The 57,671-nt window shown below is 42.9% G+C and carries 40 protein-coding genes and 2 pseudogenes (1 of these 42 cut by a window edge); 23 read left to right on the top strand and 19 right to left on the bottom strand.

Features of this window, described 5'->3' with window-relative positions:
• A protein-coding gene (locus tag BXY_RS06420) for a SusC/RagA family TonB-linked outer membrane protein (protein WP_195436415.1) crosses the window boundary here: on the bottom strand, positions 1-3,133 show its 5' portion. 5 nt of this gene lie to the left of the window's left edge; 3,133 of the gene's 3,138 nt are visible here — the first part of the coding sequence; it begins with the start codon at positions 3,131-3,133; its stop codon lies beyond the left edge, outside the window.
• A gap of 584 nt (positions 3,134-3,717) precedes the next feature.
• Between BXY_RS06420 and BXY_RS06415 the strand changes: the two genes are divergently transcribed.
• Positions 3,718-3,942: a carboxypeptidase-like regulatory domain-containing protein gene (locus BXY_RS06415; RefSeq protein WP_134993515.1), complete on the top strand. Its 225-nt coding sequence runs from the start codon at positions 3,718-3,720 to the stop codon at positions 3,940-3,942.
• Positions 3,943-3,984: 42 nt separating this feature from the next.
• Here the strand turns inward: BXY_RS06415 and BXY_RS06410 are convergent, their stop codons facing one another.
• Positions 3,985-4,452: a hypothetical protein gene (locus tag BXY_RS06410; RefSeq protein WP_008770760.1), complete on the bottom strand. Its 468-nt coding sequence runs from the start codon at positions 4,450-4,452 to the stop codon at positions 3,985-3,987.
• Positions 4,453-4,747: 295 nt separating this feature from the next.
• On the opposite strand from BXY_RS06410, the gene BXY_RS06405 reads away from it, so the two are divergent.
• The 9 genes and pseudogenes from BXY_RS06405 to BXY_RS06365 all read left to right on the top strand — a co-directional run bounded on the left by BXY_RS06405 (position 4,748) and on the right by BXY_RS06365 (position 9,860).
• The gene (locus tag BXY_RS06405) at positions 4,748-5,092 is read left to right on the top strand and encodes an SH3 beta-barrel fold-containing protein (RefSeq protein WP_008770759.1); all 345 of its coding nucleotides are present in this window, start codon (positions 4,748-4,750) and stop codon (positions 5,090-5,092) included.
• Complete coding sequence (locus BXY_RS06400; RefSeq protein ID WP_015531489.1) at positions 5,089-5,313, top strand: hypothetical protein; 225 nt, start codon at positions 5,089-5,091, stop codon at positions 5,311-5,313. The genes BXY_RS06405 and BXY_RS06400 overlap by 4 nt, the downstream gene beginning before the upstream one ends.
• 108 nt (positions 5,314-5,421) lie before the next feature.
• Positions 5,422-6,177, top strand: a complete 756-nt coding sequence (locus BXY_RS06395) for an HNH endonuclease (protein ID WP_015531488.1) — start codon at positions 5,422-5,424, stop codon at positions 6,175-6,177.
• Positions 6,174-6,617, top strand: coding sequence for an N-acetylmuramoyl-L-alanine amidase (locus BXY_RS06390; RefSeq protein ID WP_009038703.1), 444 nt, complete (start codon positions 6,174-6,176; stop codon positions 6,615-6,617). Before BXY_RS06395 ends, BXY_RS06390 begins: the two co-directional genes overlap by 4 nt.
• 47 nt (positions 6,618-6,664) lie before the next feature.
• The gene (locus tag BXY_RS06385; protein ID WP_015531487.1) at positions 6,665-7,714 is read left to right on the top strand and encodes a DUF4373 domain-containing protein; all 1,050 of its coding nucleotides are present in this window, start codon (positions 6,665-6,667) and stop codon (positions 7,712-7,714) included.
• A 318-nt stretch (positions 7,715-8,032) separates the two neighbouring features.
• Positions 8,033-8,656, top strand: a complete 624-nt coding sequence (locus BXY_RS06380; protein WP_015531486.1) for an NYN domain-containing protein — start codon at positions 8,033-8,035, stop codon at positions 8,654-8,656.
• 19 nt (positions 8,657-8,675) lie between these two features.
• Positions 8,676-8,951 (top strand): annotated as a pseudogene (locus BXY_RS06375) (hypothetical protein); the annotation flags it as partial.
• 148 nt (positions 8,952-9,099) lie between these two features.
• A complete protein-coding gene (locus BXY_RS06370; protein WP_004317307.1) occupies positions 9,100-9,294 on the top strand; it encodes a hypothetical protein in 195 nt (64 codons plus the stop codon).
• Between the two features lie 26 nt (positions 9,295-9,320).
• Entirely contained in the window at positions 9,321-9,860 is a 540-nt protein-coding gene (locus BXY_RS06365; protein ID WP_229096981.1) for a hypothetical protein, read from the top strand.
• Positions 9,861-9,986: 126 nt separating this feature from the next.
• Here the strand turns inward: BXY_RS06365 and BXY_RS06360 are convergent, their stop codons facing one another.
• The 3 genes from BXY_RS06360 to BXY_RS06350 all read right to left on the bottom strand — a co-directional run bounded on the left by BXY_RS06360 (position 9,987) and on the right by BXY_RS06350 (position 16,237).
• The gene (locus tag BXY_RS06360) at positions 9,987-11,351 is read right to left on the bottom strand and encodes a TolC family protein (RefSeq protein ID WP_009038708.1); all 1,365 of its coding nucleotides are present in this window, start codon (positions 11,349-11,351) and stop codon (positions 9,987-9,989) included.
• A 386-nt stretch (positions 11,352-11,737) separates the two neighbouring features.
• The gene (locus BXY_RS06355) at positions 11,738-14,935 is read right to left on the bottom strand and encodes an efflux RND transporter permease subunit (RefSeq protein ID WP_015531483.1); all 3,198 of its coding nucleotides are present in this window, start codon (positions 14,933-14,935) and stop codon (positions 11,738-11,740) included.
• Positions 14,936-14,953: 18 nt separating this feature from the next.
• Positions 14,954-16,237, bottom strand: a complete 1,284-nt coding sequence (locus tag BXY_RS06350; RefSeq protein WP_134993518.1) for an efflux RND transporter periplasmic adaptor subunit — start codon at positions 16,235-16,237, stop codon at positions 14,954-14,956.
• Positions 16,238-16,394: 157 nt separating this feature from the next.
• Between BXY_RS06350 and BXY_RS06345 the strand changes: the two genes are divergently transcribed.
• Entirely contained in the window at positions 16,395-17,243 is an 849-nt protein-coding gene (locus BXY_RS06345) for a helix-turn-helix domain-containing protein (RefSeq protein ID WP_009038711.1), read from the top strand.
• A gap of 66 nt (positions 17,244-17,309) precedes the next feature.
• Here the strand turns inward: BXY_RS06345 and BXY_RS06340 are convergent, their stop codons facing one another.
• Positions 17,310-18,392: a PDDEXK nuclease domain-containing protein gene (locus BXY_RS06340; protein ID WP_008641253.1), complete on the bottom strand. Its 1,083-nt coding sequence runs from the start codon at positions 18,390-18,392 to the stop codon at positions 17,310-17,312.
• A 481-nt stretch (positions 18,393-18,873) separates the two neighbouring features.
• Between BXY_RS06340 and BXY_RS06335 the strand changes: the two genes are divergently transcribed.
• The 3 genes and pseudogenes from BXY_RS06335 (at position 18,874) to BXY_RS06325 (ending at position 22,363) form a co-directional block, all read left to right on the top strand.
• Positions 18,874-20,583: a hypothetical protein gene (locus BXY_RS06335; RefSeq protein ID WP_008641252.1), complete on the top strand. Its 1,710-nt coding sequence runs from the start codon at positions 18,874-18,876 to the stop codon at positions 20,581-20,583.
• Between the two features lie 157 nt (positions 20,584-20,740).
• A pseudogene (locus BXY_RS23780) lies at positions 20,741-20,923 on the top strand (hypothetical protein); the annotation flags it as partial.
• Positions 20,924-20,926: 3 nt separating this feature from the next.
• Complete coding sequence (locus BXY_RS06325; protein ID WP_009038713.1) at positions 20,927-22,363, top strand: calcineurin-like phosphoesterase C-terminal domain-containing protein; 1,437 nt, start codon at positions 20,927-20,929, stop codon at positions 22,361-22,363.
• A gap of 138 nt (positions 22,364-22,501) precedes the next feature.
• Here the strand turns inward: BXY_RS06325 and BXY_RS06320 are convergent, their stop codons facing one another.
• From BXY_RS06320 to BXY_RS06285, 8 genes are all read right to left on the bottom strand, one after another.
• Positions 22,502-23,617, bottom strand: a complete 1,116-nt coding sequence (locus tag BXY_RS06320) for an acyltransferase family protein (protein WP_008641250.1) — start codon at positions 23,615-23,617, stop codon at positions 22,502-22,504.
• A gap of 21 nt (positions 23,618-23,638) precedes the next feature.
• Positions 23,639-25,267 carry a beta-N-acetylhexosaminidase gene (locus tag BXY_RS06315; RefSeq protein ID WP_015531478.1) on the bottom strand — a complete coding sequence of 543 codons (1,629 nt, stop codon included), beginning with the start codon at positions 25,265-25,267 and terminating at the stop codon, positions 23,639-23,641.
• Between the two features lie 21 nt (positions 25,268-25,288).
• Positions 25,289-27,799: a family 20 glycosylhydrolase gene (locus BXY_RS06310; protein ID WP_008641233.1), complete on the bottom strand. Its 2,511-nt coding sequence runs from the start codon at positions 27,797-27,799 to the stop codon at positions 25,289-25,291.
• 38 nt (positions 27,800-27,837) lie between these two features.
• Positions 27,838-29,220, bottom strand: coding sequence for a DUF5016 domain-containing protein (locus BXY_RS06305; protein ID WP_015531476.1), 1,383 nt, complete (start codon positions 29,218-29,220; stop codon positions 27,838-27,840).
• A gap of 33 nt (positions 29,221-29,253) precedes the next feature.
• Positions 29,254-30,729, bottom strand: a complete 1,476-nt coding sequence (locus tag BXY_RS06300) for a RagB/SusD family nutrient uptake outer membrane protein (RefSeq protein ID WP_004317283.1) — start codon at positions 30,727-30,729, stop codon at positions 29,254-29,256.
• Positions 30,730-30,740: 11 nt separating this feature from the next.
• On the bottom strand, positions 30,741-33,983 hold the full coding sequence (locus BXY_RS06295) for a TonB-dependent receptor (protein ID WP_208946774.1): 3,243 nt from the start codon (positions 33,981-33,983) through the stop codon (positions 30,741-30,743).
• A gap of 228 nt (positions 33,984-34,211) precedes the next feature.
• Positions 34,212-35,207, bottom strand: a complete 996-nt coding sequence (locus tag BXY_RS06290) for a FecR family protein (protein WP_004317279.1) — start codon at positions 35,205-35,207, stop codon at positions 34,212-34,214.
• 97 nt (positions 35,208-35,304) lie between these two features.
• Positions 35,305-35,871 (bottom strand): RNA polymerase sigma factor, encoded by a 567-nt coding sequence (locus BXY_RS06285; RefSeq protein ID WP_008997775.1) that lies wholly within the window; start codon positions 35,869-35,871, stop codon positions 35,305-35,307.
• A gap of 269 nt (positions 35,872-36,140) precedes the next feature.
• On the opposite strand from BXY_RS06285, the gene BXY_RS06280 reads away from it, so the two are divergent.
• The 5 genes from BXY_RS06280 to BXY_RS06260 all read left to right on the top strand — a co-directional run bounded on the left by BXY_RS06280 (position 36,141) and on the right by BXY_RS06260 (position 42,980).
• Entirely contained in the window at positions 36,141-38,432 is a 2,292-nt protein-coding gene (locus tag BXY_RS06280; protein WP_004317276.1) for an NADP-dependent malic enzyme, read from the top strand.
• Positions 38,429-38,605: a hypothetical protein gene (locus BXY_RS06275; protein ID WP_004317275.1), complete on the top strand. Its 177-nt coding sequence runs from the start codon at positions 38,429-38,431 to the stop codon at positions 38,603-38,605. Before BXY_RS06280 ends, BXY_RS06275 begins: the two co-directional genes overlap by 4 nt.
• A gap of 247 nt (positions 38,606-38,852) precedes the next feature.
• On the top strand, positions 38,853-40,187 hold the full coding sequence (locus tag BXY_RS06270) for an NADP-specific glutamate dehydrogenase (RefSeq protein WP_004317274.1): 1,335 nt from the start codon (positions 38,853-38,855) through the stop codon (positions 40,185-40,187).
• Positions 40,188-41,037: 850 nt separating this feature from the next.
• On the top strand, positions 41,038-42,177 hold the full coding sequence (locus BXY_RS06265) for a PCMD domain-containing protein (RefSeq protein WP_004317273.1): 1,140 nt from the start codon (positions 41,038-41,040) through the stop codon (positions 42,175-42,177).
• 17 nt (positions 42,178-42,194) lie between these two features.
• Positions 42,195-42,980, top strand: a complete 786-nt coding sequence (locus tag BXY_RS06260; protein WP_004317272.1) for a porin family protein — start codon at positions 42,195-42,197, stop codon at positions 42,978-42,980.
• 108 nt (positions 42,981-43,088) lie between these two features.
• On the opposite strand, the gene BXY_RS06255 is transcribed toward BXY_RS06260, so the two are convergent.
• From BXY_RS06255 to BXY_RS06235, 5 genes are all read right to left on the bottom strand, one after another.
• Positions 43,089-44,294, bottom strand: coding sequence for a DUF4925 domain-containing protein (locus BXY_RS06255; RefSeq protein ID WP_015531472.1), 1,206 nt, complete (start codon positions 44,292-44,294; stop codon positions 43,089-43,091).
• Positions 44,295-44,498: 204 nt separating this feature from the next.
• A complete protein-coding gene (locus BXY_RS06250; RefSeq protein WP_229096982.1) occupies positions 44,499-45,488 on the bottom strand; it encodes a DUF4925 domain-containing protein in 990 nt (329 codons plus the stop codon).
• A gap of 412 nt (positions 45,489-45,900) precedes the next feature.
• Complete coding sequence (locus BXY_RS06245; protein WP_015531471.1) at positions 45,901-48,870, bottom strand: PEP/pyruvate-binding domain-containing protein; 2,970 nt, start codon at positions 48,868-48,870, stop codon at positions 45,901-45,903.
• Positions 48,871-48,874: 4 nt separating this feature from the next.
• Positions 48,875-49,516 carry an HNH endonuclease gene (locus tag BXY_RS06240; protein ID WP_008641201.1) on the bottom strand — a complete coding sequence of 214 codons (642 nt, stop codon included), beginning with the start codon at positions 49,514-49,516 and terminating at the stop codon, positions 48,875-48,877.
• 5 nt (positions 49,517-49,521) lie between these two features.
• The gene (locus BXY_RS06235) at positions 49,522-50,757 is read right to left on the bottom strand and encodes an AAA family ATPase (RefSeq protein WP_008641200.1); all 1,236 of its coding nucleotides are present in this window, start codon (positions 50,755-50,757) and stop codon (positions 49,522-49,524) included.
• Between the two features lie 146 nt (positions 50,758-50,903).
• Here BXY_RS06235 and BXY_RS06230 point away from each other — a divergent pair, with 146 nt between their 5' ends.
• The 4 genes from BXY_RS06230 (at position 50,904) to BXY_RS06215 (ending at position 57,595) form a co-directional block, all read left to right on the top strand.
• A complete protein-coding gene (locus BXY_RS06230) occupies positions 50,904-53,015 on the top strand; it encodes a prolyl oligopeptidase family serine peptidase (RefSeq protein WP_015531470.1) in 2,112 nt (703 codons plus the stop codon).
• Positions 53,016-53,231: 216 nt separating this feature from the next.
• Complete coding sequence (gene gdhA / locus BXY_RS06225; RefSeq protein WP_004317267.1) at positions 53,232-54,569, top strand: NADP-specific glutamate dehydrogenase; 1,338 nt, start codon at positions 53,232-53,234, stop codon at positions 54,567-54,569.
• Between the two features lie 232 nt (positions 54,570-54,801).
• A complete protein-coding gene (locus tag BXY_RS06220; RefSeq protein ID WP_015531469.1) occupies positions 54,802-55,965 on the top strand; it encodes a M24 family metallopeptidase in 1,164 nt (387 codons plus the stop codon).
• A gap of 82 nt (positions 55,966-56,047) precedes the next feature.
• Positions 56,048-57,595: an arylsulfatase gene (locus BXY_RS06215; protein ID WP_118196000.1), complete on the top strand. Its 1,548-nt coding sequence runs from the start codon at positions 56,048-56,050 to the stop codon at positions 57,593-57,595.
• The last annotated feature ends 76 nt before the right edge of the window (positions 57,596-57,671 follow it).

Here is a 57,671-nt window from a genome sequence, read left to right as displayed (position 1 = left end):
GTCCCAGGCGCAGGGTGAGGGTGAACTGGCGGGGTACGGGCGATGCTACACCGCCGGTATTCACAAATTCCGGATCCTGCCCGTTCAGTTTCTTGCCGGCATAAATCAGGAAGAGGTTAGTGGCCTGCAACTTAAGCGACAAGTTGGAAATTTTGGCAGGGGCAATCCAGCTTTTCGGGAACTCATACATCAGTGATATTTCCTTCATACGGATAAAATCGCCTTTGGCAATACGCTCCGTGGAGTAGTTGTAAGCATTGTAAGCAAGATAGAGCGAGGTATTCGCCTGATATTGCGGGTCGCTTATTATCACTGGTATATTGGTTTTCGCCTCATCGCCGGAGACCGTCCAACGATTCTTAAACTCACGCGGCATGGCGGTGAGGTCGGAGTATTTATAGTTGAACACAGGGTCCAGTCGAACTACGTTGCCGAAAGAATAGGTCATAAAGACATTCAGTTTGAAGCCTTTGTAAGTGAATACGTTACCGAAACTTCCTGTGACAGTAGGGTCGGTAGGACCTTCATATTTCAGATAATCAAGTTTCTCCCGTTCCTGAAAGTTGACACCGGTAGTGGTCAGTTTTCCGTCAATCAGATACTGTGGAATACCGTCCGCGTCGAGCCCTGCAAAAGGGATGGAAAACAGTCCGCGCACGGGATAGCCTTCACGGGCGAAACCGTTGCCGGATACCAGTTCCATCATGCTGGTGAGTCCTTTCAGTTGGGTCACTTCATTTTTGGCGTAGGAGAAGATAAAGTCCGTATTCCACGAAAAATCTTTCGTGCGAATGTTGCGGGTGGAAAGGGTGAACTCCACACCGTGGGATTTCATCGTGGCTACGTTGGCATATTTGTTGATGAAACCGCCCACTCCCTGCGTGGGAACTACACCGATCAGGTCATAGTTGTTGCGCTGATACCAGTCGGCAGAGAAATTGATCCGGTTTTCGAGCAAACTGAGGTCGATGCCGATGTTCAGTTCATGCTTTTTCTCGTAGGTGAGTTCGCTGTTCTCGATGTCCTCGATGTAAAGTCCCGTTTCCTGAATATCGGTAAAAGGACGATAGGGAGAGAAACTGCGGATGATGGCTTGCGAATTGGTTACTTCCGCCGGACCGCGATCGGCAGTAAGAGAGTAAGAAGCTTTCAGAGTCAGGTTGGAAAGAGTGGGTTGGAGCGCTTTAAAAAAAGCTTCCTCGTGCACGTTCCACGCACCGGACAAGTTCCACGTGGGCAGCCAGCGTGACGAACGGCTGCGGCCCATGCGGTTGGTTCCTTCGTAACGAAACGTTCCGTTGAGCGTGTAACGGCCGTCATAAGAATAGGTGGCGTTGAGAAAGCTCGCAATGCTACGGGTTTCGGAGTGCCCCAGACTGTAATAACGCGAACCGGACTCTATTCCGTTCTTGAAAAACTGATAGACGTAGGAAGGAATTTCCCCCATCGAATATTGCATTCCCCAGCCCTGAAAGGAAGAATATGCCTTTTTAAGGCTGTTCACTTCCATACCGGCAAAGAAGTTAGTGATGTGTTTTTCGGCAAAAAGGTGATTCCATGAGAGGGTTCCGCGGAAATCGAGCCCCAACATACGGCGGTCCTGACGCTGGTAGATTCCCCCCTCGGGCAGCAGGGTGATAGGCAGGGCGTATGGATTGTCGGGGTCTTTATAAAGCAATCCGTTTTGTTCGCGGATGGTGGCGTCGTCCATACCGGTACGGTAGGCAACGGCTTGGTTGGCATCGTCGAGCACGTTGTGTTCCTGCGACGAGGTCTGGTATCTCACAGCTCCGAGGGCACTCAATTCAAGTCCTTGAATCACTTTCCATTTCAGCTCGCCTTGAAATTTCACATCTACCATGTTGATTTCGATGTAGTTATTATCCAGTTCGTGAAGAATGTTGAATGGAGCGTAGTTGCTGATATAATCCGCAGACGGGTCGAGCGTACGGCTCGTATTGAGCGCGTAAGAATAAGGGTTGATATCGAATCCGCGTGACATCTTTCCGGAAGCGATGTCGAGGCTAGAGCTCATCGTTCCCGGTGCGTTTTGTTGACGGTAGGAAGCGTTAGAAATCAGGTTGATCGACAGGTTTTTATAAAGATTATAGGTGGTGTTTACGTTGGCTGTGTAACGCTTCACTTTGCTCTGCTTGTACCAGCCCGGATCGAGCATAGCGCTCAACGAGGCATAGAAGGATGATTTTTCCGTTCCGGCGGTGACGCTGACGGAATGATTCTGCGAAATGGCATTGGTGAAAAGCACGTCGAACCAGTCGGTGTTACGCATTTCCGCTTCACGGAGATAAGCATTGCGGGATTCGGGGGTGTTGAGAAGTCCGCGCTGGCCGTTGCTGTTATTATACTCGTCGATGAGACGATACATACGACCGTACACTCCCGTGTCTTTGGCACGGAAAAGGTCGGCACTGTTCAGCCAGCCTTTCTGCTCCATCTCTTTATAGATACCCATCTGTTCCTGCGAATTCATGATATTGAATTCTTTGTAACTGGGTATGGCACGGGTGGTAAACTCACCGGTATAACTGATTTTGCTGACTCCGGCACGGCCTTTTTTGGTGGTGACCACAATCACGCCTGCCATCGCACGTGCACCGTAAATGGAAGTCGCCGATCCGTCTTTCAATATCTGAAAGCTCTCGATGTCGTCGGAATTCAACCCGGCTATGGCGGAACTGATTAATGTCTCCGCATCACCGGAGGAAAGATCGTCGGGACCTACGTCGATGGCATCTTCAAGAATCACTCCGTCTACTACCCAAAGGGGCTTGGAACTTCCGTAAATGGAAGTAGCACCGCGCACACGAATCTTAGGAGCGGTACCGAAAGTACCCGAAACGTTCTGAACGGAAACTCCTGCCGCACGACCTTCCAAGCCGCGACTGATGTCGGGCAGACCGTCCAGTTTCACATTATCGGCATCCAATTGTTTGGTGGCTCCCGTAAACAGGCGTTTGTCCATCTTTTGCATACCGGTCACCACCACTTCCTGCAATACTTCGGAGTCGGATTTCATCATCACCTTGATTGTCCCCGGCTTAATAGGAACATCCTGCGGCTTCATGCCGACATAGGTGATTCGCAAAGTTCTTGATGAACTTATACGTTTCATAGCCCATTCCTCCGCAAATATCTAAATATAAAGTCTTTAATAAACATAAAAAAGAAGATACCTAAAGAGAATACAAGCAAACAAATGCGGAACTATAAGATAAAAATAATCTTCCTTTTTTGCCTTTAATCTACTTTTTTCGTCTTTTACCGGTTTACTGAAGAGGTAGAAAATATCTTTTATATAATGACCTTTCCAGTTCCCAAATAGCTTTTATCCTGAACTCCAAGTGACAATATAAAAGATAACGGTCACGAAATTCATAATCTTCCCGAAAACTATCCTTTTTCTACCGATAGATGCTAATTAATGATTTTTCATGTGTTATTAAACATCTTATCAGGCTATTTTATCACATTTAAATATCAAAAAGGAACTTCTTTTGAATTATCAACCATCACAAAGGCATAGAAATTCACTTTTACACACTCGTTTCATCTGCATTTCTTTTTCATCAATAGTATTTTGTCTATACAGTTCAATTTCGCATTTTTTTTCATATTTTTCTTTGTTTTTCTAAAAATGTGCTTACTTTTGCAAATAATTAAATAACAAAACAGACTATTCTACTATATAAAAACTATATGAAAAGAAAACTAACGCTGTTATTAACTTGCTTATTAGCAAGCATTAGCCTGACAATTGCCCAAACCTCTAAAAAGGTAACAGGCATTGTCTTCTCCGAGGAAGACAATCAACCTGTCATAGGGGCATCTGTTGTAATTAAAGGTACATCTATCGGAACTACCACTGACCTTGATGGAAAGTTCGTGATTAGTAATGTACCAAGTTCATCAAGAACTTGGTAATCATTAGTCCATTCCTTCTATTTTCGTCTTTAATTCTACTTTTTATTGTTCCTCTTTCTCCCTATCTCCTTCCTTTTCCATAGGATCCTTAACCAGTTTTTTGGAGGTATGAAATCGAATTTCAATATCTATATGGCAGTCATTATCCACCGTGCAGTCTATATCTGCTGAATCGTCAACAATTAGATTTAAAACATGACACAACACTTCGGGAAATCCGGGAATAAATTCAGACTTTCCAATGATACAAGCAGAATAATTATGAATAGTTGTCCAATCGGGGATAGGACTCTGACCGTCAAATTTACATTTACACATACGTCCTATTGAAGAGCGCGAACAATTCGAATGGTTCGCCACATATCTTTCCGGAATATTATTCAACTGTTCTATCTTAAAAATACGATCCACCACCGCTTTCTTCACATCGTCGTCACTATGACGGACACCGGTTGTTTTACTCTGTTTATCTCTACTTTTTACTTTAAATTTCTTGCTTTCCTTTTTCATAATTTATTTTTATATTATTCCACAAAAGTCCGATATTTCTTTTAACATTTGTGTTCAAGCATGACACATTCGTTCTTATTCCATGAATAAATTTAAATATGGATAGATTTGGAGGTACCCATTTTCTACCCAACTGACATAATCAAAAAAAACAGGTCGAATCTTTTAATGCATCGACTCATTCAAGCATGACACATTCGTATCCATTCTTTTTTTATGCGTCAAGCTTGGACAACCTTTACGCAACTCATCTTCTACCTTTGCCACCGTAATCAAAAATAAACCGAATAAAAAAATGACTGAAATCAAAAAGAATCATTCACTTCAACGGATACGGCTTATGAAGCAGGCCGCTGTCATCCGGCAAAGTAATGGCATGAGCCGACACGATGCACTCGTCACGGCTCACCGGATAGGAAAGCTTATCCGACAAATGCATCACGGAAACGTCTGTTTCCGATATACCAAGCAGGATGGAACCATCCGTCGTGCCACCGGCACACTCATCGGCTACGAACATAGTTTCCGCCGCCCGTACACACCGAAACCGGAGAACACATTTGTCGTCTATTACGACATCGATGCCAAAGGCTGGCGCACCTTTCATGCTGAAAATTTTCTGGATATCGAAGTGGAATGAATCTACAGGAAAAAAGGATGAACCTGCAAGAACGAAAAGAGTGGGAAGCTCTTTGCAGACAGTATAATGTAGACTCCCTGCAAGAAGCGATTCAAGGTTGCCGAGAAGAATTAGAATTTCTCATTCACTGTGCCGAACGGCTCGAACCTCCTACAGAGCAAGATGAAGACAGCAAGAAACGCCGTTTAACACATACAAGAAACGCCGCTTTTCCACACTAGGAAGCGCCGTTTAACAGATGCAGGAAACGCCGTTTCTCCTTGCCAAATTCAGAGAAGCGACTATTTTTTAACAGAGTATAATTTTATTAACATTTATCAGTATCAAGTATGGAAAATTGGAGATTTATTGAAGAAAACCCCGACTATATGATTTCAGATCATGGGCGGGTATTGAGTTTCAAGGGCAAATCGAAGTTAATTCTTTGCACTAAAATCATCGGAACCGGTTATGAAACGGTATCACTCCTGAATAAAGGAATTTGTACCGATTACAACGTCCACCGCTTAATTGCCAAAGCATTTATTCCGAACCCGAAACATCTGCCGCAAATAAACCACCTTGACGGAAACACAATGAACAACCACGTGTCAAACCTTGAATGGTGCGATGCATACACCAACACGATGCACGCCATCCGCACAGGATTACGCCCCACCGGAACAGGTTCCCGTAAAGCTCCCTGCGCCGTAACGGATGCGAAAGGAATCATTTTACGTGCCTACCCGTCTATGAAAGAAATGGGCAGAGAGGAACGCCTGAAACCGTCACACCAACACTGGCTCATCCTGCAACTGAAACATCCGGATCGTGTATGGCTACATAACCTACGTGCAAGGCAACATCGGGGAAACGATTTCATGAAAGTTCCCTTTGCCAATTCATCGGCTTTATCACAACTGCCTGTCTTTTTAAACTCATTGGCAATAACGGATACGGCTGTACCACCGATTCACGCTCCCTTCACTCCGGTGCACCACTCGGTGACAAAGCAATATTACCGTCAACTGTCTGCAGAGGAGGCTGCCGCCTTCGGATTCACCTCCCCTACTATACGCAAACAAGAAAGGAGGATTTCACAATGAGAGACACCATCATCATCCATTGTTCCGCCACTCGTGCGGGACAGGATTTTACCGCTGCCGACATCGACCGCTGGCATCGTCAACGCGGCTTCCGTTCTATCGGTTATCACTTCGTCGTCCGTCTCGACGGCACGGTTGAACCGGGAAGGGATGTTGCCCTCGACGGAGCACATTGCACGGGATGGAATCATCGGTCTATCGGTATCTGCTACATTGGCGGACTGGACAGGAACGGTCGGCCTGCCGACACACGAACGGAAGCGCAGCGTGAAGCACTTGTCCGGCTGGTAGAAGATTTGCGCCTTGTCTTCCCTTCTCTGCAACAGGTGATAGGACATCGGGACACCAGTCCCGACCTTAATGGAGACGGTATTATCTCACCGAACGAGTATATAAAATCCTGCCCCTGCTTCGATGTAAAAGCGGAGTTTATTCAATAATTATCAGTTATTTATTATCAATTATTTACAATCAGTAATTTATCATCATGGCCCGCATTTCCAAACCCGGATTAGATTATTTTCCCCTCGATGTCAATTTTCTGCAGGACAGAAAAGTACGCCGCATCTCCTGTCGCCACCATGCGGCAGGGATTGCTGCGCTCACTTCACTGCTTTGCCTCATTTATAAAGAGAAAGGTTATTATATTTCGTGGAACAAAGACACGCTCTTCGACATCGCCCAGGAAGCGTGTTGCGAGGAGGAGGAAATGCAGGCCATCATTGATGATTGCCTGGCGGTGGGGCTGTTCGACAATCTTATATATAAGGAGTACGGTGTATTGACCTCACAGGCCATTCAGGAACAATATCATAAAATCATCACCGACAGCCGGAGAAAATACAAATTACCTCTGGAACATTTCTGGCTTATCGAGGAAGATTTTAAAGATGTAACAGAATCCCATGATTTTGCTACAACAATGCCACAAACAAAAGAGGAAACGGATACAGATATCAAAGGTAAACAGGAAATGGATATGGAAAATGAGAGCAAATCTGAAATCAAAAAAGACAAAGAGACAGAGAGACAAGGAAAATGCGAAAAAAAGAATGAGAGGATAATGCCGCCCGTTCCGTCAAACAGCGTTTTTCAGGCTTCGCCTGTCGTTGTAGAGGGTTTGTCTTTGGATAAATCGATTGGAAGAGAAAAAACGGAATCTACTGCGGAGACGGTTTCTGAAACAATTTCTGAAACAGCTCCGGGAACAGCTCCGGGAACAGTCTTAGAAACAGCTCCGAAAACGATTTCGGAAGGGATGCAAACGGGAGGGGGATCGGAAGCTATACTTCTACTAAATATGCAAACAATCGGTATCCGGAACGAACAGACAGTGAAAGCGATTGCCGCCCTTGCCCGACGTAAAGAACTGGGAGGTCCCGGCGGGATTTTATGGAAAATCCTTAGTTCCCAATACCGCCCTACCCTACTCAAAAAGAACGAACCGGGTGATTACATTCTTTGGGCGCTCAATCATCCGACGGAATTTGAAAACACATACAACGGGACACTGAAAAAGCTAATCAGGGGAAGATAAACCGGGAAAAAGTCTGAATATAAAAACGAAACATGCCATCATCATTCGTTTATATCATAAATTCAGGCAAAGAAAGATAGAAAACCAAGAACTATCGCTTCTTATCATACAAGGAAAAGGCCTCGACTTGTAGAGCCAGTATTTGTAACTCGAGAAACCAAAGAATAAAGTAAATCATAAAAAAGGAAGAAAAAGAACCTATCAATTTGTTATTCTAAAAAAGATTTGTACCTTTGTGGTACAAATTACCCCCCCTTAGTTGAGAAATACTAAGGCTGACCCATCAATTAAAGATGGGTTTTTTTTATATATAACGCTATGGAAGACAAAAAGAAAGTAATAGTCTATGTAGACGGTTTTAATTTCTATTACGGGCTGAAGTCTAAAAAATGGAAAATGTGTTATTGGCTGGATTTAGTCAGCTTCTTTAATAGTTTTCTAAAGTCCTATCAAGAATTGGTAGAAGTCAATTATTTTTCAGCTCGTCCAACAGATGCAGGCAAACACGATAGGCAAGATAAACTATTTCAAGCAAACAAATGTAACCCTAAATTTAACTTGATATTGGGTAAATACCTCAAAAAAGAGATTAAATGCCGTTATTGTGGTGGTATCATTCATTCTTTTGAAGAAAAAGAGACAGATGTACGAATAGCTACAAAGATTCTGTCGGACGCCTATAAAAAGCGCTGTGACATTGCTATCATTGTATCAGCAGACAGCGATTTAATACCACCTGTAGAGCTGATAAGAGAATTTAACCCGTTACAAAAGGTCTATGTATATTTTCCTCCTAACAGATATTCATCTAATTTATCGAACCTAAGTGATGGCACACGTAAACTTGATGGCGCTTTTAATATATTCAAGAAACATATATTGCCCCAAAAAGTGCAGCTACCAAACGGATATGTAATAGAACGCCCGGATGAGTGGAAATAAGATTTTAGTTCGACCTATCTTGCCGTTCAAGGCACGAAAAGCTGTCTTCGAGAAATTGAAAGATATCGCCGATGTAGCTTCTATGTCTCCGGAAGACAGGGAGCGATACGACAATAGCGTCAAGGTGTACCGCGATTATTTGGTGACAATGGATGCAGCTGAACAAAAAGGGATGAAAGAAGGCGCCCAAAAAGCCCAACTACAAATAGCCCGGAACATGAAAGCCAAAGGGATAGACAACCAATCTATTGCCGAATGTACTGATTTACCTTTAAGCATGATCGAAGAGTTATAGAGTAATTAGACAAAAGAAGTTAAAAGCACTCATCAATCCACAATCAGCCACCCTCTCTTGCAAATATATTTGTTATTTTTGCGGAGTAATAACATTATTACGTTCCAAAACAGATATTTGGGGCATAGCTCTAAAGGAGACATTAATTATGGGAAACAGTTTAAAAAAACAGAAAGAAGCTTCATTGGCTGCTAACAACACCAAAAAGAGCAAAGGTGAGAGACTTGGATGGAAATCAATAAGCGAATATAAAACTGTGTCTCTCAAAAAAATTGTCGGAAACGGGAATCGTGTAAACGAAACAAATATTCCTGTAAATACAAGTATAAGACTTGTACCGTAATGCTGGATAATATAAGGCCTTATAAGATGATATTTATTCAAAAAGCGTCACCAAATGTTGGTGACGCTTTTGATTTTGCATATATTTATAAATTCTACTCAAACAGAAAAGATATCTGTCAAAGACTAAAATACATTGTCAGGGTTGAAGTTACCAATGATATTTTTGCCATCAAGTTTTATGCTGCCAGAGACAAAAAGCTCGATAATAAATATAACCGAATTCTCAAAATGCACAACTATACAGAAACTCTACGTATATTTATGACTTGTGCCAGCATTGTCCCTCTCATTTTACAAGAATTCCCACTAGCTTCATTTGTGATAAATGGTGCTCAAAGTTTAGATTTAGAATCTAACAAAATAGAAGGAAGAGCCAACAATCAAAGGTTCAGATTATACAAAAACATGGCTACCCAATTATTTGGTAAAAAACGTTTTGAACATTACGAATTTATAGAAATCAGTTCTTACCTGATGGTAAACAAAAAAGAGTGTTCTGATATAGAGAGAAAAAAAGACAGAATTAAAGAAACCCTTCTTAACCTATATGACATAGACAGCTAAAACAAAAGAGGTGAGTTCCCCTTCACAGGGTAGCCCACCTCTTTCTCTTCATACACAAACATTCAAATGATCAGGTACCAGATGTTAGTCAATGTAACGGATGCCATCCATTTTAAACATACCTCCCTACATACGGCCGCCACCCAAAGCCTGATACAACGTAATCACACCCTGAATTTCGGTAAAGCGGTTCGCCACTTGTGACAGTTGCGCGTTGAGCAACGTCTGTTGTGCCGTCAGCACTTCCAGATAAGTGGTGTTGCCATGCTTCATCAACAGGCTTGTGCTCTTGGCGGCTGTTTGCAAAGAGGCTACCTGCTTGTCATAGTAGTCGGCTTTCTCGCGAGCAGTCTGATACTGTACCAGTGCCTCGTTCACTTCCACACCTGCATTCAGCAAGGTTTGCTCAAAGCTAAGGCGGGCTTCCTCCTGTTGGGCTTTCGCTATTTTCAGTTGGGCGATGTTGGCGCCTTTATTAAATAGAGGCTGCGTCAGAGAAGCTACGGCGGAAGCCAGAAACTTACCCGGATTGACAATCATGCTACCCGCACTGTTGGTCCAGCCTGCGCTGCCACTCAACGTGATGGAAGGATAGAAAGCGGCACGGGCGGCATTTGTGGTGTAGAAAGCCTGCGCCAACGAGAATTCTGCGCTACGCACATCGGGACGGTTGGAAAGCATCTGCAAGGGAACACCTACGGAGAAGTTTTCCGGCAACTGCTGGTTTCCCAGTTTGCCACGCTGTATCTCATGGGGAGTTTCAGCCAGCAACAACGCCAGTGAATTTTCCGCCTGATTGATTTGTTCTTTCAGGTCGAGCACGGTGGTACATATATTATAATAAGTAGCCTCCGTCTGCGCCAGTCCCGCCTCGTTCACCATACCGGCTTTTTTCATGGCACGGGTGGCGTTCACGCTTTCCTTCCACGCAGCTTCGGTGGCAACGGCTATCTCATATTGCGAATCGAGCATCAACAAAGTGTAATAGGTGTTGGCAACGGATGCCACCAATTGTGTCTTTACGGCTTGTTCATATTCCTTGCTCTGCTCGTAAGCAGCTTTCGCACGACGTTTTGCGGTGGTCACTTTTCCGAAAATATCCAGTTCCCACGAAGCGGTCACGGGCAGAGAGTAAGTCTGCGTCGCCTTTCCACGGTCGAAGCTGCTGGCAGCTCCTTCCGGCGCAAGGAATAAAGAAGGCAGATAAGACAGTTTGGACGTCAGCAAGGTAGCTTCCGCTTCTTTCACACGCAAGTGGGCAGTCTGCATATCCGTGTTGCGCACGAGTGCCGAATCAATCAGGTTTTGCAAAGACGGATCGGTAAAGACCTCCTGCCACGAGAGGTTGCCGAAGTTTGCCGTATCGGCGGCGGCAACTGATTCGCTACCGTAAAGTCCTTCGGGGACTTCCGATACCGGTTTGTATTTATTATAGATACCGCAACTGCTCAAAACGAGTGTTGCTGCGGACAGAATTATTATTTTTCTCATTCAACTATAAATTTATGATATAAACTAATGAGGAGGACAGATTCACTGTATCCTAATTAAATGCTTATTTTATCTTTCAGACAGAAGAACAAAAGAACAAATATTGAAGTCATTGTCAACGTTCTATTACAATGATTGTATTCATTATATCAACTAAGTATTTTTGCATACTCATCTTATATTATCAGGCACGGATTACGCGGATTACATGGTTCCTCGAATGATGGCTGTTATTAAGCAACTTTCTAATCTGTACCTGAATTTATGATATAAACTAATGATGGTGATATACTTATATTAATTACATCGATTATATGATTACATTAATTATATGACTACACCGACTTTATCTTTTGTACTTATGTTCTTCTGTCTAAAAATCAGAATTACTCTTTTCCAGCCCTGGACTTTTCTTCCTCGCTCACTTTGATTTCCTCTTCAATCTGCCAATCATGCGTAGGGGCACTCTGTACGGGACGGAGACGTTCCTGCAACCATTGGAAAGCAATGAACAAAGTCGGCACGATGAAAAGCAGTGCCAGCGTACCGATAGTCATACCGCCAACTACTCCCGTACCCAATGAACGGTTACCGTTAGCTCCTACTCCACTAGACATCATCAGCGGGAACAGACCGAAAATCATCGTCAAAGCCGTCATCAGAATCGGGCGCAGACGGGCTTTGGCTGCACTGACAGCAGAAGCAATCAGTCCCATACCGGCCTTACGGCGTTCGGCAGCATATTCCGTCAGCAAGATAGCCGTTTTTGCCAGCAAGCCGATCAACATAATCAGACCCGTTTGCAGGTAAATATTATTCTCCAGTCCGAACATCCGGGCGAAAAGGAAGCTACCCATCAATCCGCAAGGCACACTCAAAAGAACGGCGAACGGAATAATGAAGCTCTCGTAGAGCGCGCTTAGAATGAGGTAAATCATCAGAAAGCAGATACCGAAAATAATCATCGTCGTGCCGCTTTGCTGGTTTTCCTCACGGGTGATACCTCCGTAGTCATAGCCGTAACCTTTCGGAAGAGACTGTTCCGCCGTTTCCTGCACAGCCTTGATCGCATCTCCCGTACTGTATCCATCAGCCGGCATCGCGTTCACCGCAATGGAGTTATACATATTGAAACGGCTCAACGACTCGGCACCATAGCTGCGGGTCAGTGTAACGAACTGGCTCAACGGAGCCATCTCACCATTGGACATACGCACAAAAGCGTTGTCGAGCGAAGTCTCGTCCAGACGGAACATCGGATCGGCCTGAATCATAACGCGGTACACTTTAGAGAAACGGTTGAAGTTGGACACATACTGACCACCGTAGTAGCCGGACAGCGTACTCAACACAGCGTCGGGCGTGATACCTGCACGCTTGCATTTAGCCGCATCCACCTCTACCGTCCATTGCGGATAGCGCACGTCGAACGTCGAATAAGCCATTGCTATTTCAGGCCGTTGGTTCAACGCGCCCAAATATTGCTGGGTAGTGGTAAAGAACTCATTGATATCACCGCCCATCTTGTCCTGCATGTGGAGCTCGAGCGCATTACCCATACCGTAGCCCGGAATCATACCCGGTGAGATGGCGAACACACTGGCATCTTTAATATCGGCCGTAAGGGCATACACCTGTCCGATCACCGACTGCACATTATCCGCGTCATCCGGTCGTTCGTCCCACGGCTTCAACTTAAGAATCAACATTCCGAACGAACTTCCTTGTCCGGCCAGCAAACCGTAACCGGCCACTTTCTGCACGTGCTTCAGTTGGGGAATCGCCATCAGGCGTTTTTCGATGCGTTCCATCACCTCATCCGTCGTTGTGAGCGAACTGCCTGCCGCCGTACTTACATTGACGAAAATCACCCCCTGATCCTCGTCGGGCACCAGACTGGTCTTTGTCGTATTCATCAGGAACACAAGCAACACTACGGAACAAGCCAGCAGCGACCATGTGAGCCATCTGCGCTTGATAAAGAGCAATACAATCGTCTTATATTTATCCACCATCACATCGAAAGCCGAATTGAAAGACTTACGGAAACGTGCCGCAAAGTTGTTCTTCTGCGTTCCGTCTTCATTGATGTAAGGCTTGAGCAGCAATGCGCACAAAGCCGGACTCAAGGTCAACGCATTGATAGCCGAAATACCTACTGCCACCGCCATCGTCAACCCGAACTGTGTATAAAACGTACCGGAAGTGCCGCCCATAAAGGACACCGGAATAAATACCGCCATAAACACCAGTGAAGAAGTGATAACAGCATTACTGATACCTTTCATCGCGTCGATACTTGCCATATAGGACGACCTGTACCCCACATCGAACCGCGCCTGCACCGCCTCGACGACAATAATGGCATCATCCACCACCGTACCGATCACCAGCACGAGCGCAAACAGTGTCAGCAGGTTGATACTGAATCCAGCTATCGCCATGAAAGCGAACGTACCTACCAGAGACACAACGATTCCGACCAAAGGAATCAATGTGGAACGGAAGTCCTGCAAGAAAACGTACACCACAAGGATCACGAGGATAATTGCCTCGATCAACGTCTTCACCACCTCATGAATGGAAGCGAACAGGAAGTCGTTGGAGCTCATCATCTGTGTCAGCTCCACTCCTTTCGGAAGATCCTTGCGTGCCTCATCGAGAAATTTGTCGATGTTCTGGTTTACTTCCGTCGCATTGGAACCTGCCGTCTGGAACACCATACAAGACACACCCGGATGGCCGTCCATACCACCGTGGTAAGCGTAGCTGTCCTGTCCCAGTTGTACGTCGGCAATATCTTTCAGTTTCAACACCTCGCCAGTATCGCTAGAACGGATGACGATGTCGCCAAATTCTTCGGGAGTAATCAGACGTCCCTTGTACTTCATCGTATATTGGTACGTTTCATTCGAGTTCTCGCCAAACGAACCGGTTGCCGATTCGATATTCTGCTCGGCAAGCACGCCGGTGATGTCGGACGGAATCAGTTTGTACTGTGCCATCAGATCCGGCTTCATCCATACACGCATACTATATTCACCACCCATAATCATCATATCGCCCACACCGGAGATGCGGAGAATCTGTGGTTTCAGGTTGATGCTGATATAGTTGGACAGGAAGTTCTCGTCATAACTCTCGTCCGGACTGGACAAGGAGAACATCTGCAAGATACTCGTCTGCCGCTTGGAAGTGGTCACACCGACTTGGGTTACTTCCGCCGGAAGCTGTCCCGTAGCACGCGACACACGGTTTTGCACGTTGACAGCCGCCATATCAGGATCGGTGCCCTGCTTAAAATAGACGGTGATGCTCACCGAACCGGCATTGGTGGCGGAAGATGTCATGTAGGTCATGTCCTCCACCCCATTGATCGCCTCTTCCAAAGGCGCGATTACACTCTTCTGCAACGTTTCCGCACTGGCACCATAATAGGTGGTACTCACCATAATGGTAGGCGGAGCAATATCGGGGTACTGCTCAACAGGCAGACTGAACAGCCCGATGATACCCACTACAACAATCGTAATAGAAATGACTGCCGATAATACGGGGCGTTCTATAAAGGTTCTTAAATTCATGAATGATTCCTCCTTGGTTTAATTTTCAGTAGTTGTGGCCGGAGACGCTGTGGCTGTCTCTGCCAACAGAGATTGAGCGGTCGTCTCCGCTAATGAGGATTGGTTGATTGCCTCTGCTAATGAGGATTGATTTATTGTCTCTGCTGATGAAGATTGATTAGCCTTTGTCACTCCTGCCACTGGAGTTTGAGCAGCCTTCGCCTTGACCGGAGTACCTTCACGAAGCAATCCTACGCCTTCGGCCACAATCACATCTCCCGGTACCAGCCCTTCATCTACAATAAATTCCCGACCGCCGTTGACGCGAGTCACCTGTACCGGGTTTGATTGAGCTTTACCGTCCACTACTTTATATACATATCTCTTATCCTGTATTTCGAAAGTGGCAGCCTGTGGAATGGTCAATGCTCCCGTTTTCTGCACAGGAACAATCACGTTGCCCGCACCACCGCTATGCAACAATCCTTCCTTATTCGGAAAAACAGCACGCAGACTGACCGTACCCGTCGAACGATCGATCACTCCACTAATCGACTCGATCTGTCCTTGTTCGGAATAAGCCGATTTATCGTTCAGTTGCAGATTGATGGCAGGCATATTTTTCAGCGCCTCTTCTTTGGAACCGTATTGGCGGATGAGTCCCAGCAACTGGTTTTCCGTCATGGAGAAGTAAACATACATATCCGAATTGTCGGAAACCGTTGTCAGCGGTTGGGCAAGAGCGGAACTCACCAAAGCGCCTACGCGGTAAGGCAATGTACCCACCACACCGTCTGCCGGACTTTTCACAACCGTATAAGAAAGATTGTTGCGGGCACTCACTTCCTGCGCTTTTGCCTGCGCCAACTGTGCCTTGGCAGCCAGTAGGGAGTTTTTCGCGGTACTCAAATCGAAAGAGGAAACTACGTTCGCTTTATACAGTTCCTCTTTACTGTCATACGTCAGTTGTGCCGTAGCCAGAGAGGCTTTTGCCGATTCAACGTTTGCCACTGCCGTTTGCAAAGCAGCTTCATACGGCACCTGATCGATGATGAACAACGTCTGTCCGTTCTTCACGCGTTGACCTTCCGTCACACAGACTTTAGTCAGCGTACCACTCACCTGGGGATAAATATCAATATCTTGGCGTCCGCGGATGGTTGCCGAGTAGGCGCTTGAAATCATCCGGTCGGCCGGAACAACGGTCATCACTTCGTATTCTGTTTCCATTTGTGCCGGGGAAGCCTGTTTACAGCCTGTCGCAGCAATCATACAGCAGAGCAACAATAATCCCTGCTTCATTTTACATACCTTTCTACTCATTTTCTGTTACCTATTAAATATTTTTAAACGCGGCAAAGGTAGACTGTTTTCTTCATTGAAAACTGGACTTAGTATCTTCAGTTTTGTTCATTTTAGGAACATCAAAACCGATATTTAGTGAAAAAGTGCTATTTTTGTACCCAAAATAAGAATAACAATGGAATCAAAAAACTCTAGCCTAGCCATATTTCGTGAACCGTTCGTAGCCGGAATGGACGAAAACCTGTCTCCAATTATGCAACGCCTATGGAAACTGGAAGGGGGTGCCATCTATTTTTGCCGTAGCGGATGGGCACACGTCACGATCGACTTGAAAGACTATGAAATTGTCGAAAATACTCAAATCGTGCTCTTGCCGGGAACGATTATCCGCGTCAACGGCAGCAGCAGTGATTTCACAGCTTCTTTCTTCGGATTCCCCAAAGAAATGTTTCGTGAAGCCTGCCTGCGTTTCGAGCCGATCTTCTTCCGGTTTATCAAAGAAAAGCCGTGTTACGTACTTCCGGAAGAAAATACCGGAGCTATCAATGGGTTAATACGTGCCACGACCGCTATATACAACGACCGCGAAAATCGTTTCCGCAACCAAATTGCTAAAAATCACCTCCAGTCGTTTATGTTGGATATCTATGACAAGTGTTACCGCTACTTCGACCGGCAGGAAATAGAAGGAGGAAGTCGGCAGGATGAAATCTTCAAGAAATTCATCGCACTGGTGCACGAAAACTGCATCGCTGAAAGGGAAGTAACCTTCTACGCCAACAAGCTCTGTATCTCCACCAAATACCTGACAGGTATCTGCAAAAGCGTGACGGGTGAAGCTGCCAAAAAGCTTATTGATGACTTCTCCATCCTGGAGATAAAAGTGCTGCTTCAATCCACCGAACTGACGATTCAGGAAATAGCCGACCGGCTCGGTTTTCCCGACCAGTCGTATCTAGGCAGGTATTTCAAACGGCATGAAGGGATGTCGCCGAAGGAGTATCAGAGCAAATATTCTATCTAATAACCAAAATAGCACAGACGGGCGAGCATGGTGTATTTTTTCCACCTATACACCACTCCGCCTAAATTATTCTGCACTTTCATTGTCCTGTAATCCCTGATAAAGTTTGCTTTCCAGTTCTTCGATGGAAGGCAGTCCGGATTTTATATCGTGAGGGATTGATTTACCTAACTCATAATCGGAAATACCTATTGGTTTGTGCACATCACGTAAAGCATATTCAGCCATGATGCGATCTTTGTTCTGACAAAGAAGCAAACCAATCGTCTGATTATCACCTTCCCGGCAAAGAATATCATCTACTGCAGAACAATAGAAATTCAGTTTACCGATATATTCGGGTTGGAAGTCACCCTTTTTCAACTCCACGACTAAATACCTGTGCATAAACACATTATACATCAAGATGTCAATATAGAAATCATTGCCGGACACTTCAATATGATACTGTCTGCCCATGAAGGCGAAGCCTGCTCCCATTTCGAGAAGGAACTTTTCAATATGCTTAACCAACCCTAACTCTACATCTCTTTCGTTATATTCGTCAGTGAAAGTCAGCATATCAAAAATATAGGGGTCTTTTAAGGTTTCTTTTACCTGCTTGGCTTGTATTTCCGGGAGAGTGGAATCGAAGTTGTTTGCCAATGCTCCGTAAGTATGGTAGTAGTCCTGATTGATAGCTTCAATTAAGAAATTACGACTCCATCCACTCTTCAAACATTGAATCATGTACCAATAGCGGGCTTTCAGGTCTTTTACCCGTTGTATTAAAGTGATGTTGTGTGACCAGCTTAACTGTTTTATCGGAAGAACACAATTTGACATTTCTAATTTGGCAACCACTGGTTGCCAAATTGTAAGCTCTTGATTATATTCTTTATGAAACTGAATCATACACCTGCAATTTCGTGGGGAAAAGCCCTTCACTTTCGGATAATCATTCTTCAGGTCATTGGCAAGCTGTTCAAGTGCATTGTTCCCCCATCCTATCTGTTTCTGGCTTTCACAAAGAAGTTTGCCGATGTCCCAATACATAGAAAGCATTTCTTCATTAGCGGAATAAATCGCTTTTTTCTGTGCGAGTGCCACCCGTGCTTTGACTTGTTTAAGCAAAGTAGCGTAGTTAAATATACTATTTTGAATTTCCATTTATTATTTTTCGTTTTAGATTAAAGACACTATAGGTTATTCCTATCCAAGCATCATTCAGCCGATTGCCCCAAAGCAAAGAGACCTTCCTTGATAATAGAGTGGCAAATATAATGATAATTGAAGCATTACGGATGCACTATCCGATAAATTTGCCTGCCTTTTCCGTCATACCACCACTTTGTCACGAATGCAAACTTATATTTATCCAGTTGGACGTTACTCCAGTAGTCACGAAAGATTTCCGCAGGAACACCATTCTCGCTTGGTCTAAGAATAAAAAACAAAAGTTTGTAATTATTACCACATAAAGATTAAATGAATACTTAACGAACTATTGTTTTAATGAGGATGTAATCCTATTGAAATAAAAAAAATCTTACTTTGTAGCATGATTAAAAGACAAAAAGAGCAATTGTTTTAATTTCATATTATCTAATAGAGGATAATACTATTTATGTATCATTAAAATATCAAAATTATGGACACGAAAAAATTATTTCGATTATTATTCTTAGTGTTAGGATATTGCCTGACGATGACTTCATGTTCTGATGACAGTAAAACTGACTGGAATCTGGCCCCTTCATTAATAACTCGTTCAGTGGTAACGCCTGACTTCGATTGGGAAAATGCCGATTGGATGCCAACTCCTGCAGGATATGCACGAATACCGGTTCCTTGGATTGGAGCAGGGAGTTTGTCTTCATTTTATGAAACAGATATACTTAATGATTACAAATCTTTTGATGGGTGGGAGATGCTTTACAACGCTTTCAGTTCAGAGGCTTCTAGTATAGTAAATAATCCTTTCTTTGTATTGTATAATAAGTATCGAGGTACAATGAGAATATATTTATATATAACAACACCTTTCGTAGCAACTTCTTCGTATATACAAAATGGTATTTCTGTTATTTCTGCCAAGGAAACATCTATTTTAAATTTTTTAGGACAGCCAGTCCTAGATGCAGTGGCAAAAGATCAGAAAAGCTACGTACAACTACAGCCCGCCCCTATTGATGGTTCAATGCCATTAGCTACTAACAGATGGTATATGATGGAATATGAATTGGCATATGATCAAAATCTTTCTTCTATTCCTTATAATGAAATACGATTTAATTGGTTTTTGAATTACTATAGTGTTTCTAAAATATACTTAGATGGAAAAATGGAAGGAAAGCTTGATGCCATTCTAGGTCAAGGAGCAGTAGATCATTCAAATAAAATGGGAAACATATTACAATCTGATGAATTAAAATCAATAGGGACTGGAATTTTGGCTGGAATTGGACTAAATTCTTTAGAGAGGAACAAAATATCCGATGCTAAAGATGGACAATCAAATAATAAGTTAGGGCTAAAAAATGGGATTTTTAATGCGTTATATAATGGAGTGAGTTCTGCATTAAAGGGATCTACGTCTGGTCTGCCAGGACTTATAGTTGGATTTGTTAGTGGAATTGTGGGTGGAAGCAGCAATAAAGGAATAAATCCTCCGGTAAATTATCAATTGATGACTACAATTTCCTTGTCAGGTACAAGCACAAATAGCGGAGCATTTCCTTCAATGCCAATTTCATTTTGGTTACCAGGAACAGAAAATGTTATAAATGCAACAGGTTATGTTCCATTATATAATAAAATACTGGGAGTCGTGAATTTTAAAGGAAAGCCAGAAATAAAATCTCACGAACAATACTATGAATATCAAGGAGTTGATCCAGAATATGGTGATTATATCAATGAAGTTCATCGCATTGTCTTTGATACAAGTAAAGATTATTCACCTTACTTAGAATTTAATCCAGAAGTAAAGGCCATTGCCGATATACATGTAACAAATCAAGAAATCGTTTTATATTATAACAAAGAGGTTTTATGTAGATCTTTAAAGACATCGTATAATAATGAAAAATATACTTATTGGGAAGAGGGAGTTTATACAGATCACTGGAATACAGATTGGGCTAATTTTAATAAATATGCCGGAGATGTTTGTGTACGTTTTTCCATCAAAATACAACCTAAAAATGGTGCGCCAGTTTCTCATATAATAAAAACATTCAAATTAAAGGAAAATCGCACTTCTGAAGAGTTGGAGTCAATGCCTAATTATTTAAAGCCTAATTACAACGATTATAATTTAGAAAAAGATTATCATCTAATTTTAAAACCTAAAAAATAAAAACATGAAATAAGTTCCGAGTTCTTTGCCCACTTGTTGAAAGGATGAAACACGTTTTGCTTCCTAGTGTATATGTTGCAAGTCACCCTACACAACAGGACGAAAATTACATCGGTCTACCCAGCGGTTATCAAAGAACACTTCAACGACTACATCAGCACTGAAAAAGGAAGAAGTGAGCCGGGAAGTTGCTACATCCAACATGGCACACATTCTGGATTGTGCCAATGTGATGTGTTTCGACGATAACAGCAAGTCTTTCGAAGAGGCTGTAAAGTCGGCAGACGAACCGGAAGAGATTATCGCATTATTCAATCAAGTCACTCTAAGAAAGTTATAAGCAATGAAAAAAGTATGTAATAGAAATATGCTGTTTGCGGCAATCTTATGTCTCCAGCTAAATGTTGTTGCCGCTTTTGGTCAGACTGTTGTGAAAGGCAGTGTGAAAGATAACACAGGTAAGCCTGTCAGCGGTGTAGTAGTAACTGACGGTGCGCATTTTAAAACAACCGACGCGCAAGGAAACTATGTTTTGAACACCGATCCGGCACGTTATCCGATGGTTTACATCTCTACTCCGGCAGACTATGAGCTTCCTTCCAAAGAGGGTGTAGCCGACGGCTTCTATCAATATTTGGATGCGAAGAAAAGCGAGAATCAGTGCAACTTCGTTCTGACCAAACGGCAGAAGCCGGCGGATGAATTTGTATATATCGCCATTTCCGATCCGCAAGTGAGGAACGAGAAACAACTGAACCGCTTCCGCACAGAAACAGTGCCCGACCTGAAACAGACTGCCGACTCGCTAAAGAACTTCGAAATCGTTGGTATGGGACTGGGCGACCTTGTGTGGGATGCCATGAACTTATATGCTCCTTACCGGCAAGCCGTCTCTAATTTAGGTATCACAATGTTCCAACTAATGGGAAACCATGATTTCAACCTGCTCTACAAATCCATGACACAGACGGATCATCCGGCAGACGGATATGGGGAACAGAATTATTACCAGTCGTTCGGTCCGGCCAACTATTCATTCAACATTGGAAAAATCCATGTAATCGCAATGAAAGACATCGACTACGATGGTAATAAGAAATACACGGAACGATTCACACCGGAAGATCTGGACTGGTTGAGAAAAGATTTAAGTTATGTGCCCGAAGGAAGCACCATATTCCTGAACGTACACGCTCCGGTAGCCAACAACACGGTATCGGCCGGTGGAAATGCACGCAACGCCAACGCGCTTTTCCAACTATTAAGACCGTATCAGGTTCATATTTTCTCGGGACACACACATTTCTATGAGAATCAGCAACCTGCGCCTACTATTTATGAACATAATATCGGAGCTGCCTGCGGTGCATGGTGGGCAGGACACGTGAACCGTTGCGGAGCGCCGAACGGTTATCTGGTGGTAGAAGTGAAAGGTGACGATGTGAAATGGCGTTACAAAGCGACAGGCTGTTCTCCCGATTATCAGTTCCGGCTCCACAAGCCGGGAGAATTTGAAAGCCAGAAAGACTATGTGGTAGCCAACATCTGGGATTGGGACAGAACGTATACAATAAACTGGTACGAAGACGGAGTATTGAAAGGTGCCATGCAGGCTTTTGATGATGAAGATCAGGATTATATCAACATGGTGAAAGGAAAGAAAACCGGCTATCATACACGGCATCTTTTCCGGGCACAGCCTGCGAAAGGTACGAAGTCTGTCAAAGTGGTGGTTAAGAATCGTTTCGGAGAAATATTCACGAAAGAGGTGAAATTGTAGGTTCTTCCAGTCTATTTATGGTTCCCCCGAATAATTTGTGAAAATTCAGTAGTATGAATAGAGTTTATACCGATTCATTACGAAAACCAACTTTCGAAAAGAATCGGTGTAAACTATCCTTTTTTCAGACCTGTCTTTTTATATCTTTATAAAGATCCGTTTTTTGTACAAGCCCCACACAATCAAATAATTGAATCCGATAAACAGAAGACCGTAAATCAGAGAGGCCAAATAAGCGTCGGGAAGAATAAGCAGGATGGAGGTATAAACCTTCCCTTGCAGACTAATTCCACTAACTGTGATAACCTCGAGTAGAGTAGCCAACACGCCGGCCACCACATAGATGAACAACGGATTCGTGCCAAAAACATGGAAAGGATACGCCCATTTCTGTTTTTTACGAATATCAATAAGCCAGGTGAGAAGCACAAGAAATAAAGAAGCAAAACCACAGGTTACCAAGACAAAAGTCGGACTCCATACTTTTTTATTCAACGGGCAACCGTAACTAAGCAACCATCCGGCAAATAAAAGAACAATACCAAGTATGGATATCTGTAACAACCGGTGATGAATTTCTGTCTTCTCCCGCAAGATATTTCCGCAGAAATAACCTATTATCACTTGCGCAATACACGGCAAGGTACTTAACAGCCCTTCCGGATCGAAAAAGATACGTCCGCCGTCCGGCAACCACTCCCGATACAGATGAGTTTCTCCGAACAATGTTCGGTCTGTAACGGCAATAATATTCTGCTCGGATAGTTCAAAGCCGTTCCCCAAAGCCAACAAGACAATATAGCCTATCAGAATAATCGCGGAGATCCATGCCAGATTTGCCGGACGCCGGACACTCATAATCAACAAGGAACCAAAGAAGTAAGCTAACGCCAGCCGTTGCAACACACCTAGAATACGTATCTGTGAGAAAGGCTGTTCCACCCCCGCACACACCAACGAAAACCAGGAAAGGAAAAGTCCCAACAAGAATAAAATCACTGTGCGCCGCACCAGTTTGGTGATAAAACTACGGCTGAAGTGATGATCGAACCTGGATAAAGCAAAGCTCATAGAAACACCCATGATAAACATAAAGAATGGGAAGACCAGGTCTGTCGGTGTCAGTCCGTTCCATTCGGCATGCCGCAAGGGCGCATAAACAGACTCCCACGTCCCGGGGTTGTTCACCAAAATCATTCCGACAATGGTGATTCCCCGAAGCACGTCTAATGAAAGTAAACGTTCTGATTTCATATCGTTCTGATGACACCGGGATTAAATAAATCCCGGTTTGGTGAAGTAAAATCCATTCTCATTCAACCATTTAATATGCCATTTCAGGCGATTGGTGAAATCAATCCAGTTGCGGTCACTTCCCCACGCCAATTCTGAAAAGGCCTGAAGAGAAGGGAAAACATGCTGACCGAACTTCCGCTCATTGGGAATCATTTCCGTCCAGACACAGGCTTGGAAGCCTAATACATTCTGCTTCACAATACTAGGAAACTGGGGTTCGAACTCGAAGTTATACAAAGAGCTTAATCCTTCGTCCGAAGGCGTTGCGCTCAAATAGAAACGAGACCACTCCATAAATACAATCGGATAACCTTTCTGGGTAATCTTTCCCGGCTGGTCGGGCAGCCAGTCACGCCAATAGGTATAGATCAGGTCTTGTGGATCTTTCTCAAGAAAAGCATCGTCCCATCCCATCACTTTCTTACCTTTACCCTTCACATAGTTCGTCATTATCTTCACAAAGCGGTTTTGCAATTCATCCACTTTCTGATAACCTTCCTGTTGCATCAACTGCTGACAGACTTCACACTGCTCCCAGTTATCCTTTTCCACCTCGTCAGCTCCTATATGGAAATATTCCGAAGGAAAGATTTCGACCATTTCATCAATGATAGATTGCACAAACTGATAGTTTTCCGGCCGGGAAGGGCAAATAGGATAAGAAAATTCTTCTCCCCAACCAGCTTCTCCCGTACACGACAGTTCGGGATACACTTTGATAGCCGCCGAGAAATGCCCTGGCATATCTATTTCGGGAACAATATCAATACCTCTTTCCAATGCGTAACTCACCAAGCCTTTCATCTCTTCTTGTGTATAATGACCACCATATTGCGAACCATTTCTCACAAAACGAGGATCTATCTCGTAGTTATAATCTTGTTGGGAAAGCTCTACGCATCTCTTGTCATACTCGTCGAAGTCACGCCAGCTTCCCTCCTGCGTCAGTAAAGGATATTTTTTCACTTCGATGCGCCAGCCCTGATCGTCGGTCAAATGCAAGTGGAGCTTGTTTATCTTGTAGAAAGACAGACGGTCTATCACCTTTTTCAGATAATCAACCGTAAACATGTGCCGTACCACATCGATATGGAATCCGCGCCAGTCGTATTTGGGAGCATCCTTTATATCTACCATCGGAAGATATTTCGAGTTTCCCGAAGTGAAGAAATTAGCTTGTTCGAGTGCTTGCCTCAACGTCTGGATTCCCCAAAGAAGTCCGGTTTCCGTCGAATAATAGATGCAGGCCCCCTCTTTGGTTACGGTCAGACGATAGGCTTCTTTGGCCAGATCAGATTCTTGTTTCACCCGGATAAAGGCATGATCGTTGGAAGCGTCACTCGCGGAAAGAGACAGTTTCTCTTCCAGCGTGGATTTCAACAGTTGTGACGTAGAAGCCGGAATATTCTGGCTAACAGTCACATTCTGCGGAAGAGTGACCACCGATTCTTTATAATCAACTCTTTCCGGCAAAGGCATTACCGACAGGCGGGTCGGTACCCGTTCCGGATACCCTCCATTATCATTGTCATTGCACGACAACGATGTGATCGCACCTATTCCCAACAGGAATAATATACCGCTTCTTTTTATCTTATCATAGTTCATAACTTATCTACTTTTTGTGGATTAATTTACTTTGAGAGTGCTTGTCACACTTTCTTTGTTTAAATAAAACAGTTTAGCTTTCACAACCGAAGCATCACAGGCTATGGGAGCTTCCCAAAGCGCTGAATCAAGAGTTGGTTCCGCTCCATCGGTCGTATAGCGTATCTCCCCTCCCCGGATGGGAGTGTTGGCATAGAGCTTGCCTTCTTTGAGGCAAAGTCCGGGATGAGGCAAACGGAAGTTAATGTTTCGGGACGCCCAATGGGGCATTTCCTTCTCACTCGCTTTCGAATAGAACAAAGCCAGCGCTTTATTGAAAGCCTGCTGTTCTTTCTCTCCTGCCAGCATACTCCAAGCGGGAAAAGCATTCCACCCGCGTTCTACCAGTCCGAGGATTTTAGGAAAGGTATAATATTCCACCCACTTGAAATCACGGATCGTTTCTGCAAACAATTGCGCTTGTACTCCTTGGATACGCTCCTTGCCGGATGCGGTCAAAACTGTTTTTCCTCTTTCCGCAATACCTAAATCGACCGGATTGCCAGCCATATCAGTACGCGAAGAGCGATAGATGTGATATGGAAGCATGGAAAAGCCTTTAGATTCATCCACATATCCGGCCCACGAGAGCCCTCTTTCATCGGGGTGAGCATCATAGGCCAAATCCAGATAGAAGTTGTTCACGTTGCAGAGGATCACCGGATAGCCTTTGTTGGCTACCTGATAAGGTATTTCGTCCGCTTCCCATTCGGGAACTGTATTCCAGCAATATACTCCTGCCGCAAGCCTGTTCAAATGGCGGTCGGTAGCCTCCGAATGTCCCAACGCAGCTTCCTGCCAGCCACTGAACTGCACATGATATTGTTGCAGATAGTCTGCCATCTTCGTGATGTAGTATTCGGACAGTTCATGCGCACTCGTCATTCCATGTTCATCCATAAACGCCCGGCAGACAGGTGAACCCATCCAAGCTCCATCAGGCACTTCATCGCCTCCCAAGTGAATGGTAGTCAAAGGTACCTCCGCTTCTTCATACATAGCCATCAGCTCACGAATCACTTTTTCCATAAACCGATACGTGGAGGGTAATGCCACATTCATCACGTTATCCGTATAAGACTGTGCGGAAACATAGCGGGAAGTATCTTGCGCGTCACTCAACAAATATTCGACAGCCTTTTCAGGATCGGTGTTTATATATTTATGATAACGTGCTTTCATGGACACTATTGCCGCCCGTGCATGCCCCGGAGACTCTATTTCCGGGATTACACGCACATGTCTTTGAGCTGCATAACGCAATAAATCTATAAACTCTTCACGAGTATAATATCCGTTACCGGAGGTAGGCGCAGACGGATCATAGTTGCCATCGTAGCCCGGATACAAACATTCCAGTTCATCCGTGGTGTGTCCCCGACGTGCACCGACCGAGGTTAGTTCTTCCAAACCGGGAATCTGAAGACGCCAACCTTCATCATCCGAAAAGTGGAAATGCAGCACGTTCAGTTTATAAGAAGAGATGGCGTCTATCAGCTTCTTTAATTGGTCTGCCGTCGTGAAGTTTCTGGCAATATCCAGCATTTGTCCGCGATACGGCAAGTCGGGATAGTCACGGATAGATACAGCTTCCAAACGGAACGGTTTCTCTTGTCCTTTCAAGAGAGAGAGCAAGGTTTGCGTGCCATTGAAAATGCCGTGTGACGTAGGAGCTGAAATATTTATCAGACTATTTCCTGTGTCCATCCGGTAGTATTCGTCATTCGCAGCCGTCTCCTGTTGCGGCAAATAATCCAGATGAACCGTTACCGGTGCTTCGGAAATGACTTCCAACCCATAAAGTGTTTCCAATTTTTCTTTCAACAATCCTGCTTCGTTGGCAAAATCGGGATGAAAAGTCAGTCTCACCTTATTTTCTATGATAACGTTTTCTTTACCGATAGCCGGAAACGCTTCCTTTACTGACGGGAAAATATCAGTTTGTTGCAACTTGGCAGTAGTTTCTAACGCCAAGTTTGAAGCATATATCTTATCAGGTGCGGGATACCAGTCTTCCGTCTCCATTCCTTGTAGCGGCTGTATGGTCAGTTCGACAGGCAAGGGAGTACCTTGCTTGCCGCCTGCCTGACTCACCCAGTAAGTACCTTCGGGAGCATATGACAGTTTTTTCAGTCCGTTGGTACAACAGAACGTCACAATCAGCGAATCTCCCGGTGCCAATGGCTGGAAGTTTTCCGCCGGATACATCCGGAAGAAGTTCGCATTTACGACCTCTACCTTGACCGATGCAGATTCGTCTTGAAGAATCTCACGAGGCAACTGCGAATAATAGATGATCCAGTCCTTTCCCAAAGGAACATCTGATATATTCTTCAGGATAAATGAGTTCTCATAGTAACCGGGCTGCACTTCGGCAGCTCCCATCTCCCAAGTCAATGACACGGGGGCTTTCGCCCCGTCAGCCGATTTACAGCCAGTCATGAACAGCAGGAGACACAGACTTCCCCCTATCATATATAGTATATTTCTCATAGGCTTTCCTATTTTTCTATATATCACTCTTTCAGACATTAATCACTCAATCGTTCGATGTGCAATATTTCTTTGCCTACTCCCTGCGAAGTATCGAAAGTCAGACGGTAATAGCCAGGTACGAAGCCGTCGCCACTCGTTATTCCATTGGAAGCCGATATTTCAATTCCATCCGTATCACCGGACAACGAACCTGCTTGCAACTCCATACCTTTATCTTTATTCCATTGCAAATCGCTGTAAATTTCGATTTCGAAAGACTCCCATTCATGAGTGTTACTCAAATACACAGTAGTTTGATATTTTTGTTCACCAATCGGCACAATATATCCCAACTGTGATATATCTTCCAAATTCCAGCCTCCGCTATTGTAAGCCTCGTTCCAGACAGGAGCACAAGTGAATCCGTGTCCTACCAACCAGAAACAAGTAGGTGCGGTATCACTCATCCGTGCAACCCAAATATAATTGAATTTAGAAGAATAGTATATTTCCCAAGTTCCCGATTTGCGCAGGAAGGTAAACTTACCATTGTCCGGATTATAACTAAAGAAGTCGCGGTTGTAAGCATGTTCCACATCTTCAAATCCACTCATTTCAAATTCTTCACCTTGAGTAAAACTAATCTGGGCACGGAAAAATCCTTCACTGGCTATCAACTCGGTTTCTTTAATTTTCAGGTTCTTCTGGAAACCGACGACACCCAGTTTAAAAGTCATCACGTCGAAAGTGATCTGTTCAACAAACCAATCCCGGTAATCAAAGGCAAAGCTGGGTCCCGACGCTTCAATAAGGACAGCTGTATTACTCTTTTCAGCAGCTCCCCAAATCAATTCCGCATCGTCCAATGATTCCGTAGTGGAAATTTTTCCGGTTAGCTCCATCGGATAGCCCTCTTCCGAGCCGGAAACTTCCGTCAGATACAGATAAGGATTCTCTGCGCTCCGGGTCATTTCTACCACCTCACCGTTATAGTGAAGATAGAGCACTTCCGGAATCTGTGGACGGACGATATGGAAATCAAACGTTTGAGTGACTTCACTACCTTCCACATTGATGGCAGTCAATACTACTTTAGCCTCCTGATTCTCTTCCAAGTCAGCCTCAAACGGGATATAAATTCCTTTCTCAACAATCGACACATCAGTGCCTTTCGTACGAATCGACTGCGAACTTACCAAGGTTTCACCCACCATCAATTTCACTTCCAGCGTAGACAAAGGAGTCTCCGGATCGTGGATTTTTACAGAGAAATAAAGAGAATCGGCAGCAGGAGTCTGATCGGTAGTCGAGAATTGTAGTCCTGATAGTTCAGGACATGAATATGGATACTTCACCCGACCATCTTCTTCGCTACATGAAGCCAGCCAGCAAACGGTTAGCCCCAGCAACCATAAAAACAGATTATTGTGTTTCATCATTTTTTCTTTTAAAATTTTACGTTCCTCTTTTCATTAATAACCTTCATTTTGAGTCAGATTGGTGTTTTTATCTTTCTCTCCTTGAGGAATCGGCCACAACTGCCGGAAAGCCTGCAAACCTGCAAACAGCAATCTGCCATCTTTGTCTTTATGTTTCTGCATCACTTCCAGCAAACGGTTATTACGTACCAGGTCAAACCAACGCTGACCTTCCATATACAACTCCAATTGACGTTCATTCTCTACCGCCAAGCGGCCCCTAGCCTGTCCCATATTCTCATCCAGAGAAGAGGGAGCAAAGCCCGCACGTTCTCTAATGCCGTTCACGATTCGAATCGCTTCCGGAGTGCGGTCTAACTCTACCAGTGCTTCGGCTTTCAACAGGAGTATATCCGCCAATCGCATCAGAATAATGTTGGAAGTCTTCTCGCGAATTTTATAAGACAACGGATAACTGTCCGCCGGCCAATAGGTGTCATAAGGAACCGATTTCCAAAGGATACTGGATGCATAACGGGTATCTTTCTCCTTGTCGAATTTAGCAACCAAGTCATGAGTAGGCGTACAATAACGTCTCCAGGTCACCGAACCGTCGTCTTCTTTCAGCAACACCCAATAAGCCCAGTTGGGAGCATCAGAGGTGTAATAGACTTCAAAGATACTTTCGGAAGAGAATTTCTTGTCAGGTTGCCACAACTCATCAAAGTTGCCGACCAGCGTATAACCCTCTGCTATCACTTTGTCGCAAGCTTCAACCACTTTGGCATAGTCGCGTGTTGATTTCTCTCCTCTGGTTGCCAACACCTTGGCACGCAAAGCATAAGCGGCGCCTTTGGTGGCCTGGAAAACTCCTTTATTTTTGCTTACCAGGTAACGAATGGTATTTTCTTCGTTCAGATCATCCAGTATCTGGTCGTAGATTTTATCTGCGACAGAACGTTCAGGATACATCACCGGATACCATTTATCCAGATTCTCGGCTGTAATGGTCGGAATCAAATCCAACACCATCGGAGCGTCTCCCCATAAACGGACGATATCGAAATAGGCCCATGCCCGCAAGAATTTTGCTTCTGCGATGACCCGATTACGCTCTTCTGCTACGGTAGAGGCAGGATCCATCATTTTCGTATTTTCAATCACACTGGTTGCAGTGCCAGCCATTGAATAATACTGTGACCAGACCAATTCTACCTTATAATTGGTAGAAGTCAGCTTCAACAAATCAAATTCTTGTTCGGCCACGCCGTCTCCACCAATATAGCAATTATCGGATTGTACATCTCCAATGGTGTAATTTTCCGACTGGAATATATCTGCCTTAAAGCTTTCATACGCACCTTGCAACTCGGCTTGCGCATCTGCCAGACTTCCGTATTTAGACTCCTGATCTTCCGTTCCGGTACCCTCCTGCATAAAATCCGATTGCGGTTTCTCATCCAGAAAATTACTGCATGAAACGACTAAGACGCAGAGTACGACATAAGCTAACTTTATTATGTTTTTCATTTTCGCACCTATTAAAATTCAACATTCAAACCAAAAATTACCGCCCTCGATTGAGGATAAGTACCATAGTCCACTCCTTGGGCAACGGAGTCGCCGCCAAAAGCATTTACTTCAGGATCGTATCCCTTGTATTTTGTCAACGTGAAAAGATTCTGTCCGGTGACGTAAGCCTGCAATCTGGACAGATGTATTTTATTCAACCATTTCTTAGGGAAATTATAGGACAAAGTGACTGTTTTCAAGCGCAAATAAGATCCGTCTTCTACAAAACGGGAGGAGTTGTGATTGTTCTCTGTATTACCAACGCGGGGGACATTGGTAATCATACCCGGTCGTTTCCAACGATCCAATACACGAACCGACTGGTTTCTAAAGTCGGTCATACCTTCCATATCGATGCGTGACGCATTAAAAATTTTATTGCCCTGACTTCCCTGCAAGAAAACAGACAGGTCGAAGCCGGCATACGAGAATGTATTCGTCATACCATATATGAACTTAGGCTGGGCATTTCCCAAGGTAGTGCGATCTTCCGGATCGATAAAGCCGTTACCATTCAGGTCACGATAGATGATATTTCCAGTTTCCGGATCGACGCCTTCTGATATATATCCAAAGAATGTTCCCAATGGAAGACCTTCTTTCAGGATGACAGCTTTCTCCTTGGATTCATACATTTCAGCATAATAATAGACTTTATTCAAGCCGAGCTTCGTCAACTTATTCCGGTTGAAAGAGATATTGAAATCGGTATTCCACTGGAAGTTGCCTTTCAAATTCTGGGAAGAGACAGTGAACTCCATACCTTTATTCACCATTTCACCATCGTTTCTTGTCACACTGCTTGGCACTACATTCTCCGGCAGGCTGACTGTCAGTAGTAAGTCGGTTGTTTTTTTGTAGTAAGCGTCCACCGAGAAGGATAAACGGGAATCAAACATTGTCAGGTCGAGACCCAGATTCCACTGGCTTGTTTTTTCCCAAGTCAGTTCTTTATTGGCTGCCGAACCGGGTCTGATGGCAAGTCCTGGATATAAGTTACCTTCTGAAACCGGCAGTTTACTAGCACTCATGGAAGCCATGTAAGCGTAGTTTCCAAAACCGCCCTGGTTACCGTTCATACCCCATCCGGCACGTAGCTTCAAATCGGTTACGATGTCTTGCAAAGGTTGCATAAACTTTTCGCTTGAAATTCTCCAACCTGCCGAAACAGAAGGAAAAGTACCCCAACGGTGTCCCGGAGCAAAACGGGAAGAACCATCGGCACGGAAGTTGACCGTCAGCAAATAACGGCTGTCATAATTGTACGCTATACGACCTAAAAAAGAGGCCAGCGTCCATGCGGAGGCGGAAGAACCACAAGCGTCTTTATCCAACTGATTGGCGGCACTGATGGAATGAATATCGGGATAAGACTCTGCCAGATCGAAACCAGCCATCCAGGATGCGTTATATTGTGCACGCTGTTGGGTGGCTCCTCCCAAGATGGAAAGGTTATGTTTGTTGAAGGAACAATCATAGGTTAGCAAATTCTCAAACAGCCATTCGAAGTTTCGTGAGAAACTCTCTTCCACACGTCCTTTTGTACCGCGTCCGTCCGAAGTTGAAATCGGGTCCAGATAATAATCCCAGTGTTCATTAGTCAGTTCAATGCCAAAAGTTGTTTTGAATTTCAGACCTTTGTATATATCAACCGTAAAGCCGAGCGAACCATTAATATGATCTGTATTCGTGTTGCTGTCCGCAGCATTGGCAGCCAGCGGATTCAGAATACGTGCACCATAAGCCTGTTCGTCGTATTCGTTCGGATCATACGGGTTCCACTTCTGCATAAACGGAGGAGTATTCACTACGGACAAGATGGAACCGGCACGCAAAGAACTGCGGCTTTCGTTCACCCATTGTCCTCCTGTATGCGAATACGCAAAGTTGAGTGCCATCTTTAACCATTTTGTCTGCTCACTATCCAAATTCGCACGGAAATTATACCGGTTGAAATGTGCTTTCTCCACAATACCTTGTTCATCGGAATAACCTCCGGATACAAAATATTGTAATTTCTCGGTTCCATTTGCCACGGATAATTGATAGTTCTGATTAACACCCGTACCGAAGAATAAATCAGTCCAGTCCACATAGCGTGTTTCATTTTCAGGAATATTGGGAGCAACATCCGAAACTGCTTTCAAGTCTTTCATCAAGTCTTTATATTGCTCTGTATTCAAGGCGTCTATCTTCTTCCCTAATTTAGAAAAACCCACATAAGCACTCATTTTCACCTGCGGTGCACCGATCTTTCCCCTCTTGGTCGTAATCAACACCACTCCGTTTGCCGCACGTGCTCCATAAATAGCTGCTGATGAAGCATCTTTCAGGATTTGCATACTTTCAATATCGTTCGGACTGATATTCGAAATATCATCCGACGGCAAACCATCTACCACATACAACGGCTCATTGGATGCCTGCACGGAAGTAGCACCTCTCACCCGGATGGTCACCCCGGAACCCGGCATACCCGATGGCTGCACAACTTGAATACCGGCTGCTTTTCCCTGAATGGCTTGTGCGGCTGTCATGATCGGACGTTCTTCAATATCTGCCGTAGAAACCACAGATACTGCCGTCGTAATATCTTTCCGTTTCATAGAACCGTATCCCACCACGACAACTTCTTCCAGCACTTGCGAATCTTCGCTCAAAGACACATTATAGATGTTCTGTTTATTGACCGTATGAGACTGGGAAACGTAACCGATATAGGAGAAACTGATTTTTGCCCCTATGGGAGCTTCCAAAGAGAAACGTCCGTCGATGTCAGTAGCGGTCCCAATATTCTCTCCTTCCACTCTCACGGTAACACCAATCAAAGGTTCCCCCCTCCGATCGGCTACAACACCGGTTATTGTTTTCTTATCTCCTTTCTGGGAGGCGTTTTGTTCGGTTTTCAGGGTAAGCACTACTTGCTTGCCCGATTCTATCTTATAACTAATAGGTGACCCTTTGAAAACTTTTTCTAAAACCGAATCGATACTTTCATTGTCCACTTTCAATGAAATCTTTTGATCCAATCCGGGAAGCTTATCCGTATAAAAGAAGCTGTAATCAGCCTTCTTCTCAATTACTCGTATCGTCTGGCGTATTGTCTGATTCTTTACAGAGAAAGTGATCTGCGCACTTACCTCTTGAGACACAAACAACAAGATATAACAGAACATAACAAGCCTTAATATGATATGTAATTGTTTTCTCATTAGTAATTAGCTTTAAATTCTTTAAAATATAAGTCTGAAAATCAGACTTTTTATTATCTTTGTGAAATCGTGATGCAAAAAGGATTCCCTTTCCCTTATCCGCATAAGGAAAAATTTCTTTTTTACTATCATGTATAAACCGTATTTAATTTCAGGGTGGAATTATGCTGCTACATAATTCTACCCTCTTTGTTTTATTATGAGGTGTCTTCCATAAATCGTCCTTTTTTAGTTAATACTACTTCCTATTTTCACCGTATCTCCTTCTAACTTATAAGTCAAAGGATAAGTAAGGCTTATAATGTAAAATACATTATGCAAACTGCTGTTCCGGATGGTTCCGGAAAACGGCACATTCTTCAGCTTCTCCGAGTCAAACACGACTTTCACCCCGTACATCCGCTCCAACGTGGTCGCGATCTCTGCCAAAGACGCTGAATTAAAAATCAACATATTGTTCCGCCAAAAGTCGATTTCACGCAGATCCGAGATGGGCGATTTAGTAAATGTCTGCTTATTCTTATGATACTCTACCTTTTCTCCGGGTTTCAACAATGTGGTATTCGTTTTATTAGAAACCCTGACACTTCCTTCCGCCAGCAGTGTCGTGACGGAAAGATCGTCGCCATATCCCTTCACATCAAAGGTTGTTCCCAACGCTTCTATCTCCAAATCATTGCAACAGACGATAAAGCGCTTGTCTTTGTTCTTTGCCACCTCAAAATAGGCTTCTCCGTCTAAATAAATCTTTCGGTCGGATTTGTTATACTCCGCATCATAAGAAAGATGAGTAGCCGAATTCAACCAGACTTTCGTTCCATCAGGTAAAGTCAGGTTCGCTTTCTGCCCGTAATCTACTGCAACCATGAAAGGATCCTGCGATACCTTATTTATATGTCCTACTCCGAAATAAGTGGCCAGCCCCAAACAAACCGGTAATAATATAGTGGCCGCCACCTTATATATAATAGGTTGCCAACGCCGCTTCTTCGGATACAGAATTTTGGGTTCATCCAAATTCCGCTGCAGATGATTCCACATTTCTTCTTCCACTGTCTTATCTATTTCGACAGCTGCTTCTTTCCACATCTGCTCGCAAAGCGAATTAAACTCATCACGAATCCCCGGTTTGCGAATCCATTCAATGAGTATCCTTCTTTCTTCAGAAGAGGCCTCCTTCTTGAAGAATTTTTCCAATAGTACTATGTAATCGTGTTGCTCCATAATTTTCCTGTTCTATATATACTAGCCTTGAGAGACAGAAAAGGACTACAAGAAAATAAAGACAAGTTAGATATTAACTTTTATTAAACATTAAGCATTAAATATGGTGTAGGAAGAGAGAAACAGAAAAGGCAATCGTCCCCAGTTTGTCACGCAGGAAATCCAAAGAACGATGTACCTGTGTAGCAACAGTCTTTTCGGATATATCCAACTGTTCAGCTATCTCACGATAGTTCAGCCCGGATTTCCAGTAGAGCATAAAAACTTCCCGACGGGCAGGAGGCAGTTCTTCCAAAAGTTTCAGGATATATTCTTCTAAAAATAAATAATCCAACTCTTCATCTATCTCTACGGATTCGTCAGCCGATTCATTGGATAGTTTATCCACATAATTTTGAAGCAGGAGTTCGCGCCTTACGTAATGGTATACCATATTTTGGGATATCTTAAAAAGATAACCGTCAAAATTACCTTCCAAATCAATATTGAGCCGTTTCTCCCAGATTTGGAGAAAGATATCCTGTGTAATATCCTTTGCCACCCCGGCATCGCCTATCATAGAAAGGACAAAACTGTAAATGCGAGCATTGTATGCACGATACAACGCTTCAAAAGCATTTTTATTTCCTTCCTTCAATAATTGAAGTTGTTGGGTGGTAATCATCATCAAATAAGGTTAAATCATATATGGACTCAAAAATAACGAAATAACTAAAGCCGACAACCAAAGCGCTTGTTAAAATTTCAATAAATCAATATCTAAGCTTTTAAAAAAGAATAGGATATAAATGCATATCCTATGTATCTCATATCATAAATTCAGCCATTTTGCTATAAAATTAATAGAAATTACCAATCAACAGCAACAATTTCTAACTTTTATTCCTACATTTGCAGCCAATTGATAACTTATTAACAAATTACATATATACCATGGCTAAAATAACGAAAGAAGCCGCTTTGCTCTATCACTCCCAGGGCAAACCCGGCAAGATTGAGGTAGTGCCTACCAAACCTTATAGTACACAAACCGACTTATCACTCGCATATTCCCCCGGTGTAGCAGAACCTTGTCTCGAAATTGAGAAGAACCCGCAGGATGCATACAAGTATACAGCTAAAGGAAATCTTGTAGCTGTTATTTCTAACGGTACAGCCGTACTCGGACTGGGCGATATAGGCGCATTAAGCGGCAAACCTGTAATGGAAGGTAAAGGGCTGCTTTTCAAAATCTATGCCGGTATCGACGTTTTCGACATCGAAGTAGACGAGAAAGATCCGGAGAAATTCATTGCGGCAGTGAAAGCAATCGCTCCTACCTTTGGAGGTATCAATCTGGAAGACATCAAGGCGCCCGAATGTTTTGAAATCGAACGTCGCCTGAAAGAAGAATTAGACATTCCTGTAATGCACGACGACCAGCACGGTACTGCTATTATCTCCAGCGCCGGTTTGGTAAATGCCTTGCAGGTGGCAGGAAAGAAAATCGAGGATGTGAAAATCGTCGTGAACGGTGCCGGTGCATCCGCAGTATCTTGTACTAAATTATATGTATCTTTGGGCGCTCGCCTCGAAAATATTGTCATGCTGGATAGTAAAGGCGTTATCAGCAAGACACGTACCGATCTGAACGAACAGAAAAGATATTTTGCAACTGACCGCACAGATATCCACACACTGGAAGAAGCAATCAAGGGCGCGGATGTATTCCTCGGCCTGTCAAAAGGAAATGTGTTGAGTCAAGATATGGTACGCAGCATGGCTCCGATGCCCATCGTATTCGCATTGGCCAACCCGACACCGGAAATCTCTTACGAAGATGCCATGGCAGCACGTCCTGACGTACTGATGGCTACCGGACGTTCCGACTATCCGAACCAGATTAATAATGTAATCGGTTTCCCATATATCTTCCGTGGTGCTTTGGACACTCAAGCTAAAGCAATCAACGAAGAAATGAAGATTGCGGCCGTACACGCTATTGCCAACCTGGCAAAACAACCGGTACCTGATGTAGTCAACGCAGCCTACCACGTAAACAACCTTTCTTTCGGTGCGGAATACTTTATCCCGAAACCGGTAGATCCACGCCTCATCACCGAAGTTTCCTGCGCAGTGGCAAAAGCTGCTATGGAAAGCGGAGTGGCTCGCACAGAAATCAAAGACTGGGACGCTTACTGTGTTCACCTGCGCGAATTGATGGGCTACGAATCCAAACTGACCCGCCAACTGTATGATACTGCCCGCCGCTCACCGCAACGTGTCGTATTTGCCGAAGGTATCCACCCGAATATGCTGAAAGCTGCCGTTGAAGCAAAAGCCGAAGGTATCTGTCATCCTATCTTATTAGGAAACGACGAAGCTATCGGAAAACTGGCAGAAGAAATGGAGCTTAGTCTGGAAGGTATTGAAATCGTCAATCTTCGTCACCCGGACGAATCAGACCGTCGCGAGCGTTACTCCCGCATCCTTGCAGAAAAACGTGCACGCGAAGGATTTACCTACGAAGAAGCCAACGACAAGATGTTCGAACGCAACTACTTCGGTATGATGATGGTGGAAACAGGAGATGCAGACGCATTCATCACCGGACTTTATACAAGATATAGCAATACGATCAAAGTGGCAAAAGAAGTGATCGGCATCCAACCGGGCTTCAAACACTTCGGTACCATGCATATCCTGAACTCCAAGAAAGGTACTTACTTCCTGGCAGACACATTGATTAACCGCCACCCCGATACGGAAACATTGATTGATATCGCCAAACTGTCCGATAAAACAGTTCGTTTCTTCAATCACACACCGGTTATCTCTATGTTGTCATACTCTAACTTCGGCGCTGATACCGCAGGTAGCCCAGTGAAAGTGCACGAAGCAGTTGCTCATATGCAGGAAGAATATCCGGAATTGGCTATCGACGGCGAAATGCAGGTTAATTTTGCCATGAACCGCGAATTGCGTGATACCAAATATCCGTTTACCCGCCTGAAAGGTAAAGACGTAAATACATTGATTTTCCCGAATCTAAGTTCAGCAAACGCCGGTTACAAACTGTTGCAGGCAATGGACCCGGATACAGAATTCATCGGCCCTATCCAGATGGGATTGAACAAACCTATCCACTTCACCGATTTCGAAAGTTCTGTCCGTGACATTGTGAATATCACAGCCGTAGCCGTGATCGACGCCATTGTTGACAAAAAGAAAAGAGGAGTGAAATGAAACGCCCGTTATCCAAATCACAAATAGTTTGCATCAGCCTGCTTTGGTTGGCGCTTTGCTATTTAGTTCTAACAAAAGCCGAACGAATTGACGGGATGACGATAGTAATGCTTGTCATTTCGGCAGCATTAGTATTTATTCCTGTTTATAAGTCGATCAAAAAGAACAAATAAATATCTTTTTTCCTATTTTTAATGCGATAAAATATCAAATTTGATGTTTTATCGCATTTTTCTTTATAAAATGTTTGCCAGTTCAATTTTTATCTTTACTTTTGCAACCGGAAATAAAAATCCGATGTACCCATATACAAGTGTGCAAATTGCTATACGGCAGAAAAGCACATAGTCGAGCGGCACATGAGCAAATTGTCAAATTAGCACATTATTTTTATATCAACCAATTAAAGAAAAAAAGATTATGAATGCAGCAAAGGTATTAGACGATCTGAAAAGAAGATTTCCCAATGAACCGGAGTATCATCAAGCAGTAGAAGAAGTACTTTCTACTATTGAAGAAGAATACAACAAACACCCGGAGTTTGATAAAGTAAACTTGATCGAACGTTTGTGTATTCCTGATAGAGTATATCAGTTCCGCGTGACTTGGATGGATGATAAAGGTAATATTCAGACCAACATGGGTTACCGTGTTCAGCACAACAACGCGATCGGTCCTTACAAAGGCGGTATCCGTTTCCATGCATCTGTAAACCTTTCTATCTTGAAGTTCCTTGCCTTTGAACAAACATTCAAAAACTCACTGACTACGCTGCCGATGGGTGGTGGTAAAGGTGGTTCCGACTTCTCTCCTCGTGGAAAGTCAAATGCCGAAGTAATGCGCTTCGTACAAGCATTCATGCTGGAACTGTGGCGTCACATCGGTCCTGAAACTGACGTTCCTGCCGGTGACATCGGTGTTGGTGGCCGTGAAGTAGGTTTCATGTTCGGTATGTATAAAAAACTGGCTCATGAATTTACCGGAACATTTACAGGTAAAGGCCGCGAATTCGGTGGTTCACTGATTCGTCCGGAAGCTACCGGTTATGGTAACATCTACTTCCTGATGGAAATGTTGAAAACAAAAGGCACTGACCTGAAAGGTAAAGTTTGTCTGGTTTCCGGTTCTGGTAACGTTGCTCAATATACAATCGAAAAAGTAATCGAACTGGGTGGTAAAGTAGTTACTTGCTCTGACTCTGACGGTTATATCTACGATCCGGATGGTATCGACCGCGAAAAACTGGACTACATCATGGAACTGAAGAATCTGTACCGTGGTCGTATCCGTGAATACGCAGAAAAATATGGTTGCAAATATGTAGAAGGAGCTAAACCTTGGGGTGAAAAATGTGATATCGCTCTTCCTTCTGCTACTCAAAATGAATTGAATGGCGACCACGCTCGTCAACTGGTAGCAAACGGTTGTATCGCCGTATCTGAAGGAGCTAACATGCCTTCTACTCCGGAAGCTATCAAAGTGTTCCAGGATGCTAAGATCCTTTACGCTCCGGGTAAAGCTGCTAATGCCGGTGGTGTGTCAGTATCAGGTCTTGAAATGACTCAAAACTCTATCAAATTGAGCTGGAGCGCTGAAGAAGTAGACGAAAAACTGAAGAGCATCATGAAGAATATCCACGAAGCTTGCGTTCAGTACGGTACAGAAGCCGACGGATACGTAAACTATGTGAAGGGTGCTAACGTAGCCGGATTCATGAAGGTTGCTAAAGCAATGATGGCACAAGGTATCGTATAATCAGCGAAAGATATATAAGCTATAGTTTATTTAAAGGCTCCCGCCTTCCGAAAGGAAGTGCGGGAGTTTTTATACCCTAAAGGGTGTAAAACAGAAAAATTACATTATATTTATACCCAAAAGGGTATAATATGGGCTCAGTCATTATTCTTGGGGATTTAACACATATTTGGCTACTTAGTTGAAGTTGAGTCTTATTTCTTCATTGTGTTCTTCCGCGTTATGAGCAAAATTCGGAATGAATAAAAGAAAATATATTTATATTTTGTCCATAGGCAAAAACCGGGTCACCGTTCCTTTTAAAGGAACGCCCCGATGCACACCGAGAAACGCCCCGTTCCTTTAAATGAAACGGGGCATTTGTTTTAAAGGAAAAAACAGGTGGCACATCTTGTTGTATAACAGCGCTTTATCTTTTCACAGTTATATAGTAAAATAATTAAGAACTTTATTTACAATATCAGTTAAATTCGCTATTCTTACAAATGAATTATCTATGGTTTGAATGTCTTTGAAATAAACAATAAATATTTAGTGGAGCGTTTTAGTACTGAAAAAGCAGATTTTAAGTACTTCTTCCATCTGTTCCATGTACTTTATTACAGCAGTACAAGTACCTATTTTCTTCAACTCTTGTACTTCTCCCAGTTGATTCATCTACTTCAAAAAACCAAATACAAGCCAAATACTATGAAAAGATACGAAACTTGAGCCTATTAATTGAATATTTAATCATTCCTTTCCTCTCCTTCCGAAAGGAAGTGCGGGAGTTTTTTATCAAAAATCACCTGAAGTTCATTCAAAATCCGTATCTTTGCTCCTCATAATTTACTAATTCATAATATATAAGATGAAATTTACAAATGTATTAGCCACAACCCTGTTATCTTTGTTGAGTACTGCATGCATACAAAACGAAGAACCGAATACCGAAGCAGACATTTTAAAATGTATTCTACCCAAAGAAATATTCGAATATGACAATACAAACTATTACGAACCTTACGATGAATCCATAAATGCTTATCCCCTTTATATCAGTGTAAATAGCAAAGCTACCCTTACACAATTGGCTCCAGAATTTGTATTAACAGAAGGTGCCACTATCGAACCTGCAAGTGGAAGTATCCAAGACTTCACTCATCCCGTACGTTATACCGTTACCTCAGCCGATGGTAAATGGCATCGCACCTATTCCGTCAGTATTTCAGATGATTTGCAAATTATCCCCGAGCAGTTTCATTTTGATAAACTGAGTTCCAAAAGCAGCAAATACCACATTTTCTATGAAGAGAACAAAGCAAAAGGTGAATTTATGGAATGGGCAAGTGCCAATCAAGGATATATGCTAGTATCCGGAAATAGTCCTGCTACAGAATACCCCACATCACAAGCCGACGGAGGAATTGAGAACAGTAAATGTGCCAAACTGGTAACTAAATCAACCGGAGGATTAGGAAGCCTTGTTGGCGCTCCCTTGGCAGCAGGAAATCTTTTCATCGGAACATTCAATTTCAATTCTTCTGTCAGCGATCCTTTAAAATCAACCGCTTTCGGAAGAATATTCCACAAAAAACCGCTCCGTCTAAAAGGATATTACAAATACAAGGCAGGTAGCACATATATGGATGGTACAAACGAAATACCAGAACAAAAAGACAATTTCATTGTGTATGGCATCTTTTACAAAACTGATGAAACACTTCGTACCATGGACGGATATCTAGCCATCAATGAATTCAAAGATCCACGCATGATAGCATTGGCACTTCTTCCAGAAAAAGAAAGAAAAGAAACTGATCAATGGACCGAGTTCAACATACCATTCGATTACAACAAATATGGAAAAGAAGTAGACATGGAAGCTTTATCACGCGGAGAGTATAAGATAAGCATCGTACTTTCTGCCAGTAAAGACGGAGATCGTTTCAAAGGGGCAATAGGGAGCACTCTTTATGTAGATGACCTAGAATTAGTTTGTGAAGAATAACCTAAAAACAGAAAAATATGACACAAAGAAACCTATATATAGCTTTTATATTTACAATTATTAGCGTGTATTCTGTCTCTGCACAGACCAACCGGACCAAAACCTTAATTAATGCAGCACTTCACGGTTGGGAGTATGAAGTTAGAGCCGGATTCAGTATCGGCGGAACTTCTCCTATTCCTTTGCCAGCAGAAATACGATCTATCAACTCTTATAATCCTTCATTAGCCATCAGTTTGGAAGGAAATATGACTAAATGGATAGAGCCAACGAAGAAGTGGGGTATCGTTACCGGAATTCGCTTGGAAAGCCGCAAGATGAAGACAGATGCTACAGTAAAGAATTATAATATGGAAATCATTGCTAGCGATGGCGGACGTTTAAAAGGGAATTGGACAGGAAAAGTTAGTACGAATGTAAATAATTCATATCTCACATTGCCAGTATTAGCCGCTTACAAAATAAACGACCGTTGGCACATGAAAGCTGGTGTATATGCATCATACATATTGGAAAGAGAATTTTCAGGAAATGTGTACGACGGATATCTGCGTGAAGAAAATCCCACTGGTGACAAAGTATCAATTGAGGGCGATAAAAGCGCAAAGTATGATTTCTCGGAAGAGCTTCGCCACTTTCAATGGGGAGTTCAGGCAGGAGCGGATTGGTTGGCTTTCAAGCATCTAAAAGTGTATGCCGATCTCACGTGGGGATTGAATGACATTTTCAAAAAAGACTTCACAACGATAAGCTTCGCTATGTATCCTATTTATCTGAATATAGGATTTGCGTATGCATTCTAACGAAAAATATCATCCTGTTTTATAGCACCATGAGAAAGGGCAGTCCATTTTTGAGGACTGCCCTTTTTATGATGCTATTTTTGTACAAAAGAAATTATTATTATATCTTTATTTCAAGATATTTGTTTCTGCTGATGGTTGCAGAGCGGTAAACATTATTCCAAACTTAACTTCTGTTGTACCATCTATTACCTTCGGAAGACTTTTTAATACTGGCTTCAAAGCTTTAACTAAAGATGCCATATCACCAGCTTGAGCCTCTAGCATTTCCAATAGTCCGTTTACAAACTCTTCATCCTCAAACAACGGTTTTACAGCTTTCAATAGAGGCAATAACACGTCTTCTCCAACATAGACTTTCATACCTCCATTTCCATCTTGCTCATAATAAAGAGGAATTCCTTCACTCAACATCGGAATCAATTTCAGTAACTCTTTAATGTCTACAGAAGATATTCCCGATGCTCGACTTAAAGTTGTAACTGACATAGCCGTATCCATTATTTGCGACAGATTTAAAAAGAGTTTAATCTGATTCTCCTGTTCTCCCATTCTATACATAGCCAAATTCAAATCTGAATCATTCCATTCCGCATCAGCAATACCATTTTTATAAACTGCCTGTATATTTCCATCGGGCAGGAAACGTACTTCCTTCAATATAGCTGATAACAATTGGGGGATTGATTTATTATCAACCACTTTAGCGGTAAAAATAACTCTAACCAAAATACTCCCCCATATCGGATTTGCTGAAGTCTTCCAAACATAATATACAGGTTCGACACTCTTCTGTGGCACCAGATTCCATGAAGTATCAGCAAAGCCATTTTCAGGCAATGCCACGTTCAAGTCCAATTTCAAAAAGCTCTTTGTCGCTGAACCGTTATACCGAATAATACCTCCGTTCTGCTCCTCTTCTCCGGAAAAAGTCACCATGTCACCATCTATATTCAGAGTAACATGAAGTTCAGTTGTCTTTTCTCCCGGGATAACTCCCGGACTCGCAAACTTCAACAGATCTGTTATACCGGCTCTGCTATTCATAGCCACTGAACCTAAAATATCAGATAAATCCACCAAGGCTCCTGACAATATCAATCGGGCTTTGGTTGCATCTGCTGCATCCGGAATAAATTCTACCTTCTTCCCTAACATAGGCTTCCCACTATAAGTCAAAGCCAAACCACTTACATCTGTAAATGTGAAATTCTTTATTGGACACACTATAGTTTCGTCTTTATCGCTACAAGATACAAAACATATTGCCACGCATAAAAGAAAAGTCAAATAGCAAAATAATTCTTTTTTCATTTATTTCTATCTTACTAAAGGATTAATAATAAACAATTTTCCTCACCAAACATTCATTTTACAAAGTAACTAATTTTAATTTACCTACACAAATCTTATTTTTATCAATAGTTGTCAATACATTCCATAATATACCTAAAAACGAAAAAGGTTGGAAGACTAATGGCGTTTCCAACCTTTTTAATTATCACATAAATCCTACTATTATTGTTTCACCAAATCCAAACCAATATCAAAGGTCTTTGTCTCACTCCAGTAACCTGAAATTATTTGTATCAGTATAACCGCTTGAGCAGCCTCTGCTGGAATCAAATTAGCACTAACCAACGCCTCCCATACATAAAGCAAATCATTTTTCATAATTGGGGCTCCATAATCATCTTTTTCTCCTGTGTCACGGAGTATCATAAAAGTATCAAAAGCCGATTTATCCAAATACAAATAAGTTTTTCCACTTTCTTCTTTCTTATTCATCGGAATACCATTTAATGCCCATCCCTGCAACTGACGAATAGAAGCATCAGTTACATTCGCCAAATCAATCTGAAACAAACTTTTCAATAATTCTTTCAACACAGCAGGTTCTCCTGTCAGTACCTGATTGATGATGGTTTCCAAACTGCTTGCATCCTGACCTCCAAGAGCAGCACCCAAAATATTAGTAATATTTAGTTTTACTACTACTTTACCATTACTTTCAGACCATGTAGCAAGTCCGGCAGGTGAATTCACAAATCCCGAAGTGGCAGCCAATGAAGTAATCTCAGATTTTTCTGGAAACATTCCACCCATTAGTCCCGCCATAGCCCAATTCATCAATTTATCTGTACCCTGCAAAGTCGGTTTATCCACATAGGAAGCAATAATATTTCCGTCCTCACTCATCTCAATCGTATTCAACACCTGAGGAAGCATAGTCGCCCCCATCATACGAAACATTCCACTTGCTGCTACTGTAAACGGATCTTCTTTCTTTGCATCCCATTTTGCATACAAAGGACCTGCCTTCGGAAAATTTTTAATAGGGTCATCTCCTTCTGCCACCACAAAATCTGCTGTTTCATAATCACTCAAGCTATACACACCTACCAAAGGATTTACAGGATTGGGAGTGTCCTCATCATCACTACAAGAAATAAACAAAGTTGCTGTACACAATACGGTAAATAAGTAATAAAATAAATTCTTTCTCATTTCTATTCTGCTTTTAATTAATAAACACATCTGTGTGATATTCCCATCACACAGATAATAATATTTAAACGGTTGCAAAATAACTATTATTTTCAGATATCCACAAGGTCTATATTTCATGTTTCTGTTCTATTTTTAAGGAAATACATCTAACATCAACCATGAAAAACAAAACTTTCCGCTGATTATATTCTGTTTTTAATAATCAGCGGAAAGTTACCATTCAAATTTCACATATAAATATATCAATAGAGTCTATTCGTAAGCAATAGTTAGTTTTTCTTAATAGGTAGGAACATGTAAGGATATCACTTTCATTCTAACACCATATATTATAAAATTGTTATCAAGGGAAATGCAGTTGCTACACCCCAAATCTCTCTCACGATTTACAACTGGCCCCTATTCCACCTTAAGCCTCCGGCATCAAAACCACACCCTGCTTCTTCTTTCCATCCATCTTGACCACCATCGGTTTCTCAAAGCGGACATGACGAAGATATTTCGTTTCTTCCACCGCAGGTTGCGCATTGAGGAAGTCCTGATTATACACACCATCATTCATAAAGGCATTGATAGTGAAATATCCAACCCCGAACGAAGTCAGATTCTGAAAGAAATGTGTTCCTTGACTGGGATCTACCCGATAGTTGGTCAGTCCGGCTTCCACAATCACACGGGCAGCCGAGATATGAGGCCACTTCACAGGAATACCGAGCCATGTATCACTGCTTCCCCAACGTCCCGGACCGACAAGCACATAATTCTTTCCTTCATTCAAGAACTGTTGGTTGATCTTTTCTATCTCCCAAGCAATTGCCTGATTGTTAGAGGCACTATAATTATCGGTTTTTACATAGACCACATCATAAATATCATTCATGATACCGTGTCCCAACGAATTATATGAGCGGAGAATCACATCTTCATCCGGTATCTCGTTCAAATCTTCGTCCAGCATTTCTTTACTGTCTACGATAGGACGTATCTGTAACAGATAGAAGGTTCCGGATTTATCATGTTCGCGACTTAACGTTGCTGCAAATTCAATTTCAACCGGACGGCGCATCTCCTGTTCACCATATTTCAAGACCAACTGCAGAATACGAGCCAACGGGAAAACATCATGTTGCAGGATATTGGCAAAAGTAATCACCTTGCGCCCCCCAGGATACAGACCATCTCGGATAATCTGATCGTACGGATCATACGTAGAGGCAATATAACGCAGGGCACCATCGTTTTCCGCCTCTTTGACATGGAGTTTCAGTAAATTGAAACCATCGTCAATAGAAAAATCATGTCCGGCATTTTTTAAATCCAAAGCATAGAAACGGGTCTGGGTCTCTTTCAGAGCGATTTCCATTTCACTGGTTTGCAACACCTGATTGGGATGATAGGGAGAAAAACGAAGGGTCATACCACCGTCTACAATATATTTCCCTAATCCCAAAGCCAGATTAACCGTTCCTTCTTCGGCTTTTTCATCTCCTAAAGGATAATAATTCAGTGAACGAGCCACACCCGACATAGACGGATAATAACGGTCGCCATATTGATTGCCAACTACCTCCTGCAAGATAACAGCCATCTTTTCCTGATCGATCACATTCGAAGTAGCCTGCATATACGCTTTGCTGTCACGGAAATAGACTGATGCATACACCCCTTTGATGGCATCCGAAAGCATGCGCAACATTTCATACCGATCATCCAGATAAGGAATCATGTATGTGTTATAGATTCCTGCAAACGGCTGATAATGAGAATCTTCAAGCAAAGATGAGGAACGGATGGCAATCGGAGATTTCACTACATCGAAGAAAGTAAAGAAGTCCTCCACCAAGCGGTCAGGCAACTTTGCCTTCAGAAAGTATTTCAGAATCGTAGCATCATCCGCATCTGACAGCGCAATCTGATACAGATTATTAGTGTCCATAAATTCATCAAACACATCCGTACAAAGCACCACCGTTTTAGGAATAGCAATACGTGCGTTCTCAAACTCTTCAAACTCCGGATGACGCTTCACCATATTATCAATAAACGCCAGTCCACGCCCTTTTCCGCCCAAAGAACCATCCCCGATACGGGCAAAGTTAGAATAACGGTCGAAACGGTCTCGCTTAAACACAGCCACGACTCCCTGGTTCTTCATCTTACGATACTTCACAATCGCCTCAAAGATGATTTTCCGGTGAGCATCCACATCTTGAAGACTATTCCAGGTAATCGGTTTTAAAAACTCGGCTACCGGGAACATGGCACGAGAATAGAACCAACGCGACACATGATTCCGGCTGATATGATATAAGAAAGACTCCGCAGGTACGGCAAAAAGAATGTTTTGCAGTTCTTTCAGATTCCGGACACGGGCAATCTCTTCCCCGGTAGCCGGGTTACGGAATATAAAATCACCAAAACCAAAATCATCGGAAACGATACGACGCAAATCGACATCCATCTTTTTTGAGTTCTTATCAATAAAGCTAGCGCCGTACTTAGCGGCATAAGACGAATTTTCCGATTCGGACGACTGGATAATCAACGGAACAAACGGATCGTTCTTGCGTATCTCGGCACACAGCTTGATACCTGCCAGACCGTCTTTCTCCCCCCGCTCCACTTTCGGGAAACGGACGTCGGTGATTACTCCTAATATATTATTTTGATACTTATGATAAATTTCCATTGCCTCCTGATACGTACGTGCCAGTACAATCTTAGGCCGCCCGCGCATACGAAGTGTACGCTGGTGCGCATTCAAGGCTTCAGTAGAGAACTCCTGACTCTGCTTCAACACGAACTTATACAGATTCGGCAAAATAGAAGAATAGAAACGAATGCCATCCTCCACCAAAAGAATCAACTGCACACCGACTTCCTGCACATCGTGTTCCAGATTCATCTTGTCTTCTATCAATTTGATAATAGACACCAGCAGGTCGGTATTGCCCAACCAACAGAACACATATTCAAACGCACTCAAATCTTCATTGATAATCCGTTTGGTAATACCATGGCTGAAAGGAGTCAGGATCACGATAGGAATATGCTCATATTTCTCTTTTATATGACGACCGATATCAAAACTGTCATTATCCCCCGTGCTCGGCATACAAATCACCAGGTCGAACGACATATTTTCCAACTGCGCCAATGCTTCCTCCTCTGTGGATACCTGCGAGAAACGAGGCGGATAACGCAAAGATAAAGAGGTGTATTCATTGAAAATCTTCTCATCAATACGCCCGTCATCTTCCAACATAAAAGCGTCATAAGGATTAGCGATTAACAACACGTTAAAAATTCGCCTTGTCATCAGGTTGGCGAATTGTGTATCTTTGAAGTAAAGCTGGTTTAATTTATATTTACTAAGCATAAAGTCATTCTCCTTTCTTATTCCAAATCGTCATATCTCCAAAATCATGTTTCAGCAAATCGTTACTATGAATAATGGCATATTTAAATCCCAAATATTCACTACGAATATCCAACTGTTCTTTTATAACCGGATAATAATATTCTTTCTCACCTGACATATATTCATCAACAACATAAGAAAAGAAATTCATTTTTTGAATAAATTCATCATAAAATCGTTGCTCACGACAATTCCTATAAGATAGTTTTCCATTAAATAATAAATTCAATAACTTTATCGTTGAAAGTACTTCAGAAGTTCTATTATCACTATCAAATATTGCTTTCTGATTAACAAAATCATTTGAATGTTCTATTATAGTTTCGATATCATATTGAGTCGGATCTAAGATATCATCATACTTATTCGACTTTTTATTGTTACAGTATCCACAAGCTACAAATAAGTTTTCCCATGTTTGTTTCAAGTCTCCATTATTGGCTTGCGATTTAAAATGCTCTACTTGATAATCAGTTGTCAAACGCCGTTCGCATAGATAACATTTATCATTCTGATCCATCAGTAATTGTTTGCAGACCTCGTCCGTATTATAACTCTTATCTAAAGTTTGTGGCTTATCTGCATTTTTACAAATTCTAATCATCTTAATTAATTCTTATTTTGCCACTCTCTTTTCAGATCATAATATTTAGCTTTTACAGCAGGAGCAACTGCTTCCGGAATCTTATCAAAATCCTGCAGATACATTTCCAACTCACTTTTATCCGAAATAGAAAGCCGATCGGAACGAATCAATTCTTCCATCCGTTGTAAACGCATTTGAATCTCACTGGAGTCTGTACGAACACCAAAGTAACCTTCTGCTAATGCTTCATAAGAATAATCCGTTAAGTCTTCAATTGGTTCACGATGCTCCAAATCAAAAGCAATAGCATTCTCTAAAGAATTAAGAATAAAAGGGGAATGAGTAGTGACAACAAACTGTATATTAGGAAAAATAGTAGTCAATATCGGCAAAATCACTCGTTGTAGTTCCAAATGAAGATGCGTTTCTATTTCATCAATCAACACAATTCCTTCTTTCTCGTATGCACGGACCACATTATTCTGTGATTGCATTTTTAAAATTAAATCGGCTACAATGTCTAATGCAGCCGAATATCCCGCTGATAGTTCGGTGAATTTAAACGACTTTCCGCGTGTTTGAATAAGGAAAGAGTAATCTTTATAATTGAAATCAAGTTCTAAGGTTGTATCATCAAATATCTGACGAAGAATATTTCGGAAGCCGACAAACCATTGACGAATATAATCAGCATCCTCTGTTTTTCCTTCATTACGAGCTAAGGCCTCTTGCACTTTACAGTCAACCATAAAATTCAAGAACTGATCTACTTTATTATGTTTCAGATCAGTCTTCATCTTCAAATCTGGCTTAACAGGATTCTTAGGTTCTACAAAAAGAGACTTACGTTCATCAGCATAGTAGGCTATAATAAAGTCCTGACTTAAAAAATCCTTAGGTATAGAGTATATATCATGGAATGAAAGTTCTACTTTTCCATAAAATTCTTCAATTCTATTTTTATAATATTCAACGTTATTCTGGCCGGAAGCAATACTTTTCGAATCACCAGTGGTCTCAGCTTGCTGCAACCATGCTTGATTAGACTCTAAATATTTCTTAAAATCTAAGAAACTCAACATCTTATCATTACAAACCTTACTTAAATGCTCCACAATTGCATTCAACAGAATAGTCTTACCACTTCCGTTCTTTCCCGTAATAATCAGATGTTTTTTTTCATTTTCAGAGATTGGTATACAAAAGTTCTCCAAATGAAAAATATGATTAACCTTGATACTCGTAATAAAATTACCCATAGTCCTTTATACTTGATGATTACTTTTGCAAAGTTAATTCTTTAAATCTCATTTTCCATCATCTTCTTTATAAAGTTTACTTGTTTATCTCTTATTATTTTGTAGATTTGTAACTTTAAGTTTATTCAAAAAGACTTTTTATTCACATGAAAAAGGTAACTTTATTAATGAGTGGAATCATGGTGATGTCATGCGCTCCCCAACAAAAAAAGCTGGTTTACCCCGAGACGACAAAGGTAGACACTGTAGATGTGTACTTCGGCACACAAGTTCCCGACCCTTACAGATGGTTGGAAAATGACACCAGCGCAGCCACTACTGCCTGGGTAGAAGCACAAAACAAAGTAACGAATGAGTATCTTAGCCAGATCCCGTTCCGCGAAAACCTGCTGAAACGATTGACAACACTGGCCGATTACGAGAAAATCAGTGCTCCGATCAAGAAACATGGAAAGTATTATTTCAGTAAAAATGACGGTCTGCAGAACCAGAGTGTATTCTATGTGCAGGACTCATTGGACGGCGAACCGCGTGTTTTCCTCGATCCCAACAAACTATCGGACGACGGAACAGTGGCACTGACCGGTCTTTATTTCTCAAACGACGGCAAGTACACCGCTTACAGTATTTCACGCAGCGGTTCGGACTGGTCTGAAATTTATGTAATGGATACCGAAAGCGGAAAACTACTGGAAGACCACATCGAATGGGCCAAGTTCACCGGTGCTGCCTGGCAGGGAGACGGTTTCTATTACAGTGCCTATGATGCACCGTCCAAAGGAAAAGAGTTCTCCAACGTGAACGAGAATCACAAAATCTATTATCACAAAATCGGTGAGCCACAGTCAAAAGATAAACTGATTTATCAGAATCCTGCTTATCCGAAACGTTTCTATACATCGAGCACCAGTGAAGACGAACGGATTCTCTTCCTAACGGAATCCGGCGCCGGAAGAGGTAACAACCTGTTTATACGGGATTTGAAAAAGCCGAATTCACCCTTCATCCAGCTGACTTCAGACCTCGACTACCAATATTACCCAATCGAAGTTATCGGCGACCAGATTTATATTTATACCAACTACGGTGCACCGAAAAACCGGATCATGGTAGCTGACATCAACCGTCCGAAGCTGGAAGACTGGAAAGAGCTCGTACCCGAATCGGAAGCTGTTCTTTCAAATGCGGAAGTGATCGGTGGCAAACTGTTCCTTACTTATGACAAAGATGCCTCGAACCACGCATACGTTTACGGTCTCGACGGTAAACAAATTCAGGAAATCCAACTGCCGTCACTCGGTTCCGTAGGCTTTAGCGGCAACAAAGACGACAAAGAATGTTTCTTCGGATTCACTTCATTCACCATACCGGGTGCTACCTACAAATACGACATGGATCAGAACACCTACGAACTATACCGTGCCCCGAAAGTACAATTCAACTCGGATGATTTTGTGACCGAACAAGTATTCTTCGCCAGCAAAGACGGCGTAAAAATTCCGATGTTCCTTACTTATAAGAAAGATTTGAAGAAAGACGGCAAGAACCCTGTATTCCTCTACGGATATGGCGGCTTCGGCATCAGCCTCAACCCGGGCTTCAGCGCCACGCGCATTCCATTCCTCGAAAATGGAGGTATCTACGCACAAGTAAACCTGCGCGGTGGTAGTGAATACGGTGAAGATTGGCACGTAGCCGGAACTAAAATGCAGAAACAGAACGTATTCGACGATTTCATCTCTGCTGCCGAATATCTGATCGACCAGAAATATACGAATAAAGATAAAATCGCCATTGTAGGAGGTTCCAACGGTGGTCTGTTGGTAGGTGCCTGCATGACACAGCGTCCTGACCTGTTCCGTGTAGCGATCCCGCAAGTAGGTGTAATGGATATGCTCCGCTACCATAAATTCACTATCGGCTGGAACTGGGCAAGCGATTACGGCACAAGCGAAGACAGCAAAGAGATGTTTGAATACCTCAAAGGCTACTCTCCACTGCACAACCTGAAACCGGGCACGAAATATCCGGCAACACTGGTCACTACCGCCGACCATGACGACCGTGTAGTCCCTGCCCACTCATTCAAGTTTGCCGCTACCCTGCAAGCCGACAACGACGGTACCAATCCGACACTGCTCCGTATTGACAGCAAAGCCGGGCATGGCGCAGGCAAACCAATGGCTAAAGTACTGGAAGAACAAGCTGATATTTACGGATTCATCATGTATAATTTAGGAATGAAACCAAAATTCTAAAGCGACACTTCCTATTTATAAACACATAGAAGCCCCGTAACCTGTATTTTACATTACAGGCTGCGGGGCTTTGTGTTTTTCAGCAGAAGAAATTGACATTTTATCATTATTTAATCAAAATATCTGCATTAAAACAAGCAACTTTGAAAAAAATTCCTATATTTGCAGTGAATTAGTTGACATTTTATCAGAATTAACCTTTTAAAACATAGTATCATGAACATCCAGAAAATCATGTCCTCTTTGGAGGCTAAGCATCCCGGTGAATCTGAATATCTTCAAGCAGTGAAGGAAGTTCTTCTTTCTATCGAAGATATATACAATCAACATCCTGAATTTGAAAAAGCTAAAATCATAGAAAGATTGGTAGAACCCGACCGTATCTTCACTTTCCGTGTAACGTGGGTGGATGATAAAGGCGAGGTACAGACCAACCTCGGTTATCGTGTACAATTCAATAATGCAATCGGTCCTTATAAAGGCGGTATCCGTTTCCATGCTTCCGTCAATCTCTCCATTCTGAAGTTCCTCGGTTTCGAACAGACATTCAAAAATGCACTGACCACGCTGCCTATGGGTGGTGGAAAAGGTGGTTCCGATTTCTCTCCGCGCGGTAAGAGTGATGCTGAAATTATGCGTTTCTGTCAAGCCTTTATGTTGGAGTTATGGCGTCACCTCGGACCGGATATGGATGTACCAGCCGGTGATATCGGCGTAGGCGGACGTGAAGTAGGTTATATGTTCGGTATGTATAAGAAACTGACTCGCGAATTTACAGGCACATTCACCGGCAAGGGATTAGAATTCGGAGGCTCGTTGATTCGCCCGGAAGCTACCGGTTTCGGTGGTCTGTATTTTGTAAATCAGATGCTACAAGCAAAAGGTATTGACATAAAAGGTAAGACAGTCGCTATTTCCGGTTTTGGCAACGTCGCCTGGGGAGCAGCTACCAAAGCTACCGAACTGGGTGCCAAAGTGATTACAATTTCCGGTCCGGACGGATATATCTACGATCCGGATGGTATCAGCGGCGAAAAGATAGACTATATGCTCGAACTTCGTTCGTCGGGTAATGACATTGTTGCCCCTTATGCAGAACAGTATCCGAATGCTACCTTTGTAGAAGGCAAGCGCCCGTGGGAAGTGAAAGCAGACATCGCGCTTCCTTGTGCTACCCAGAATGAATTAAATGGAGAAGATGCTCAAAATCTCATAAAAAATGACGTACTTTGCGTCGGAGAAATTTCCAACATGGGATGTACTCCCGAAGCAATCGACCTCTTTATTGAACATAAGACAATGTATGCTCCGGGTAAAGCGGTCAACGCAGGCGGTGTTGCCACTTCCGGTCTGGAAATGTCTCAAAACGCAATGCACCTAAGCTGGAGTGCTGCCGAAGTGGACGAAAAGCTCCATGCAATCATGCACGGCATCCATGCACAATGCGTGAAGTACGGCACGGAACCCGACGGATACATTAATTATGTGAAGGGTGCCAACATTGCCGGGTTTATGAAAGTAGCTCACGCAATGATGGGACAAGGCGTTATTTAGAAGACTTTGTTTAGTTGTATTTGTATTTGTGGTTTGCGCTGCTCGCCTCCTGTGACAGGACGCGGGTAGCGCTATTTTTTTGAGATTAACAATATTTTCGCTGGAATTAATTATCTTTGTGGCATGATAGGTTAAATAATGGTTTGTGAATTTGTTATATCAGATAAATAACTCACAACTAATAATTTACCATTGATAGTTTTGTAATTAATAATCATGTAATAAATAAAAAATGCTACAACCCGAATTGAAATTTCGCCGTGACAAGATTCGCAGTCTGATGGTGTCACAGGGCATTGACGCCGCACTTATCACTTGTAATGCAAATTTAATTTACACGTATGGCTGTGTAGTCAGTGGCTATCTTTACCTCCCCCTTCATTCGCCTGCACTATTGTTTTTCAAACGCCCTAATAATATCACAGGAGAACATTCGTTCTCGATTCGCAAACCGGAACAAATCGTTGACCTGTTGAAAGAACAAGGATTGCCGATGCCAACCAAACTGATGTTAGAAGGTGACGAGCTCCCTTATACGGAATATTGCCGTCTGGCCAGCCTGTTTCCGGAAGCAGAAGTTGTAAATGGCACCCCGTTGATTCGTCAGGCACGCAGCGTAAAAACACCTGTAGAAATTGAGATGTTCCGCCGTTCGGGCATTGCCCACGCCAAGGCATACGAGCAGATTCCAAGCGTATATCGCCCCGGTATGACGGACATCGAGTTTTCCATTGAAATAGAACGCCTGATGCGCTTGCAAGGTTGCCTCGGAATTTTCCGGGTATTCGGACGCAGCATGGAAATATTCATGGGTAGCGTACTGACCGGAGACAATGCCGGATACCCCTCGCCCTATGATTTTGCTTTAGGTGGACAGGGACTTGATCCTGCTTTGCCGGGAGGAGCAAATAAAACTCCGCTAAAGGAAGGTCAGAGCGTTATGGTGGACTTGGGAGGTAACTTCAACGGCTACATGAACGATATGAGCCGTGTATTCTCAATAGGAAAGCTGCCCGAAGAGGCTTACACCGCCCATCAGGTTTGTTTGGATATTCAGGAAAAGATTGCTTCCATCGCCAAACCGGGCATTGCTTGTGAAGTGCTTTACGACACAGCTGCCGAAATAGCCAAAGAAGCCGGATTTGCCGACAAATTTATGGGAACAGGGCAACAAGCCAAGTTTATCGGCCACGGTATCGGACTCGAAATTAATGAAGCTCCGGTATTGGCTCCCCGCATGAAACAACAATTAGAACCGGGCATGGTCTTTGCCCTCGAACCGAAAATCGTTATTCCGGGTGTAGGCCCCGTAGGTATTGAAAACTCTTGGGTAGTAACCAATGAAGGAATAGAAAAGCTGACGAACTGCAATGAAGAAATCATTGAATTAAGTTAAACAGATGATGAAAAAGATGTGTCCGTTCTTTGCCGGACACATCTTTTTCTACTAATAATAACACACTTAACCCCCAAAAACAATGAAACAACCTTTCATTCTAACCCTTATGTCCACTGTTACCTGCGCTGCAACAGCCACTAACAAAGCACCGGAAAACACTACACCGCCCCAATCAAATACTCCACCCAATATTCTTTTCATTCTCTGCGATGACATGGGATATGGAGATTTAGGCTGTTACGGTCAACCATTTATCCGCACCCCTCATATAGACACGATGGCGAATGAAGGTATGCGTTTTACACAGGCATACGCCGGCAGTCCCGTCAGCGCGCCTTCCAGAGCTTCATTCATGACAGGGCAACATTCAGGCCACTGCGAGGTGCGAGGCAACAAAGAATACTGGAAAAATGTACCGATCGTGTTGTATGGGCAAAACCAAGAATATTCGATAGTAGGACAACACCCTTATGATTCCGACCATGTAATCTTACCGGAAATAATGAAAGACAATGGCTATACCACGGGTATGTTCGGCAAATGGGCGGGAGGATATGAAGGCTCGCGTTCTACTCCCGACAAACGGGAAATAGATGAATACTACGGTTACATCTGTCAATTTCAGGCTCATCTCTACTATCCCAATTTCCTGAACCGTTATAGTAAAGCGTTGGGCGACACCGGAGTGGTGCGGGTGGTGATGGATGAAAACATCAAATATCCGATGTATGGTCCCGACTACCAGAAACGTCCGCAATACTCGGCCGACATGATTCATCAGAAAGCATTGGAGTGGCTGGACCAACAAGACGACCAACAACCGTTTTTCGGCATATTGACTTACACCTTACCTCATGCGGAACTCGTTCAACCGGAAGATTCCATCCTGAATGAATACAAAGCCAAATTCAACCCGGACAAAGAGTTTAAAGGAAGCGAAGGCTCACGATACAATGCTATTACGCACACTCATGCTCAATTTGCAGGAATGATTACCCGGCTGGATTATTACGTGGGTGAAGTCCTGAAAAAGCTGAAAGAGAAAGGGCTGGACGAAAACACATTGGTTATTTTCTCCAGTGACAACGGCCCTCACGAAGAAGGCGGAGCCGATCCTACTTTCTTCGGCAGAGACGGAAAGCTGCGCGGATTAAAACGCCAGTGTCATGAAGGAGGAATACGTATTCCGTTTATCGCGCGTTGGCCGGGGCACATACCAGCAGGTAAAGTGAACGATCACATCTGTGCTTTTTATGATTTAATGCCTACATTCTGCGAAGTGATCGGCATCAAGGACTACGAAAAGAAATATGGCAATAAAGAAAAAGAAGTCGATTATTTCGATGGGATTTCTTTTGCTCCCACACTGCTGGGTAAGAAAAAGCAAAAGAAACATGATTTCCTGTATTGGGAATTTGATGAAACAGACCAGATTGCCGTACGCATGGACGATTGGAAGATGGTGGTAAAAAAAGGAACACCGTTCCTCTACAACTTAAAAACGGACATTCACGAAGATACTGATATAGCACTCCAACATCCGGACGTTGTAGAAAAGATGAAAGCTATCATCTTCGAACAACATACGCCCAATCCATATTTCTCGGTGACGCTACCCAAACAGTAAACGTACGGATAAAGAAATAATGAGTAATCAGCAGTTAGAAAGCAAGGTTTCATTCATTTCAGTACAGTTCTTAATT

The organism is Bacteroides xylanisolvens XB1A (assembly GCF_000210075.1).
GTDB classification, from domain to species: Bacteria; Bacteroidota; Bacteroidia; order Bacteroidales; family Bacteroidaceae; genus Bacteroides; species Bacteroides xylanisolvens.
This window is presented reverse-complemented; position numbering and strand designations above follow the sequence as displayed.

Excerpts from the sequence above, each read along its gene's own strand:
- BXY_RS06295 (WP_208946774.1), bottom strand. The coding sequence starts at position 33,983 with ATGAGAAAACAATTACATATCATATTAAGGCTTGTTATGTTCTGTTAT.
- BXY_RS06325 (WP_009038713.1), top strand. The coding sequence starts at position 20,927 with ATGAAAAAAGTATGTAATAGAAATATGCTGTTTGCGGCAATCTTATGT.
- BXY_RS06340 (WP_008641253.1), bottom strand. The coding sequence starts at position 18,392 with ATGGAAATTCAAAATAGTATATTTAACTACGCTACTTTGCTTAAACAA.
- BXY_RS06365 (WP_229096981.1), top strand. The coding sequence starts at position 9,321 with ATGATATTTATTCAAAAAGCGTCACCAAATGTTGGTGACGCTTTTGAT.
- BXY_RS06260 (WP_004317272.1), top strand. The coding sequence starts at position 42,195 with ATGACACAAAGAAACCTATATATAGCTTTTATATTTACAATTATTAGC.
- BXY_RS06230 (WP_015531470.1), top strand. The coding sequence starts at position 50,904 with ATGAAAAAGGTAACTTTATTAATGAGTGGAATCATGGTGATGTCATGC.
- BXY_RS06410 (WP_008770760.1), bottom strand. The coding sequence starts at position 4,452 with ATGAAAAAGGAAAGCAAGAAATTTAAAGTAAAAAGTAGAGATAAACAG.
- BXY_RS06415 (WP_134993515.1), top strand. The coding sequence starts at position 3,718 with ATGAAAAGAAAACTAACGCTGTTATTAACTTGCTTATTAGCAAGCATT.
- BXY_RS06235 (WP_008641200.1), bottom strand. The coding sequence starts at position 50,757 with ATGGGTAATTTTATTACGAGTATCAAGGTTAATCATATTTTTCATTTG.
- BXY_RS06275 (WP_004317275.1), top strand. The coding sequence starts at position 38,429 with ATGAAACGCCCGTTATCCAAATCACAAATAGTTTGCATCAGCCTGCTT.
- BXY_RS06360 (WP_009038708.1), bottom strand. The coding sequence starts at position 11,351 with ATGAGAAAAATAATAATTCTGTCCGCAGCAACACTCGTTTTGAGCAGT.
- BXY_RS06390 (WP_009038703.1), top strand. The coding sequence starts at position 6,174 with ATGAGAGACACCATCATCATCCATTGTTCCGCCACTCGTGCGGGACAG.
- BXY_RS06255 (WP_015531472.1), bottom strand. The coding sequence starts at position 44,294 with ATGAAAAAAGAATTATTTTGCTATTTGACTTTTCTTTTATGCGTGGCA.
- BXY_RS06355 (WP_015531483.1), bottom strand. The coding sequence starts at position 14,935 with ATGAATTTAAGAACCTTTATAGAACGCCCCGTATTATCGGCAGTCATT.
- gdhA (WP_004317267.1), top strand. The coding sequence starts at position 53,232 with ATGAACATCCAGAAAATCATGTCCTCTTTGGAGGCTAAGCATCCCGGT.
- BXY_RS06305 (WP_015531476.1), bottom strand. The coding sequence starts at position 29,220 with ATGATGAAACACAATAATCTGTTTTTATGGTTGCTGGGGCTAACCGTT.
- BXY_RS06395 (WP_015531488.1), top strand. The coding sequence starts at position 5,422 with ATGGAAAATTGGAGATTTATTGAAGAAAACCCCGACTATATGATTTCA.
- BXY_RS06350 (WP_134993518.1), bottom strand. The coding sequence starts at position 16,237 with ATGAGTAGAAAGGTATGTAAAATGAAGCAGGGATTATTGTTGCTCTGC.
- BXY_RS06335 (WP_008641252.1), top strand. The coding sequence starts at position 18,874 with ATGGACACGAAAAAATTATTTCGATTATTATTCTTAGTGTTAGGATAT.
- BXY_RS06280 (WP_004317276.1), top strand. The coding sequence starts at position 36,141 with ATGGCTAAAATAACGAAAGAAGCCGCTTTGCTCTATCACTCCCAGGGC.
- BXY_RS06245 (WP_015531471.1), bottom strand. The coding sequence starts at position 48,870 with ATGCTTAGTAAATATAAATTAAACCAGCTTTACTTCAAAGATACACAA.
- BXY_RS06385 (WP_015531487.1), top strand. The coding sequence starts at position 6,665 with ATGGCCCGCATTTCCAAACCCGGATTAGATTATTTTCCCCTCGATGTC.
- BXY_RS06300 (WP_004317283.1), bottom strand. The coding sequence starts at position 30,729 with ATGAAAAACATAATAAAGTTAGCTTATGTCGTACTCTGCGTCTTAGTC.
- BXY_RS06310 (WP_008641233.1), bottom strand. The coding sequence starts at position 27,799 with ATGAGAAATATACTATATATGATAGGGGGAAGTCTGTGTCTCCTGCTG.
- BXY_RS06240 (WP_008641201.1), bottom strand. The coding sequence starts at position 49,516 with ATGATTAGAATTTGTAAAAATGCAGATAAGCCACAAACTTTAGATAAG.
- BXY_RS06320 (WP_008641250.1), bottom strand. The coding sequence starts at position 23,617 with ATGAAATCAGAACGTTTACTTTCATTAGACGTGCTTCGGGGAATCACC.
- BXY_RS06345 (WP_009038711.1), top strand. The coding sequence starts at position 16,395 with ATGGAATCAAAAAACTCTAGCCTAGCCATATTTCGTGAACCGTTCGTA.
- BXY_RS06400 (WP_015531489.1), top strand. The coding sequence starts at position 5,089 with ATGAATCTACAGGAAAAAAGGATGAACCTGCAAGAACGAAAAGAGTGG.
- BXY_RS06250 (WP_229096982.1), bottom strand. The coding sequence starts at position 45,488 with ATGAGAAAGAATTTATTTTATTACTTATTTACCGTATTGTGTACAGCA.
- BXY_RS06315 (WP_015531478.1), bottom strand. The coding sequence starts at position 25,267 with ATGAACTATGATAAGATAAAAAGAAGCGGTATATTATTCCTGTTGGGA.
- BXY_RS06270 (WP_004317274.1), top strand. The coding sequence starts at position 38,853 with ATGAATGCAGCAAAGGTATTAGACGATCTGAAAAGAAGATTTCCCAAT.
- BXY_RS06285 (WP_008997775.1), bottom strand. The coding sequence starts at position 35,871 with ATGATTACCACCCAACAACTTCAATTATTGAAGGAAGGAAATAAAAAT.
- BXY_RS06370 (WP_004317307.1), top strand. The coding sequence starts at position 9,100 with ATGGGAAACAGTTTAAAAAAACAGAAAGAAGCTTCATTGGCTGCTAAC.
- BXY_RS06220 (WP_015531469.1), top strand. The coding sequence starts at position 54,802 with ATGCTACAACCCGAATTGAAATTTCGCCGTGACAAGATTCGCAGTCTG.
- BXY_RS06265 (WP_004317273.1), top strand. The coding sequence starts at position 41,038 with ATGAAATTTACAAATGTATTAGCCACAACCCTGTTATCTTTGTTGAGT.
- BXY_RS06405 (WP_008770759.1), top strand. The coding sequence starts at position 4,748 with ATGACTGAAATCAAAAAGAATCATTCACTTCAACGGATACGGCTTATG.
- BXY_RS06290 (WP_004317279.1), bottom strand. The coding sequence starts at position 35,207 with ATGGAGCAACACGATTACATAGTACTATTGGAAAAATTCTTCAAGAAG.
- BXY_RS06380 (WP_015531486.1), top strand. The coding sequence starts at position 8,033 with ATGGAAGACAAAAAGAAAGTAATAGTCTATGTAGACGGTTTTAATTTC.
- BXY_RS06215 (WP_118196000.1), top strand. The coding sequence starts at position 56,048 with ATGAAACAACCTTTCATTCTAACCCTTATGTCCACTGTTACCTGCGCT.